At 71.1% G+C, this 54,989-nt stretch carries 55 protein-coding genes and 1 tRNA gene (1 of these 56 cut by a window edge); 23 read left to right on the forward strand and 33 right to left on the reverse strand.

The genetic code is table 11. The features are described 5' to 3' along the window. The 3 genes from GWK25_RS38160 to mscL form a co-directional block, all read left to right on the forward strand. Nucleotides 1–728: the 3' portion of an S-methyl-5'-thioadenosine phosphorylase gene (locus GWK25_RS38160; protein WP_215456029.1), read on the forward strand. 115 nt of this gene lie to the left of the window's left edge; only the last 728 of its 843 coding nucleotides appear in the window; its start codon lies off the left edge, out of view; it ends in the stop codon at nt 726–728. A 189-nt stretch (nt 729–917) separates the two neighbouring features. After that, on the forward strand, nt 918–1,538 hold the full coding sequence (locus tag GWK25_RS44060; RefSeq protein WP_251829223.1) for a hypothetical protein: 621 nt from the start codon (nt 918–920) through the stop codon (nt 1,536–1,538). A 129-nt stretch (nt 1,539–1,667) separates the two neighbouring features. After that, on the forward strand, nt 1,668–2,144 hold the full coding sequence (mscL, locus tag GWK25_RS38170) for a large conductance mechanosensitive channel protein MscL (protein WP_215456030.1): 477 nt from the start codon (nt 1,668–1,670) through the stop codon (nt 2,142–2,144). A 28-nt stretch (nt 2,145–2,172) separates the two neighbouring features. Here mscL and GWK25_RS38175 read toward each other — a convergent pair whose 3' ends face one another. After that, entirely contained in the window at nt 2,173–2,361 is a 189-nt protein-coding gene (locus GWK25_RS38175) for a hypothetical protein (RefSeq protein WP_215456031.1), read from the reverse strand. A gap of 175 nt (nt 2,362–2,536) precedes the next feature. On the opposite strand from GWK25_RS38175, the gene GWK25_RS38180 reads away from it, so the two are divergent. The 4 genes from GWK25_RS38180 to GWK25_RS38195 all read left to right on the forward strand — a co-directional run bounded on the left by GWK25_RS38180 (nt 2,537) and on the right by GWK25_RS38195 (nt 7,179). After that, nucleotides 2,537–3,796 (forward strand): low temperature requirement protein A, encoded by a 1,260-nt coding sequence (locus GWK25_RS38180; protein ID WP_215456032.1) that lies wholly within the window; start codon nt 2,537–2,539, stop codon nt 3,794–3,796. Continuing rightward, nucleotides 3,786–4,817: a P1 family peptidase gene (locus tag GWK25_RS38185; RefSeq protein ID WP_215456033.1), complete on the forward strand. Its 1,032-nt coding sequence runs from the start codon at nt 3,786–3,788 to the stop codon at nt 4,815–4,817. Before GWK25_RS38180 ends, GWK25_RS38185 begins: the two co-directional genes overlap by 11 nt. 228 nt (nt 4,818–5,045) lie before the next feature. After that, on the forward strand, nt 5,046–6,263 hold the full coding sequence (locus tag GWK25_RS38190) for an Ig-like domain-containing protein (protein WP_215457878.1): 1,218 nt from the start codon (nt 5,046–5,048) through the stop codon (nt 6,261–6,263). A gap of 157 nt (nt 6,264–6,420) precedes the next feature. Then, nucleotides 6,421–7,179: a DUF6227 family protein gene (locus GWK25_RS38195; protein WP_215456034.1), complete on the forward strand. Its 759-nt coding sequence runs from the start codon at nt 6,421–6,423 to the stop codon at nt 7,177–7,179. 74 nt (nt 7,180–7,253) lie between these two features. Here GWK25_RS38195 and GWK25_RS38200 read toward each other — a convergent pair whose 3' ends face one another. From GWK25_RS38200 to GWK25_RS38220, 5 genes are all read right to left on the reverse strand, one after another. Further along, nucleotides 7,254–7,532: a hypothetical protein gene (locus tag GWK25_RS38200; protein WP_215456035.1), complete on the reverse strand. Its 279-nt coding sequence runs from the start codon at nt 7,530–7,532 to the stop codon at nt 7,254–7,256. A 178-nt stretch (nt 7,533–7,710) separates the two neighbouring features. Continuing rightward, a complete protein-coding gene (locus GWK25_RS38205; RefSeq protein ID WP_215456036.1) occupies nt 7,711–9,825 on the reverse strand; it encodes a fructose-specific PTS transporter subunit EIIC in 2,115 nt (704 codons plus the stop codon). A 166-nt stretch (nt 9,826–9,991) separates the two neighbouring features. Then, nucleotides 9,992–10,939 (reverse strand): 1-phosphofructokinase, encoded by a 948-nt coding sequence (gene pfkB, locus GWK25_RS38210; RefSeq protein WP_215456037.1) that lies wholly within the window; start codon nt 10,937–10,939, stop codon nt 9,992–9,994. Continuing rightward, the gene (locus GWK25_RS38215) at nt 10,936–11,805 is read right to left on the reverse strand and encodes a DeoR/GlpR family DNA-binding transcription regulator (RefSeq protein ID WP_251829224.1); all 870 of its coding nucleotides are present in this window, start codon (nt 11,803–11,805) and stop codon (nt 10,936–10,938) included. Before GWK25_RS38215 ends, pfkB begins: the two co-directional genes overlap by 4 nt. A gap of 196 nt (nt 11,806–12,001) precedes the next feature. Further along, a complete protein-coding gene (locus GWK25_RS38220) occupies nt 12,002–13,576 on the reverse strand; it encodes an MFS transporter (protein WP_215456038.1) in 1,575 nt (524 codons plus the stop codon). A gap of 62 nt (nt 13,577–13,638) precedes the next feature. On the opposite strand from GWK25_RS38220, the gene GWK25_RS38225 reads away from it, so the two are divergent. Beyond that, nucleotides 13,639–14,613, forward strand: coding sequence for a YafY family protein (locus tag GWK25_RS38225; RefSeq protein ID WP_215456039.1), 975 nt, complete (start codon nt 13,639–13,641; stop codon nt 14,611–14,613). Between the two features lie 653 nt (nt 14,614–15,266). Here GWK25_RS38225 and GWK25_RS38230 read toward each other — a convergent pair. After that, on the reverse strand, nt 15,267–16,265 hold the full coding sequence (locus GWK25_RS38230; RefSeq protein ID WP_215456040.1) for an RNA polymerase sigma factor RpoD/SigA: 999 nt from the start codon (nt 16,263–16,265) through the stop codon (nt 15,267–15,269). 193 nt (nt 16,266–16,458) lie between these two features. Here GWK25_RS38230 and GWK25_RS38235 point away from each other — a divergent pair, with 193 nt between their 5' ends. Continuing rightward, on the forward strand, nt 16,459–16,977 hold the full coding sequence (locus tag GWK25_RS38235) for a GNAT family N-acetyltransferase (protein ID WP_215456041.1): 519 nt from the start codon (nt 16,459–16,461) through the stop codon (nt 16,975–16,977). A 70-nt stretch (nt 16,978–17,047) separates the two neighbouring features. Here GWK25_RS38235 and GWK25_RS38240 read toward each other — a convergent pair whose 3' ends face one another. Next, on the reverse strand, nt 17,048–17,413 hold the full coding sequence (locus GWK25_RS38240; RefSeq protein WP_215456042.1) for a DUF1330 domain-containing protein: 366 nt from the start codon (nt 17,411–17,413) through the stop codon (nt 17,048–17,050). 206 nt (nt 17,414–17,619) lie between these two features. Further along, nucleotides 17,620–18,405, reverse strand: coding sequence for a dioxygenase (locus GWK25_RS38245; RefSeq protein ID WP_215456043.1), 786 nt, complete (start codon nt 18,403–18,405; stop codon nt 17,620–17,622). Between the two features lie 208 nt (nt 18,406–18,613). On the opposite strand from GWK25_RS38245, the gene GWK25_RS38250 reads away from it, so the two are divergent. Next, complete coding sequence (locus tag GWK25_RS38250; protein WP_215456044.1) at nt 18,614–19,120, forward strand: MarR family winged helix-turn-helix transcriptional regulator; 507 nt, start codon at nt 18,614–18,616, stop codon at nt 19,118–19,120. Nucleotides 19,121–19,307: 187 nt separating this feature from the next. Here GWK25_RS38250 and GWK25_RS38255 read toward each other — a convergent pair whose 3' ends face one another. Together GWK25_RS38255 and GWK25_RS38260 are read right to left on the reverse strand one after the other, a co-directional pair. Then, complete coding sequence (locus GWK25_RS38255) at nt 19,308–20,858, reverse strand: MFS transporter (RefSeq protein ID WP_215456045.1); 1,551 nt, start codon at nt 20,856–20,858, stop codon at nt 19,308–19,310. A gap of 116 nt (nt 20,859–20,974) precedes the next feature. Beyond that, the gene (locus tag GWK25_RS38260; protein ID WP_215456046.1) at nt 20,975–21,634 is read right to left on the reverse strand and encodes a TetR/AcrR family transcriptional regulator; all 660 of its coding nucleotides are present in this window, start codon (nt 21,632–21,634) and stop codon (nt 20,975–20,977) included. 269 nt (nt 21,635–21,903) lie between these two features. On the opposite strand from GWK25_RS38260, the gene GWK25_RS38265 reads away from it, so the two are divergent. From GWK25_RS38265 to GWK25_RS38275, 3 genes are all read left to right on the forward strand, one after another. Next, nucleotides 21,904–23,208: a M6 family metalloprotease domain-containing protein gene (locus GWK25_RS38265; protein WP_215456047.1), complete on the forward strand. Its 1,305-nt coding sequence runs from the start codon at nt 21,904–21,906 to the stop codon at nt 23,206–23,208. 213 nt (nt 23,209–23,421) lie between these two features. Next, complete coding sequence (locus tag GWK25_RS38270) at nt 23,422–25,107, forward strand: IclR family transcriptional regulator C-terminal domain-containing protein (RefSeq protein ID WP_215456048.1); 1,686 nt, start codon at nt 23,422–23,424, stop codon at nt 25,105–25,107. A gap of 164 nt (nt 25,108–25,271) precedes the next feature. Next, nucleotides 25,272–26,012, forward strand: a complete 741-nt coding sequence (locus GWK25_RS38275) for a TetR/AcrR family transcriptional regulator (protein ID WP_215456049.1) — start codon at nt 25,272–25,274, stop codon at nt 26,010–26,012. A gap of 103 nt (nt 26,013–26,115) precedes the next feature. Here the strand turns inward: GWK25_RS38275 and GWK25_RS38280 are convergent, their stop codons facing one another. The 6 genes from GWK25_RS38280 to GWK25_RS38305 form a co-directional block, all read right to left on the reverse strand. After that, nucleotides 26,116–27,021 (reverse strand): ABC transporter permease, encoded by a 906-nt coding sequence (locus GWK25_RS38280; protein ID WP_251829225.1) that lies wholly within the window; start codon nt 27,019–27,021, stop codon nt 26,116–26,118. 3 nt (nt 27,022–27,024) lie between these two features. Then, entirely contained in the window at nt 27,025–27,873 is an 849-nt protein-coding gene (locus tag GWK25_RS38285; RefSeq protein ID WP_215456050.1) for an ABC-2 family transporter protein, read from the reverse strand. Nucleotides 27,874–27,875: 2 nt separating this feature from the next. Further along, nucleotides 27,876–29,027, reverse strand: a complete 1,152-nt coding sequence (locus tag GWK25_RS38290) for an ATP-binding cassette domain-containing protein (protein ID WP_374200714.1) — start codon at nt 29,025–29,027, stop codon at nt 27,876–27,878. Nucleotides 29,028–29,173: 146 nt separating this feature from the next. After that, entirely contained in the window at nt 29,174–30,577 is a 1,404-nt protein-coding gene (locus GWK25_RS38295) for an aldehyde dehydrogenase family protein (RefSeq protein ID WP_215456051.1), read from the reverse strand. A gap of 1 nt (nt 30,578) precedes the next feature. Beyond that, nucleotides 30,579–31,520 (reverse strand): carbohydrate kinase family protein, encoded by a 942-nt coding sequence (locus GWK25_RS38300; RefSeq protein WP_215456052.1) that lies wholly within the window; start codon nt 31,518–31,520, stop codon nt 30,579–30,581. Beyond that, complete coding sequence (locus tag GWK25_RS38305; RefSeq protein ID WP_215456054.1) at nt 31,517–32,197, reverse strand: class II aldolase/adducin family protein; 681 nt, start codon at nt 32,195–32,197, stop codon at nt 31,517–31,519. The genes GWK25_RS38300 and GWK25_RS38305 overlap by 4 nt, the downstream gene beginning before the upstream one ends. A gap of 63 nt (nt 32,198–32,260) precedes the next feature. On the opposite strand from GWK25_RS38305, the gene GWK25_RS38310 reads away from it, so the two are divergent. Both GWK25_RS38310 and GWK25_RS38315 read left to right on the forward strand, forming a co-directional pair. Beyond that, on the forward strand, nt 32,261–32,914 hold the full coding sequence (locus GWK25_RS38310; protein ID WP_215456055.1) for a TetR/AcrR family transcriptional regulator: 654 nt from the start codon (nt 32,261–32,263) through the stop codon (nt 32,912–32,914). A 193-nt stretch (nt 32,915–33,107) separates the two neighbouring features. After that, nucleotides 33,108–33,764 (forward strand): TetR/AcrR family transcriptional regulator, encoded by a 657-nt coding sequence (locus GWK25_RS38315; protein WP_215456056.1) that lies wholly within the window; start codon nt 33,108–33,110, stop codon nt 33,762–33,764. Nucleotides 33,765–34,023: 259 nt separating this feature from the next. Here the strand turns inward: GWK25_RS38315 and GWK25_RS38320 are convergent, their stop codons facing one another. Continuing rightward, on the reverse strand, nt 34,024–34,659 hold the full coding sequence (locus tag GWK25_RS38320; protein WP_215456057.1) for a TetR/AcrR family transcriptional regulator: 636 nt from the start codon (nt 34,657–34,659) through the stop codon (nt 34,024–34,026). Nucleotides 34,660–34,794: 135 nt separating this feature from the next. On the opposite strand from GWK25_RS38320, the gene GWK25_RS38325 reads away from it, so the two are divergent. From GWK25_RS38325 to GWK25_RS38340, 4 genes are all read left to right on the forward strand, one after another. Next, complete coding sequence (locus GWK25_RS38325; protein ID WP_215456059.1) at nt 34,795–35,940, forward strand: VOC family protein; 1,146 nt, start codon at nt 34,795–34,797, stop codon at nt 35,938–35,940. Between the two features lie 35 nt (nt 35,941–35,975). Further along, a complete protein-coding gene (locus GWK25_RS38330; RefSeq protein WP_215456060.1) occupies nt 35,976–36,935 on the forward strand; it encodes a fumarylacetoacetate hydrolase family protein in 960 nt (319 codons plus the stop codon). After that, the gene (locus tag GWK25_RS38335; RefSeq protein WP_215456061.1) at nt 36,932–38,524 is read left to right on the forward strand and encodes a bifunctional 3-(3-hydroxy-phenyl)propionate/3-hydroxycinnamic acid hydroxylase; all 1,593 of its coding nucleotides are present in this window, start codon (nt 36,932–36,934) and stop codon (nt 38,522–38,524) included. Before GWK25_RS38330 ends, GWK25_RS38335 begins: the two co-directional genes overlap by 4 nt. 145 nt (nt 38,525–38,669) lie before the next feature. Next, the gene (locus GWK25_RS38340) at nt 38,670–41,321 is read left to right on the forward strand and encodes an RICIN domain-containing protein (protein WP_215456062.1); all 2,652 of its coding nucleotides are present in this window, start codon (nt 38,670–38,672) and stop codon (nt 41,319–41,321) included. Nucleotides 41,322–41,790: 469 nt separating this feature from the next. Here the strand turns inward: GWK25_RS38340 and GWK25_RS38345 are convergent, their stop codons facing one another. From GWK25_RS38345 to GWK25_RS38355, 3 genes are all read right to left on the reverse strand, one after another. Next, entirely contained in the window at nt 41,791–44,253 is a 2,463-nt protein-coding gene (locus tag GWK25_RS38345) for a non-reducing end alpha-L-arabinofuranosidase family hydrolase (protein ID WP_215456064.1), read from the reverse strand. Between the two features lie 368 nt (nt 44,254–44,621). Then, complete coding sequence (locus tag GWK25_RS38350; RefSeq protein WP_215456070.1) at nt 44,622–45,419, reverse strand: hypothetical protein; 798 nt, start codon at nt 45,417–45,419, stop codon at nt 44,622–44,624. Next, on the reverse strand, nt 45,416–45,946 hold the full coding sequence (locus GWK25_RS38355) for a SigE family RNA polymerase sigma factor (RefSeq protein WP_215456071.1): 531 nt from the start codon (nt 45,944–45,946) through the stop codon (nt 45,416–45,418). The genes GWK25_RS38350 and GWK25_RS38355 overlap by 4 nt, the downstream gene beginning before the upstream one ends. 209 nt (nt 45,947–46,155) lie before the next feature. On the opposite strand from GWK25_RS38355, the gene GWK25_RS38360 reads away from it, so the two are divergent. The 3 genes from GWK25_RS38360 (at nt 46,156) to GWK25_RS38370 (ending at nt 47,111) form a co-directional block, all read left to right on the forward strand. After that, a complete protein-coding gene (locus GWK25_RS38360; RefSeq protein ID WP_215456072.1) occupies nt 46,156–46,320 on the forward strand; it encodes a hypothetical protein in 165 nt (54 codons plus the stop codon). 269 nt (nt 46,321–46,589) lie between these two features. Next, entirely contained in the window at nt 46,590–46,913 is a 324-nt protein-coding gene (locus GWK25_RS38365) for a hypothetical protein (protein ID WP_215456073.1), read from the forward strand. 122 nt (nt 46,914–47,035) lie between these two features. Continuing rightward, nucleotides 47,036–47,111, forward strand: a tRNA-Arg gene (locus GWK25_RS38370). 68 nt (nt 47,112–47,179) lie between these two features. On the opposite strand, the gene GWK25_RS38375 is transcribed toward GWK25_RS38370, so the two are convergent. From GWK25_RS38375 to GWK25_RS38430, 12 genes are all read right to left on the reverse strand, one after another. Further along, the gene (locus GWK25_RS38375; RefSeq protein ID WP_215456075.1) at nt 47,180–48,334 is read right to left on the reverse strand and encodes a site-specific integrase; all 1,155 of its coding nucleotides are present in this window, start codon (nt 48,332–48,334) and stop codon (nt 47,180–47,182) included. After that, a complete protein-coding gene (locus GWK25_RS38380) occupies nt 48,334–48,522 on the reverse strand; it encodes a helix-turn-helix domain-containing protein (protein WP_215456076.1) in 189 nt (62 codons plus the stop codon). Before GWK25_RS38380 ends, GWK25_RS38375 begins: the two co-directional genes overlap by 1 nt. After that, nucleotides 48,519–49,898, reverse strand: a complete 1,380-nt coding sequence (gene repSA / locus GWK25_RS38385; RefSeq protein WP_215456081.1) for a replication initiator protein RepSA — start codon at nt 49,896–49,898, stop codon at nt 48,519–48,521. The genes GWK25_RS38380 and repSA overlap by 4 nt, the downstream gene beginning before the upstream one ends. Then, the gene (locus tag GWK25_RS38390; RefSeq protein ID WP_215456082.1) at nt 49,891–50,085 is read right to left on the reverse strand and encodes a hypothetical protein; all 195 of its coding nucleotides are present in this window, start codon (nt 50,083–50,085) and stop codon (nt 49,891–49,893) included. Before GWK25_RS38390 ends, repSA begins: the two co-directional genes overlap by 8 nt. Nucleotides 50,086–50,173: 88 nt before the next feature. Continuing rightward, entirely contained in the window at nt 50,174–50,491 is a 318-nt protein-coding gene (locus GWK25_RS38395) for a SpdD-like protein (RefSeq protein WP_215456083.1), read from the reverse strand. A 25-nt stretch (nt 50,492–50,516) separates the two neighbouring features. Next, nucleotides 50,517–50,672 (reverse strand): hypothetical protein, encoded by a 156-nt coding sequence (locus tag GWK25_RS38400; RefSeq protein WP_215456084.1) that lies wholly within the window; start codon nt 50,670–50,672, stop codon nt 50,517–50,519. 12 nt (nt 50,673–50,684) lie between these two features. After that, complete coding sequence (locus tag GWK25_RS38405) at nt 50,685–50,876, reverse strand: mobile element transfer protein (protein ID WP_215456085.1); 192 nt, start codon at nt 50,874–50,876, stop codon at nt 50,685–50,687. 22 nt (nt 50,877–50,898) lie between these two features. Beyond that, the gene (locus tag GWK25_RS38410; protein WP_215456086.1) at nt 50,899–51,555 is read right to left on the reverse strand and encodes a DUF2637 domain-containing protein; all 657 of its coding nucleotides are present in this window, start codon (nt 51,553–51,555) and stop codon (nt 50,899–50,901) included. Next, complete coding sequence (locus GWK25_RS38415; protein ID WP_215456087.1) at nt 51,555–51,764, reverse strand: hypothetical protein; 210 nt, start codon at nt 51,762–51,764, stop codon at nt 51,555–51,557. Before GWK25_RS38415 ends, GWK25_RS38410 begins: the two co-directional genes overlap by 1 nt. Nucleotides 51,765–51,846: 82 nt before the next feature. After that, nucleotides 51,847–53,202: an FtsK/SpoIIIE domain-containing protein gene (locus GWK25_RS38420; RefSeq protein ID WP_215456089.1), complete on the reverse strand. Its 1,356-nt coding sequence runs from the start codon at nt 53,200–53,202 to the stop codon at nt 51,847–51,849. A gap of 3 nt (nt 53,203–53,205) precedes the next feature. Beyond that, nucleotides 53,206–53,562, reverse strand: coding sequence for a hypothetical protein (locus tag GWK25_RS38425; RefSeq protein WP_215456091.1), 357 nt, complete (start codon nt 53,560–53,562; stop codon nt 53,206–53,208). 139 nt (nt 53,563–53,701) lie between these two features. After that, on the reverse strand, nt 53,702–54,481 hold the full coding sequence (locus GWK25_RS38430; protein WP_215456093.1) for a GntR family transcriptional regulator: 780 nt from the start codon (nt 54,479–54,481) through the stop codon (nt 53,702–53,704). 18 nt (nt 54,482–54,499) lie between these two features. Here GWK25_RS38430 and GWK25_RS38435 point away from each other — a divergent pair, with 18 nt between their 5' ends. Continuing rightward, nucleotides 54,500–54,967, forward strand: coding sequence for an NUDIX hydrolase (locus GWK25_RS38435; protein WP_215456094.1), 468 nt, complete (start codon nt 54,500–54,502; stop codon nt 54,965–54,967). The last annotated feature ends 22 nt before the right edge of the window (nt 54,968–54,989 follow it).

Raw genomic sequence — 54,989 nt, forward strand, 5'->3', positions numbered from 1 at the left:
CCCTCTTCCTCGGCGAGATCGCCGGACGCCGCGTCGCCTTCCTCCCGCGCCACGGCCGCGCCCACCATCTGCCGCCGCACCGCATCAACTACCGCGCCAACCTCTGGGCCCTGCGCTCCGTCGGCGCACGCCAGGTGCTCGGCCCGTGCGCGGTGGGCGGTCTGCGGCCCGAGTACGGACCGGGCACGCTCCTCGTCCCGGACCAGCTCGTGGACCGTACGAAGTCCCGCGCCCAGACCTACTTCGACGGCCTCCCCCTGCCCGGTGGCGCCGTCCCGAACGTCGTGCACGTCTCGCTCGCCGACCCCTACTGCCCCGTCGGCCGCAAGGCCGCCCTCGAAGCGGCGCGCCGGCGGGACTGGGAACCGGTGGACGGTGGCACCCTCGTCGTCGTCGAGGGCCCCCGCTTCTCCACCCGCGCCGAGTCGCTGTGGCACCAGGCCCAGGGCTGGTCCGTGGTCGGCATGACCGGTCACCCCGAGGCGATCCTGGCCCGTGAACTGGAGCTCTGCTACACCTCCCTGACCCTGGTGACCGACCTCGACGCCGGTGCCGAGACCGGTGAGGGCGTGTCGCACGAGGAGGTCCTCCAGGTCTTCGCCGCCAACATCGACCGCCTCCGGGGCGTCCTCTTCGAGGCGGTCGCCGCCCTGCCGCCGAACGACGGCCGCGACTGCCTGTGCACGAAGGCGCTGGGCGGGATGGACCCGGGGTTCGTGCTGCCGTGACGAGTGCGCTGCCGTGACGAGTGCGCTGCCGTGACGGGGTGAGGGCCGGGGGGCGGGCCGAGGCGGAACTCCTCGTTCGGGTGGCGAGGTTTTCCACAACCGGTGGATGGTCCACAGGCCTCAGCGGGTCACGCCGCGAAGCCTCATCGTGGGACCGCAAGCCGATCTCACACAGCAGGTGGTGGCCTCATGTCCCGTACGCCGTTTCCGTCCGTGCCCGTGTCCCCGAGCACCTTCTCGCCCTCTCCGTCGTCCTCCTCGCGATCGTCGTCGCCCTCGTCCGCACGCGTCCCGTCCTGGGCCGCCGGCCCACCCGGCACCGACGCCCCTCCCACCTGCGAGATCCCGCAGTTCGCCCCGCTGCGGGTGCGCGGCGGAGCGCACCGCCTCCGCCGTCTCGCCCGCTGCCGACGGCGAGCCATGGCCGCCGGTCTTGCGGTGACCGCCGCCGCCCTGTTGATGACAGGCGCGGGGCCGAGGGAGGCGGAACGGGTCAGGGGCCACCCCGTGGCCGACCCGGTCCCCGAACGGCCCGCCCGCGCGGGGAAGGTGACCGCCCCGGTGCGCATCGCCGACGCCGCGACGGTACGGCTGCTGCGGCCGGGCGACCGGGTCGACGTGATCGCGGCCGAGGAGTCCGCGACGGGCGGTGCCGCGAGGGTCGTGGCCCGGGGCGCCCGGGTCACCGAGGTGCCCACCGCCGACGCGGTCGAGAGCGGGGCCCTGGTCGTCCTGACCGTGCCCCGGCGCACGGCGGCCCGGCTGGCCGGCGCGGGCGCCACGTCCCGCCTGGCGGTGACACTGTGGTGACCCCGCGCTCCAGCGTCGGCCCCGGGGGGTCAAGTCCCACGATGGAGGGACCCAGTTGGACATCGGGGTCGGGCCCTGACGTAGGTTGCGGAGTCGTTTGTTCCACAACCAGCGCAGAGAGGCCTCGTGGTGAGCGAGAAGAAGGAGCCGAGCGTCTGGGAGGGCTTCAAGGCCTTCCTGATGCGGGGGAACGTCGTCGACCTGGCCGTCGCCGTGGTCATCGGCGCGGCCTTCACCAACATCGTCAACTCGGTGGTGAAGGGGGTCATCAGCCCGCTGGTGGGCGCGTTCGGCACGAAGAACCTCGACCAGTACCGCTCGTGCCTGAAGGATCCTTGCAAGGTCTCGGCGGACGGAACGGTCACCGACGGCGTCGCCATCCTCTGGGGCACGGTGCTGAACGCGACGCTCACGTTCCTCATCACCGCGGCCGTCGTCTACTTCCTGATGGTGCTCCCCATGGCCAAGTACCTGGCCCGCCAGGAAGCCCGCCGCAAGGCGAAGGAGGGCACGCACGAGGTCATCGAGGTGACCGAGCTGGAGGTCCTGAAGGAGATCCGCGACGCCCTGGTGGCCCAGCGCGGTTCGGGCCACGACCGCACTTAGCGGACGCGGAGACCTGCGGCGCGCGGAGTCAGATGTGGTGGGGCGGCTTCTCGTCGAGGAAGCGCTTCAGGTCGGCCGCGCTGTCGCCGCCCTCGCCGGACCGCTCGCCCCAGCCGTGGTCCGAGTCGTCGGACGACGGCCGGCTGAGCGGGTCGTCGAAGACCAGCGCGGCTTTGGGGTCACGCGGTTCGGAGCCGGGGGCGGGAGCGGTACTCATGCGTCCAGGGTACGGCCCCGCGCCCGGACCGCCGTCGGCGCCGGCCCCTCGCACGGCCCCTCCCCCGGCCTCTTCGCACCCGCCTCGGGCCCGTCCGCGCACACCCCCGGTCCGCCCCGGAACGGGTGAACACCCGAGCGAGAATTCCACCGGCTTTTCTGGTGTGCTTGGCCCCATGACGTCCAGTTCCACACCTCCGCCTCCCTCGGCTCCCGTCCCCTCCTCCGGCGCCGGAAAGCCACCGGTGCGCAGGCTGGTCGCACGGGGCCGGGGGGAGGAACACCGGGTCGCCTCGCCGCTGGAGCTCTTCTTCGACCTGTGCTTCGTCGTGGCGGTCGCCCAGGCGGGCGTCCAACTGGTCCACTCGGTCGCGGAGGCGCACGCCGCCGAGGGCATCCTGAACTACGCGATGGTCTTCTTCGCCATCTGGTGGGCCTGGATGAACTTCACCTGGTTCGCGTCGGCGTACGACAACGACGACGTGCCCTACCGACTGGTGACCCTCGTCCAGATCTCGGGTGTGCTGGTGCTCGCCGCCGGAGTCGGCCGGGCCTTCGAGGACCACGACTGGTCCCTGGTCGTGCTCGGCTACGTGATCATGCGACTGGCGATGACCGCGCAGTGGCTGAGAGCCGCGCGCACCGCGACGGACGCGGAACGGGTCACGGCCCTGCGGTACGCGAGTGGTGTGGCGCTGTGCCAGATCGGCTGGCTGGGGCTGCTGGTCCTGCCGGAGCCGGCCAGACCGTGGCTGTTCCTGGCGATGGCGATCGCCGAGCTGTCCGTCCCGGTGTACGCGGAGAGAGGCTTCCAGACGTCCTGGCATCCGCACCACATCGCGGAGCGGTACGGCCTGTTCACCATCATCGTCCTGGGCGAGACCATCCTGGCGGCCACGGTCGCGGTGAAGTCGGCGGCCGACGAGAACGACGCGCTGGGGGAACTGCTGCCCATCGCGGTGGGCGGGCTGCTGATCGTCTTCTCGGCGTGGTGGATCTACTTCACCGTTCCCATCCACGGTCATCTGCGCTCCAGCAGGGAGAGCTTCCTGTGGGGGTACGGCCACTACCTGATCTTCGCGTCGGCCGCCGCGATCGGTGCCGGTCTGGAGGTCGCGGTGGAGGAGGCGGTGCACAAGGCGCACATCTCCACCCTGGCCGCGTCCGCGGCGGTGACGCTGCCGACGGCGCTGTATCTGATCTCCGTGTGGGCCCTGCACGCCCGCCACTTCAAGGTGGGCACGGCACAGCAGACCGTACTGCCGCTCGCCGCGCTGGCCGTGGTGATGTGCACCTTCCTCGGGCAGTGGGCGGTGCCGGCGGCGGGCGCCGTCTCGGCGGTGACGGTCGCGGTCGGGGTGATGCTCACGGCCCGCGGCCACGAGTCGGGAAGGCCCGCGCGGGCCCACGACACCCGAGACGCTCATGGCAGTTGACGCGTTGACCGATGTGTTCGGCCTGCGGGTCGGGCACGCCACCCGGGTCGGCGGGGGCTGGCTGACCGGTACCACGGTCGTGCTGGCCCCGGAGGGCGGCGCGGTCGCGGCCGTGGATGTGCGCGGCGGCGGGCCCGGCACCAAGGAGACGGACGCGCTCGATCCGCGCAACCTGGTGCAGAAGGTCGAGGCGGTGGTGCTGACCGGCGGCAGCGCGTACGGGCTGGACTCCGCGTCGGGGGTGATGGCCTGGCTGGAGGAGCGCGGGCGGGGCGTGCGGGTCGGCCGCGCCCCGGGGCACGTGGTGCCGGTCGTGCCGGCAGCCTGTGTCTTCGACCTGGGCCGGGGCGGTGACTTCAAGGCGAGACCTGATGCCGCCCTCGGCCGGGCCGCGGTCGAGGCGGCGGACGCGAGCGGGCCCGGCGCCCCGGTGGCGGAGGGATGTGTGGGGGCCGGGACGGGGGCGACGGTCGGGCTGCTCAAGGGCGGCATAGGCACCGCGAGCACCGTGCTGGACTCGGGGATCACCGTGGCCGCACTGGTGGTGGCCAACGCGGCGGGATCGGTGACGGACCCTCAGACGGGGGTGCTGTACGGGGAGCTGTTCCAGGGGCGCGCGACGTATCCGGGGCCGGAGGTGCATGAGAGAGCGCGTCGCCGCCTGGCCGAGGCCGCCGCGAAGAGCCCCCCTCCCCCGATGAACACCACGCTGGCCGTGGTCGCCACCGACGCCGACCTGACCCGCGCCCAGGCCCAGAAGCTGGCCGGCACGGCACACGACGGCATCGCCCGCGCCGTACGCCCCGTGCATCTGCTCAACGACGGGGACACCGTGTTCACCCTGGCGACAGGCACGCGCCCGCTGCCACCCGAGGCCGGCCCCCTCGCCCTGAACGAACTCCTCGGGGCGGGAGCGGACTTGGTGACCCGAGCGATCGTACGAGCGACGCGGGCGGCCGAGTCGGTGACGGGCCCGGGCGGAGCGTGGCCGTCGTACGGGGAGTTGTACGGGAGGGGTTGAGGGGCGAGGGGCGGGAGGAGTCGAGAAGCGGGGGTGGGGGGGGAGGGTCCCCGGGGATTGCGGAGTCCGGTGGTTGCCGTCTGGCCGTAGGGAGCGATTGTCCCGGTTCTGTCACGTGGTGCGCCGAGAAGGCAACGGGGGGAACCCGCTCGGCCGCCCCTCGCTCTATGTCCACGTACCGGAGCGGATGACGTGGATCACCTAGAAGCGAAGAAGCTGGAGCAGATCGTGACAAGGCCGAAGATTGCTGTACGGCGGGCACTGGGGACCTGTGCCGTGCTGGTGGTCGGTGCGCTGACCCTCACCGGCTGCGGCGGGGACGCCCAGGCGGACAACAAGAGTGGTGGCAAGGGGACTTCGGCCGAGGACACCGCGGCGCGGATCACGATCTCCGCGAAGGACGGTTCGACGGGGGCGTCCATCAACTCGACCGGTGTGAAGGTCAGCGGCGGCAAGCTGACCGACGTGAAGATGACCGTCGCGGAGGGCGGTGCGGCCGTGCCGGGCGACATATCGGCGGACGGGCGGTCCTGGAAGCCGAAGGAGCAGTTGGAGCGCGGCACGAAGTACCGGATCTCGGCGACGGCGAAGAACGCCGACGGGAAGACGTCCGCGGCCAACTCGATCTTCACGACCGTATCGACGGCCAACAGCTTCATCGGGACCTACACGCCGGACAACGGCACCACGGTCGGGGTGGGGATGCCGGTGTCGTTCACCTTCGACAAGGCGATCACGGACCGCAAGGCCGTGCAGTCGCACATCACGGTGACGTCTAGCAGCGGGCAGGAGGTGGTGGGGCACTGGTTCGGGGCACAGCGGCTCGACTTCCGGCCCGAGGAGTACTGGAAGGCCGGTTCCAAGGTCACGATGAAGATCGACCTGGACGGCGTGGAGGGCGCGAACGGGCTCTACGGGGTGCAGGACAAGACCGTCACCTTCACGGTCGGCCGGTCGCAGGTGTCCACGGTCGACGTGAACACGCAGACCATGACGGTGGTGCGGGACGGAAAGACGATCAAGACCGTGCCGATCTCGGCCGGCGCCGCGGCGACCCCGACGTACAACGGTCAGATGGTGATCTCGGAGAAGTTCCGGCAGACGCGGATGAACGGGTCGACGGTGGGCTTCGGCGGTGAGTACGACATCTCGGACGTGCCGAACGCGATGCGGCTGACGACGTCGGGCACCTTCGTCCACGGCAACTACTGGTACAACAAGGGCAACCCGCCGTTCGGGCGGCAGGGCACCAGCCACGGCTGCATCGGCCTCGCGGACGCCCGGGGCGCGAGCAGCGACACGCTCGGCAAGTGGTTCTTCGACAGCTCGCTCATCGGTGACGTGGTGACCGTGAAGAACTCCCCCGACAAGACGGTCGCGCCGGACAACGGCCTCAACGGCTGGAACATGCCGTGGAGCGAGTGGACGGCGGGGGGCGCCATCTGACCACGTCTCTCCGGTAGTTCGTCGGGCCGCGCGGGAACCAACCGCGCGGCTCCGGCGTTTTACGGGCGTACGTTTTCTCGGTTCCCGGACATGATGTCCGACCGAGGGGCTACGGTATGCACCCACAAGGTGACATGCAGCAACGCCGGGAGAAACCTTGAGCGTTCCGTACGAGACGGCAGCGTACGAGCCACCCGAGTCGCCCGAGTCTCCTGAGGAGCACCTCGCGCGACTCCTCGGCCGCGCCCTGAACTCCTTCGAGCTGCCCGACGAGACCATACGGCAGCTCGACTGCGCCCTCGCGCACGACAGCTCGCTGCACTCCGCGCACTACAGTTCCGGGCTGCACCGGGCGACGTACCGGCACACCTGGCTGCTCGCCGACGGTTCGGCCGTCACCCTGTGGGAGCTGGTGCACAACACGGTGCCGGGCAGCGACACCCAGCACGAGGTGTACACGGACGACGAGGAGCTGCGGGCCGCCACCGCGCGGCTGCCGCTGCCGCCGGACGCCCCCGACTTCGAGCTGCCCGTCACGGTGGAGCTGGCGGCCTTCCCCGAGCCGCGCCACGCATACGTGCCGGACGATTCGGCGGATCACGCCCGCCGGCTGCTGCGGCGCGCGGAGAACCCGGATCCTCCCGGGGACGAGCTGGCCACGTTACTGCTGCGGACCGCGTTCGCCCACGAGATCACCCAGGCCTTCGGCCGCCCGCACCGTCCCGCACGCCGGGGTCGGCCGGGTCTCAGTTTCTCGCTCTACGAGCACGCCTTCCTGCTCACCGACGGGCAGGAGATCTCCCTCTGGGAGGTCGAGCACACGGCCACTCCCGACGGCCGCCACATGTGCGAGGTGTACGTCTCGGAGGACGCGGCCCGGGACGCGATGGAGCGCCGCGCGGGGACGCTCGGCTAGCCGACGGGACCTGCCTCGCGGGACCTGCCTCGCGGGACCTGCCTCGCGGGACCTGCCTCGCGCGAGCGGACCGCTCAGGCCAGACGGTCGTCGCTGAACTGGCGGGCCAGGAAAGCGAACGCGTCCTGTTCCGCCGGGGTCAGCTCCACGTGTTCCACGTGGGGGCCCTTGCGGAGCTGCTGGGGCAGTGCCCGCAGTCGCTGTCCGCGTCGGCGGGCCAGGTCGGCGAAGCGGCCTCGATGGATGTCGCGGTCGCGGCGCAGTACGCGGACGAGCACGGCGACCCAGATGACCGCGGCGAGGGCGAGGGCGGTCCCGCCCATCAGCTGAAGTATCGACACGTGCTCAGGCATGCCGTCCAGTAGACACCACCGGATGGGACTTTGAGCCCGGACCGTGACGTATCTCGCAGGTACGGCTTACACGTCACACGGGTTGTAAAGGATCTCAAAGGGGCGCACGGGGCAGAAACACGAACGGCCGCGGCCCCCTCGTGCGGGAGGGGGCCGCGGCCGTCGTACGGTCCCGGGTTCAGGCCGCGACCGGCTCCTTCGTCTCCGCCGTGGCGGCGGGAGCGGACTGCGGGGCCGCGCCCGGCTGGGTCTTGCGCATGCCCTTCAGGACGATGACCAGGCCGGCCGTGACCGCCGTGCCGATCGCGATGGCGAGCAGGTAGAGGAACGGCTTGCCGATCAGCGGGGTGACCCAGATGCCGCCGTGCGGGGCGCGCAGGGTCGAGCCGAAGGCCATGGCCAGTGCGCCGGTGACCGCGCCGCCCGCCATGGAGGCGGGGATCACGCGCAGCGGGTCGGCGGCGGCGAACGGGATCGCGCCCTCGGAGATGAACGAGGCGCCGAGCACCCAGGCCGCCTTGCCGTTCTCGCGCTCGGCGGTGGTGAACAGCTTCTTGCGGACGGTGGTGGCGAGGGCCATGCCCAGCGGCGGGACCATACCGGCAGCCATGACCGCCGCCATGATCTTCATCGCGGAGTCGCTGGGGTCCTGCACGGCGATACCGGCGGTGGCGAAGGCGTAGGCGACCTTGTTGACCGGGCCGCCGAGGTCGAAGCACATCATCAGGCCGAGGAGGACGCCGAGCAGGATCGCATTGCTGCCGGAGAGGCCGCTGAGCCAGTCCGTCATGCCCTTCTGGGCCTCGGCGATGGGCTTGCCGATCACCACCAGCATCAGGAAGCCGACGATCATCGAGGAGACGAGCGGGATGACGACCACCGGCATGATGCCGCGCAGTACCGGCGGGATCTTGATCCGCTGGATGGCGAGGACGACCCCGCCGGCGATCAGACCGGCGACCAGGCCGCCGAGGAAACCGGCGTTGATGTTGGCTGCGATCATGCCGCCGACGAAGCCGGGGACGAGTCCGGGCCGGTCCGCCATGCCGTAGGCGATGTATCCGGCGAGGACGGGGATCAGGAAGCCGAAGGCGACAGCGCCGATCTGGAACAGCAGGGCCGCCCAGCTGGTGACCTGCAGCCAGTCGAAGTGCTCGGTGACCGGCTTGGCGCTGTTGATCTCCCAGCCGCCGATCGCAAAGCCGAGGGCGATGAGCAGACCGCCCGCGGCGACGAACGGGACCATGTAGCTGACGCCGGACATCAGCCACTTGCGCAGCTTGGTGCCGTAGCCGTCCCCGGAGTCGCCCGCGCGGTCGACGGGGGTGCCGCCGGGGCGGGCGGCCGTGACCTCTCCGCGTTCGGCCTTGCCGCGGACCTCGGAGATCAGTGCGGCGGGGCGGTTGATGCCCGCCTTCACCCCGACGTCGACGGTGGGCTTGCCGGCGAACCGGTCCTTCTCCCGTACGGGGACGTCGTGGGCGAAGATCACGCCGTCGGCGGCGGCGATGACGGCCGGGTCGAGGCGGGTGAAGCCGGCCGAGCCCTGCGTCTCGACGACGATCTCGACGTCACCGGCGTCGCGGCCCGCGTTCTCCAGCGACTCGGCCGCCATGTAGGTGTGGGCGATGCCGGTGGGGCAGGAGGTGACGGCGACGATCCGGAAGGGGCGAGCCTCGGCCGGGGCCGCCGCTTCGGGCGCCGCCGGGGCCGCCGCTTCGGGGGTCGCCGGGGCCGGGGTCGTGCTGACCGCGGCGGCGTCGGGGGAGGCCGTTCCGCCCGACACCGCCGCGGAGTCTTCGGTGCCCGCGGTGCTCTCCGGGCCCTCGGCGCCTTCGGCGCTCTCGGCCGGGGCGTCGCCCCGGATCAGGGCGGCCGCGCGGGCGGCGTCGTCCACGGCGCGCAGCGCGTCCGTGAACTCGGTGTTCATGAGCTGGCGGGCGAGGGAGGAGAGGATCGTCAGGTGCGCGTCGTCCGCGCCCGCCGGGGCGGCGATCAGGAAGATCAGGTCGGCGGGGCCGTCGGGTGCGCCGAAGTCGACGCCGGCCGCGCTGCGGCCGAAGGCGAGGGTCGGCTCGGTGACGTGCTCGCTGCGGCAGTGCGGGATGCCGATGCCGCCGTCGAGGCCGGTCGGCATCTGCGCCTCACGGGCCGCCACGTCGGCCAGGAAGCCGTCCAGGTCGGTGACCCGGCCCTGCGCCACCATGCGCTCGGCGAGGGCACGGGCCGCCGCTTCCTTCGTATCGGCGGACAGGTCGAGGTCGACCAGGTCCGCGGTGATCATCTCGCTCATCGCGGGCTCCTTCGCACGCGTACCGCCCAGGGGCTGGGGTGGGCGGGGGTGGGGACGGAAGTGTGGGGGGCGGGGGCCATGGGGGCCGACGGAGGGAGGGGGAGAAGCGAGGCGGCGGGTAAGGCAAAACGAAGGTTCGTTCGTGGACGTCCACTCCCGGCGCCCCTCATGACGCCGGCTCCCTCAGCACCCGGTCCATGGGCACATCCCGGGTCACCGTCACCGCCGCCGGGTCCAGGTCGGCGGGGGTGGGCATGACGCTGCCCGGGAGTTGGACTGCCGCGGCGCCGTGGGCCACGGCCGAGGCGAGGGCCACGGGGCCCTGGCCGCCGGCGATGAGGAAGCCGGCGAGGGAGGAGTCGCCGGCGCCGACGTTGCTGCGGACGGTGTCGACGCGGGCGGTGCCGTACCAGGAGCCGTCGGCGTCGACGAGGAGCTGACCGTCGGCGCCGAGGCTGGCCAGTACCGCGGCGGCGCCCATCGCGCGGAGTTCCTCGGCGGCCTTGACGGCGTCGCCGACGGTGGCGAGGGGGCGGCCGACGGCTTCGGCGAGTTCCTCGGCGTTGGGCTTGACGACGTCGGGACGTTCGCGGAGCGCGGCGAGGAGGGCCGGGCCGGAGGTGTCCAGGGCGATGCGGGCGCCGGCGGCGTGGGCGCGGGCGACGAGTTCGGCGTACCAGGAGGGGGCGAGGCCGCGCGGGAGGCTGCCGCAGCAGGCGATCCAGGAGGCGTCGGCGGACTGGGCGCGGACGGTCTCCAGGAGGAGTTCCTGTTCGGCGGCGGAGAGTTCCGGGCCGGGCGCGTTGATCTTCGTCAGGACGCCGTCGGCCTCGGCGAGGGCGATGTTGGAGCGGGTCGCCCCGGCGACCGCCACGCGGGCGACCTCGATGCCCTGCGCGTCGAGCAGGTCCGCGACCAGTGCGCCGGGCGCGCCGCCGAGCGGCAGTACGGCCACGGTCCGGCGCCCGGCGGCGGCGACCGCTCGGGAGACGTTGACGCCCTTGCCGCCCGGGTCCATGCGTTCGCCGGTGGCCCGGATGACCTCGCCGCGGGCGAGGGAGGGGACCTCGTAGGTGCGGTCGAGGGAGGGGTTGGGGGTGACGGTGAGGATCATGAGCGGTGGCCCTTCCGGCCGTTGACGCCGGAGCCGTTGACGCCGGAGCCGTTGAGGCCCCCGGGGCCGCCCGAGCCACCCGAGCCGCCGGTGGGCTCGGTGCCCGGGACGCGCAGCACTTCCGTGCCCTTGCGTTCGATGGCGAGGGCGTCCTCGGGGCTCAGGCCGGAGTCGGTGATCAGCAGGTCCACGTCGCTCAGGTCGCCGAAGCGGGCGAAGTGTTCCTGGCCGTGCTTGGAGGAGTCGGCGAGCAGCACCACGCGGCGGGCGGCGCTCACCGCCGCCCGTTTGACGGCGGCCTCGGCGAGGTCGGGGGTGGTCAGGCCGTGGTCGGCGGAGAAGCCGTTGGCGGCCACGAAGAGGACGTCGGCGCGGATCTCGCCGTAGGCGCGGAGCGCCCAGGCGTTGACGGCGGCCCGTGTGCGGTGGCGGACGCGGCCGCCGACGAGGTGGAGCTGGATACCGGGGTGGTCGGCGAGGCGGGCGGCGATCGGCAGGCTGTGCGTGACCGCGGTGAGCGTGGCCTCCAGCGGGATGGCGGCGGCGAGGCGCGCGATCGTCGTACCGGCGTCGAGGACGACCGTGCCGTCGTGCGGGAGTTCGGCGAGGGCGGCCTGGGCGATGCGGTCCTTCTGGCCGGCCGCGGTGGCCTCGCGTTCGGCGAGGTCGGGCTCGAAGTCCAGGCGGCCTGCGGGGATCGCGCCGCCGTGCACCCGCTGGACGAGGCCGGCGCGGTCGAGGGCCTTCAGGTCGCGGCGGATCGTCTCGGCCGTGACCTGGAACTCCTCCGCCAGCGACACCACGTCCACCCGGCCGCCGTCACGGGCGAGCCGGAGGATCTCCTGCTGCCGCTCCGGTGCGTACATGTCCGTTCGCCTCCGACTGATGCCCGATTCTGTGGTTTCGCTCGGAGGCTACGCCTGGATTTCCGGAAAGTAAACAGGTTCGGGCAAGACTCGGGCCGACTCGGACATGATCGGGCGTGGCACGAACGGCGAGGGCCCCGCACCACATCAGGTGCGGGGCCCCTCACACGCGCCTCGCGTGCCCCTCGCGCCCGGACTATCCCGCCGAGGTGGCCGGATCCTCGGCGTCGGCGAACTCCTCGGCGCTCGCGGCGGAGCGTCCCGGCAGGGCGAACATCAGCAGGAAGATCGCTACCAGGACCGCCGCCACCCAGCCGAGCGCGTACTCGAAGGCGTCGACGAAGGCGGGGCCGATGTCGGCCGGCGCGAGACGGTCGTCCATGACACCGAAGAAGACCACGGCGACCAGCCCGAGGCCGAGGGCGTTGCCCATCTGCTGGACCGTGCTGATCAGCCCGGAGGCGGACCCGGCGTGCTCACGTGGCACCCCGGAGAGGATCGCGTCGGTCAGCGGCGCGACGATGAGCCCCATGCCCGCGCCCATCACGATCAGCGGGAGTGCCATCTGCCAGGGGGTGATGGCGAGGCCGTACCGTTCGGACTCCGCCAGGTAGAGGAGCACACCGGCCGCCATCAGCAGCGCGCCCGCCTGGAGGACCTTGCGGCCGAAGCGGGGGACGAGTTTCTGGACGGACATCCCGGCCGCCACCGACACGGCGAGGGAGAACGGGATGCCGGTGAGGCCGGCCTTCAGGACGCTCCAGCCGAGGCCGGTCTGGAGGTAGAGGGTCCAGACGAGGAAGAAGACGCCGAGGGCGATCCCGAACACGGTCTGGACGGCGATACCGGCCGCGAAGCTCTTCACCCGGAACAGGGACAGTTCGATCAGCGGGGAGCCGTCGCGCGCCGCCTTGCGCCGCTCGTACGCCACCAGCGCCGCGAACACGACGAGCGAGCCCGCCATCGAGACGTGGCCCCACAGCGGCCAGCCCGTCTCGTGGCCCCGGGTGAGCGGGTAGAGCAGCATCAGCAGCCCGCCGGTGACGAGGGCGACGCCGACGAGGTCCAGCCTCAGGGCGTGCGGGGCCTTCGACTCGGTGATGAAGCGGCGGCCCAGGATGAGCCCCGCGACACCGACCGGGAGGTTGATCAGGAAGATCGCCCGCCATTCGAGGCCGAGCGGGTTCCACTCGATGAGCAGGGCTCCGAGCAGGGGGCCGGAGACCGCGCCGAGGCCCACGATCGCACCGAACAGCCCGAAGACCTTGCCGCGTTCGTGCGCCGGGAAGGTCGCGTGCACGATCGACAGGACCTGCGGCACCATCAGCGCGGCGGTCGCACCCTGCGCGATCCGCGCCGCCACCAGCATCTCCGGGTTCGCGGCGAGACCGCACAGCGCGGAGGCGAGCGTGAAGCCGCCGATGCCGAGGAGGAAGATCCGGCGGCGGCCGTGGATGTCGCCGAGCCGGCCTCCGGTGACGAGTCCCGCGGCGAAGGCGAGGGCGTAACCGGCGGTGATCCACTGGATCTGGCTGAAGCTGGCGGCTTCGCTCCGCTGGATGGAGGGGACGGCGATGTTGACGATGGTGACGTCGACGAGGTCCATGAAGGCGGCCGTCATGACGATGGCCAGGGCGATCCAGCGGCGGCGGTCCGCGTCGGGGGGCGTGGGGAGCGTCGTTTCCGTGGCTGTGGTCGGGCCACTGGCGGTTGTTCGGGGCTGGTCGCGCAGTTCCCCGCGCCCCTTCAGGGCGCTCGTTGTCGAGGTCATGAGTGGAAAGTAGAGGCCTAGTAGGTCAGATCGTGTCCTAGTGGTCCGGCATACTCGGGGACATGACTACAGACACTCCGGCGCGACTCCTGCAGCTTCTGTCCCTCCTGCAGACGCCACGCGAATGGCCCGGCGGTGAGCTCTCCGAGCGGCTCGGGGTCTCGCGGCGCACCGTTCGGCGGGACATCGACCGACTGCGGGAGCTGGGGTATCCCGTGCAGGCGACGATGGGGGCCGACGGCGGCTACCGGCTGGTCGCCGGGAAGGCCATGCCCCCGCTCGTGCTGGACGACGAGGAGGCGGTCGCGATCGCGGTGGGGCTGCGGGCCGGGGCCGGGCACGCCGTGGAGGGGGTGGACGAGGCCTCGGTACGGGCGCTCGCCAAGCTGGAACAGGTGCTGCCCTCGCGGCTGCGCCACCGGGTCTCCACCTTGCAGGCCGCCACCACTCCCCTGACCAGTGGTGACGGGGCGACCGTGACGCCCGAGACGCTGACCGTGATGGCTTCGGCGGTGGCGGGGCACGAGCGGTTGCGGTTCGCCTACCGCTCCGGCGACGGGACGGACTCGCGTCGCCACTGCGAGCCGTACCGGCTCGTGTCGACCGGGCGCCGCTGGTATCTCGTCGCGTACGACCTCGACCGCGCCGACTGGCGGACCTTCCGGGTGGACCGGGTCGAGGAACCCTTCGCCACGGGCGCCCGGTTCGCGCCGCGCGAGCTGCCGACGGGGAGCGCGGAGGAGTATCTGAAGCAGTCGATCTATCAGCGGCAGGAGTCGTACGAGTGCGACGTCACCTTCGCCGCGCCGGCCGAGGTCGTCGCGGCCCGGGTGCCCCGCTGGGTCGGTACGCCCGAGCCCGTCGACGAGCACAGCTGCCGTTTGCGGGCCTCCGTGGGGGACTCGGTGGAGTGGCTGGCGTTCCGGCTCGCGATGCTGGACTGCGACTTCACGGTGCATCAGCCGCCGGAACTGGTCACCTACGTAAGGGAGTTGGGGGCGCGGCTGACGCGGGCGGCGGGTGACCCCGAAGGGTGAGGCTCGGGTGCCGGCTCCTCTGACGTGCGGAGACGGCCTTCGCCGGGCTCCGGCGGCGTGGGGCTCTGTGGCAGAATCTGCCGCTCGGGTCACCCCGGGGTTCAGGTCCGGGGTGGCCCGTCGGCGTACGGGGGCGGAGGCGAGGGCGGAAGCAGCGACGGCGACGGCGGCCGCGGCCGTAACGGTCGCGACGGCGACGGCGGCTCCAGGAGGCGGAAATCGAGCCGGGCTTCGGCGCCAGGGGGGGGAGGCGCCGAAGCCCGGCTCTGGGAGAGTCCCGGCGCTGGGGGGAGAGCGTCGGGACTCGGCTTCGGAATGACTGTGGTCTCGGCGGTCGAACTCCGGGTCCCGGGCCTGGGGCTCCGGGCCGGTGAAGTCTGGGCCCGGAAGTCTTGTGCCCCGGGAACGGGGAGTTGAAGCGACGTAGTACGGCCAAGTAGCGGCGTAGTACGGCCAATCGGCGGCAAAGTACGGCCAAGCGTGGACGGCGGGCGGTCAGGCGTGGGCAGAGGGCGGACATGCGGCCCGCCATGTCGATCATCCGCCGGTCATGGCCGACACACTGCCGAGGTGTGGGCGCAGGGCCGGGCCGGGCCCCGTGGCGGCCCCAGGGGGGCGGGCCGTGACGGGGCCCTGGTCGGTGTGCGGCCGGATCAGGCGGCGGCGTCGAAGCCGGTGTCGCGGGCGAGCTTCTTCAGTTCGAGCAGGGCGTGCTTCTCGATCTGACGGATCCGCTCGCGGGTGAGACCGTGCTCCTTGCCGACCTCGGTGAGGGTGCGCTCACGGCCGTCCTCGATGCCGTACCGCATCTTGATGATGGACGCGGTGCGCTGGTCGAGGCGCCCGATGAGGCTGTCCAGCTCCTCGCTGCGCAGCAGCGTGAGCACGGACTGCTCGGGCGAGACCGCGGAGGTGTCCTCCAGCAGGTCACCGAACTGGGTGTCGCCGTCGTCGTCCACCGACATGTTCAGCGAGACCGGGTCGCGGGCCCAGTCGAGGACGTCGCTGACGCGCTCCGCGTTGGAACCGAGCTCGGCGGCGATCTCGGCGGGCTCGGGGTCGCGCCCGTGCTCGCGGTTGAACTCGCGCTGCACACGGCGGATCCGGCCCAGTTCCTCGACGAGGTGGACGGGCAGCCGGATGGTGCGCGACTGGTCGGCTATCGAGCGGGTGATGGCCTGACGGATCCACCAGGTGGCGTACGTCGAGAACTTGAAGCCCTTGCGGTAGTCGAACTTCTCCACCGCGCGGACCAGGCCCGCGTTCCCCTCCTGGATCAGGTCGAGCAGGGGAAGGCCGCTGCGCGGGTACCGCCGGGCGACGGCCACGACGAGGCGCAGGTTGGATCGGATGAAGATGTCCTTGGCCCGCTCACTGTCGGCGACCAGGGCTTCGAGCTCCTCGCGGCTGGCGTCCGCCCTGGCCTCCTCCTCGCCGTCGAGGATCTGCTGTGCGAACACACCCGCCTCGATGATCTGGGACAGCTCGACTTCCTTGGCGGCGTCGAGCAGCGGTGTACGCGCGATCTCGTCGAGGTACATGCCGACCAGGTCGCGGTCGGCGATCTCGCCGCCAGAGGCGCGAACGCTGCGAGCCGCGTCGGTCCGGCCGGAGGCGGACGAACGACGAGCGGCGACGGCACGGGTTGCCATGCGTGCTCCCTTGCGATGGTGGGCTGGCAGGGTCGTATCTGGTCCTACGTGGGTCGTGATGCGGCCGCTCGGACACTCTCCCGAGTGCCCGGCTTCCGAAGGAAACAACGACTGGAATCAGGACAGAATTCCCAACCCGTCCCACTATTTTTCTGATCTTGCAGTACCCTGTGCCGCCACAGGAGGGGGCGTGATGTCAGCGGCGTCCGTAGAGGTGCAGGTCAGACCAGGAGTCGAGACCGACCTCGCCGTCCTCACCGACATCTACAACCACTACGTCCGTGAGACGCCCATCACATTCGATACCGCTGTCTTCACCCCGGAAGAGCGCCGCCCTTGGCTGCTCTCCCACCTTGAAGACGGACGGCATCGCCTGATGGTTGCCGTCGAGACCGGTTCACAGCGGATTCTGGGGTACGCCACGAGCAGCACGTTTCGCGTGAAGCCGGCGTACGACACCTCGGTGGAGGTGTCGGTCTACCTCGCCCCGGACGCGGGCGGCCGGGGCGTGGGCACGCTGCTGTACAAGGCGCTGTTCGAGGCGCTCGCCGGCGAGGACGTCCATCGCGTCTACGCGGGCATCGCCCAGCCGAACCTGCCGTCGACCCGGTTGCACGAGCGCTTCGGGTTCCGGTACGTCGGCACCTACCGCGAGGTCGGGCGGAAGTTCGGCCGGTACTGGGATGTGGCGTGGTACGAGAAGGGACTGTGACGCCCTACGGCGCTCCCGGCTCCGACGTCCCCGGCCCGCCGGCCCACCGACCGCCGCCCGACCCTCGGGCTCACTGCTCGGCGGCGGCCGAGGACTCGCTCAGGGCCTTCCTCATGGTCTTCGCGGTGGTGCGGGGGTCATAGCCTTCGGGTACCCCTTCGACCAGGATGATGTCGCCCTGGATGTGGCGTGCGCGCAGCGGGGCGATCTCCTGGTACGCGGGCGAGTCCCACCAGGCGCGCGCCTCGGCGATGCCGGGGAAGCCGATCACCACGACGGCTCCCGGCCAGCTCCCCTCCTTCACCTCGTGCGGGGTGACGTGCACGAGGAAGCGGCCGCCGTACGGCTCGAAGGTGGCGGGGATGCGCTCGATGTACTCGGCGATCTCCGGGTGCGGGGCGGCGTCCTTGAGGTGGGCTATGGCGTAGGCGGGCATGCGCGTCCCTCCGGTCGGTCCCGTCGACCGGGCGGCCCCGTCCGGGGCGGCCCCCGTCGGCCGGGGCGGTTGGGCTGTGTACGCCGTCGAGCCTGGCAGGCGTACGGGCCCGGGTCGATGACCTCTCAGGTAACCGTCCCCTGCCCGCGCCGCGCCCGCCCCCGCGTCCCGCGTACGCCCGCGCCCCCGAATCCGCGCCCGTGGTGTCAGCCGAACTGGACCGAGCGCTTCGCCAGGCCCATCCAGAAGCCGTCGATCACCGACTTCTGGGCGTCGAGTTCGCCGGCCGCCTCGGCCGCGCCCATCGTGACGAAGAGCGGGGCGAAGTGCTCCGTGCGAGGGTGGGCCAGCCGTCCGGCCGGGGACTTGTGGAGGAAGTCCAGGAGGGCGTCCCAGTCACGGGACTCCAGGGCCCGGTGGCCCCAGTCGTCGAACTCGGTGGACCAGGCAGGCACCCCGCCCTGCCGCAGCGCGGCGAGGTTGTGGGTGAAGAACCCGGAGCCGATGATCAGCACGCCCTCGTCGCGGAGGGGCGCGAGCTTGCGGCCGACGTCCATCAGCTTCAGCGGATCCAGGGTCGGCATCGAGATCTGCAGGACCGGGATGTCGGCGTCGGGGTACATCTCGACGAGGGGGACGTACGCGCCGTGGTCGAGGCCCCGGTCCGGGATGTCCTGGACGGGGGTGCCGGGGGCCTGGAGCAGCTTGCGGACCGAGGCCGCGAGCGCGGGGGCGCCCGGAGCGCCGTACTGGACCTGGTAGTAGTGCTCGGGGAAGCCCCAGAAGTCGTAGACCAGGGGGACGGTGTGGACCGCGCCGAGGGCGAGGGGGGCCTCCTCCCAGTGGGCGGAGATGATGAGGACGGCCTTGGGGCGGGGCAGTTTCGCGGCCCAGGCGGCGAGTTCGCCGGGCCAGATCGGGTCGTCGGCGAGCGGCGGGGCACCGTGGCTCAGATACAGGGCGGGCATGCGCTCGGCGGTGGCGGCGGACATAGGGGTGACTCCCTCAGTGCATGCGCGACGCACACGACACACACGCCTCGGTGGGCCCGGCAGTCGCTTCTGTCTCCTTGGTCACGCCCGGCTCTACGGGCGCTTGAGACCTCTCCCCACTCCCCAGTAGTTGAAGTCTCAATATTTCTTGTTTCACACTACATCTCTATAGTTCAAACTTCAAGGAGGGGCCTCGTACAGTGGGGGCATGAAGACCGCATCCGCCGAGGAAGAACCCCGCTGGCTCACCGACGAGGAACAGCGCACCTGGGTCGCCTATGTGCACGCCAAAACCCTGCTCGAAGACCATCTCGACCGCCAGTTGCAGCGTGACGCGGGCATGCCGCACCTTTACTACCACCTGCTCGTGGTGCTGTCCGACGCTCCGCAGCGGCGGCTGCGGATGACGGAGCTGGCGATGCAGACGAAGATCACGCGTTCGCGCCTGTCGCACGCCGTGGCCCGGCTGGAGAAGAACGGGTGGGTGCGGCGCGAGAACTGCCCCGCGGACAAGCGGGGGCAGTTCGCGGTCCTCACGGACGGCGGGTACGAAACCCTCCGCAAGAGCGCGCCCGGGCATGTGGCGGCGGTGCGGCAGGCGATGTTCGACCGGTTGTCGCCGGAACAGCAGAAAGCCCTCGGCGAGATCATGGAGATCGTCGCCGAGGGGCTTCAGCCGTCGGAGGCCGGGGCGGATCTGCCCTGGCTGCGGTAGGGGCTCTTCCCCGCGGGGAGACCACCGCGGATTCCGTCGTGGAGATGTGCGGGTGAGTGGGGGCTGGTCGCGCAGTTCCCCGCGCCCCTGGCGGGGCGCCGTCGCCTGACGGAACGGTGGGGCAGGGGCCCTGGTGCCCCTGCCCCACCGTTCCGTCATCGGTGACCGTCGGGCTGTGGTGCCGTGGTCAGTGGGCGATCACCGGGACCTTGACCTCGTTCGTCGCGTCCTCGCCCTCGGCCGTGGCCGCCGTCATGTCGGGCTTGCCCGTCGTGACGAAGGTGAAGGCGATGGCGGCGGAGGCCACGAGGATGCCCACGGCGAACCAGATGGCGTTGGTGTACCCGTGGACCATGCCCTGGAGCTGGACCAGCTGGGCCGCCGGCTTCGAGGTGGCCGAGCCGATGTGGTCCGCGACGTAGGACGTCGTGGCGGAGGCGGCGATGGTGTTCAGCAGGGCCGTACCGATGGCGCCACCGACCTGCTGGGAGGTGTTGACCATGGCGGAGGCCACACCCGCGTCACGCGCTTCGACCCCGTAGGTGGCCAGGGACATCGCCGGCATGAACGCCGTACCCATACCGAGGCCGAGCAGCAGCTGGGCCGGCAGGAGCAGGGTGGTGTACGAGGAACCGACCTCCATCTGGGTCAGCAGGAGCATGCCGAGACCGGCGACCAGGAAGCCCGGGGCCATCAGCAGGCGCGGCGGGACCCGGGTCATCAGACGGGTGCCGATCTGCGTCGAGCCGATGATCATGCCCGCGATCATGGGCAGGAAGGCGAAGCCGGTCTTGACCGGGGAGTACCCCTTCACGATCTGCAGGTAGTAGGTCAGGAAGAGGAACAGGCCGAACATCGCGATGATCGCGAGGCCGAGGGAGAGGTAGACACCGCCACGGTTGCGCTCGGTGATCACGCGCAGGGGCAGCAGCGGGGCCTTGACCTTGGACTCGACGAACACGAAGGCCGCGAGGAGCACCGCCGAGGCGACGAACAGGGTGATCGTCATCGAGTCGCCCCACCCGTCGGACTCGGCCCGAGTGAAGCCGTAGACCAGGGAGACCAGGCCCAGGGTGGACAGGACGACGCCGGGGATGTCGAGCGGGGAGCGGTTGCGGCCGCCCGCGGGCTCACGGATGACGAAGTACGCGCCGACCGCGGCGATCACCGCGAACGGGATGTTGACGAAGAACGTCCAGCGCCAGTCCAGGTACTCGGTGAGGAAGCCGCCGAGGATCAGGCCCACGGCGCCGCCGCCACCGGCGATCGCGCCGTAGATGCCGAACGCCTTGGCGCGCTCCTTGGCGTCGGTGAACATCACCGCGAGGAGGGAGAGCGCGGCGGGCGCGAGCAGCGCGCCGAAGGCGCCCTGGAGCGCGCGGGCGCCCAGCATCATCGCCTCACCGGTGGCCGCGCCGCCCAGCGCGGAGGCGCCGGCGAAGCCGATCAGACCGGTGACGAAGGTGCGCTTGCGGCCCCAGAGGTCGGAGATACGGCCACCGAAGAGGAGCAGACCGCCGAAGGCCAAGGCGTACGCGGTGATGACCCACTGCCGGTTGCCGTCGGATATCCCGAGGTCCTGCTGGGCGGAGGGGAGGGCGATGTTCACGATGGTCGCGTCGAGCACGACCATCAGCTGGGCGAGGGCGATGAAGACGAGCGCTTTCCAGCGGTTGGCGTGCGCGTCGTTCGTCTGTGGTGCCTTGGACAACTTGGATGTGCCGGCTGTTTCGGACATGGGGGTACCCACTTCGGGACTTCGTGACGGAAAAAAGGATCGGTGAACGGACCGTCGGCGGCGACGGCGACGGCCGTGAACTCAGCTGGTCAGGACAGGCGTATCGGTCAGGGGGTTCAGGACGGGCAGGGCCTCCGCAGGTCCTCCACGGTCACCGGGGTGCCGGGCAGTTCGGAGGGGGCCGGGGCGCGCAGCCCGTCCAGGAACAGTTGCAGATGGCGGTGGAGGAAGCGGTCGACGCCCGCGCACTGGGTGCCGGCCGGCGGCCTGCTGAGCTGGCTGACGGCGATCATCAGGTCGCCGACACCCACGTCGGAGCGCAGCTGCCCGGCTTCCCGGGCGCGCCGCATGATCGTTTCGACCTGCGCCTCCAGGCGCTCGCGTGCCGCCTCCAGGTCGGGGTGGTGCTTGTCGAACGTGCTCTGGATCATCGGGCAGAGGGCGCTGACCCGTTCGTCGGCCGAAGTGTGCACGAAGCGCGAGAGCGCCTCGAACGCGTCACCGGTCTCGGTGAGCGCGGCCTCGGCCGCGAGGGCCGTGCGGTCCATGACCGAGCAGACGACCTCACGGACCAGCGCGTCGCGGTCCGGGAAGTTGCGGTACAGCGTGGCGTTGCCGACACCGGCCCGGCGGGCGATCTCGTCGAGCGGCACCTCGGGGCCGAACTCGACGAACATCTCCCGGGCGGCGGTGACGATCCGCTCCCGGTTGCGCAGGGCGTCCGCCCGAGGGCGAGGCACCTTGCGACGCACGGCGGTGGCGGTGCTGCTCTCCACGACGTACTCCTCTGCCTGATCCAGTGGTGTGGGGGGCGCCGGTGACGATCCGGGGATGGAGTCCCCGTTTCGCTCGGACGAAGGGTTAAACGGGGAAACGATCCCCGGTTATTTCCCCTCCCCGAAGTCTTTTCGCGTGACCTGGGTCACATCTCGGGTGGGGCCCACGTTCGGCCCTTCCAGCGCGCGCCCGCGCACCCGTCGAACCAGGGTGATCAAAGGGCGCAGCCTCGTCACCGGACGGCTGCCGTGGAGCGAAGGGCGCGGGCATGCAGCAGCTGTTCCGCAGAAACGGGATACCTCCGCGCCGGATACGTCCGCGCCGGGCCGTCGCGCTCGCGTCCGTCACCGCCCTCACGCTCGCGGTCAGCACCTCCGCCGGCACCGGACGTCTCATGGCCAAGGACAGCACGACGACGGCCGCGGGGGCCACCGCCGTGGTCCGCGGTTCGGCGCTCGGGCCCTGCCTGATCCGCGGCCCGCTCGGCATCCAGATGTCCGAGGGCATCCCGACCCCGCCCGGCTACTCCCGCTCCACCGGCACGGTCCGCGCCCTCAACCTGATGATCGACTTCTCGGACGCCCCCGGTGAGGGCAGCGCGATGGACCGCTTCGCGGAGTTCGCGCCCCAGACGCAGAAGTGGTTCAGGACGAGTTCGTACGGCCGGATCGACTACCGTCCCGAGGCCCCGCTCACCGAGTGGCTGCGGATGCCCAGATCCTTCCGCTCCTACGACATAGAGCGCGGCGCCCCTTTCGAACCCGGCTACCGCCGACTGGTCCAGGACATGGTGCGGGCCGCCGATCCACTGGTGGACTTCCGCTCCTACGACCTCGTCAACGTCCTGGTCACCCCGAACGCGGGCCCCTCGGCCCTGGACACGGTCCTGTCGGTGACGTTCGCGGGCAACCGCGAGGCACCGGTCGCGGACGGGGTGCCGGTCGCCAACGCGTCCTTCGTCTACAGCCGCCAGGACGACGGCTCGGGCTCGTACGGAGAGACCGGGTACCGAGTGCTGCCGCACGAGAACGGGCATGTCTTCGGTCTTCCCGACCTCTACACCCACGAGGGCGGGGGCGCGGTCGGCCACTGGGACATCATGAGCGAGGACTGGGGCGTCGACAACGATCTGCTGGGCTGGCACAAGTGGAAGCTGGGGTGGCTCGACGAGACGCAGGTCGCGTGTGTGGCGGCCGTCGGTTCCGCGGAGTACGTGCTGACGCCGCTCGCCGCCGGGGGTGGGGCGAAGCTGGTCGTCGTGCCGCTGAGTTCCCGTACGGCGTACGTCGCGGAGTTGCGGACGCGGGCGGGCAACGATGCGGTGGTGTGCCGGCCGGGGGTGCTGGTGTACCGGGTCGACGCCGCCGTCGACACCGGGAACGGGCCGATCAAGGTCCATGACGCGCGGCGCGACAGTGGGGGCTGCACGCGCAGCCCCAACGTCCACGCGGAACTGTCCGACGCGCCACTCGTGCCCGGCGAGACGTTCAAGGACGCGCGGGCGGGGGTGGAGATCGCTGTGGCGGGGGTGGATGTCGGGGGGAACCATCGGGTGGTGGTGAGTCGGCGGTGACGGGGGGTGCGGCCGGGGTGCGTTTATAGGGGAGGGTGCGGGGTGGGTGGGGGTGGGTGCGTTGTCGGGTGCCGGTTCGGTGGGGGTTCTCGCGCAGTCCCCCGCGCCCCTGAAAAACAGGGGCTACGCCCTCTGCTTTTCAACGCCGCGCGGCCGGTGTCGTTCAACGCCGCCCGGCCCGGCGGCGCGGCGGGACCCCATTACCGTGAACCCATGCTCCCGAACGCCCCCGACGCGGCCGCCGCCCTCCCCGCGCCCGCCGAAGCCGTCGCCCCCCTGATGCGGGGAATCACCGTGCTGCGCCGGCTCACCGAAGCGGACGGCACGCTCAGCCCGAGCGCGCTGGAGAAGGCGACCGGGCTCGCGCGTTCCACCGTGGACCGCATCACGGCGACGCTGGCCCGCATGGGCTACGTACGGCTGGACGGCCGCGACGCGGTCCTCGCCCCCCGCCTGATGGAGCTGGGCAACGCCTACCTGGCCGCCATCCGCCTCCCCCGCCTCCTGGACGCCCACGCGGACGCCCTCGCCGACGAGCTCGACGAGTCGGTGTCCCTGGCGGTCCGCGACCAGGACGGCGTCCGCTTCATCCACCAGGCCACCCGCCGCCGCGCGATGTCCCTCAGCTTCCGCATCGGCGACCTCCTCCCGGCCGAACGCACCGCGCCCGGCCCGCTGTTCGCCACCGAGTGGGAACCGGCCGACTGGTCCCGCTGGCGCGCCCGCCGCGCGGCCGACCCGGAGGGACGCGGCTTTCCGGCGGTGCCCCCGCGCGGGGGCGCCTACGACGACTTCGAGGACCGCACGGCACGGGCGGGCGCCCAGGGGTGGGCGCTGGACGACCAGCTGATCGAACCGGGGCTGGTGGCGGTGTCCGTACCCGTACGTGATCCCCGTACGGGACGGGTCGCGTGCGTGGCGAGCGTCGTCAGCCACACGAGCCGCCACACCGCGGACTCGCTGCGCGAGACGCTGCTGCCCCGGCTGCGGGCGACGGTGACGGAGATGGAGCGGGAGCTGCGGGAGTCGGCGCAGCCGCCGGCAGCCGTCGCGGTGGTGGACGGCGGTGGGCCGAGATCCTCCGGGCTCGCCGACTGGACGGGCGCCTCGAAGCAGGAACTGGGCCGGGAGTTCGTCGAGTCGCTCGCCCGCGGGCTGACCGTGATCACCTCGTTCGGCGAGGGCCGGGCCTCGCTCACCCTCACCGAGGTCGCGCAGGCCACCGGGCTCGCCCGGGCGACGGCCCGACGGGCGCTGATCACCCTCGAACACCTCGGGTACGTGGAGTCGTACGACCGGGTCTTCCGTCTGACGCCCCGGGTGCTGGGCCTGGGCTTCCCTCCCCTGTCGATGCTGCCCCTGTCCGGGATCGCCGCGCCGCACCTGGCCGAACTCTCCGCGCGCGTCCACGACTCGGCGTCCCTCGCGGTCCTCACCGAGGGTGGGCACGAGGTGCAGTACACGGCGCGGGTCGCCACCAGCCGCATCATGAGCGTCAACATCACCCTCGGGACGCGGCTGCCGGCGTACGCGACGTCACTGGGCCGGGTGATGCTCGCCGACCTGCTGCCCGAGGTCCCCCTGCCGGAGAGTCCGGCCCCGCCGACCCCGCACACGGTCACCGACCGCCGGGAACTGCTGACGATCCTGGACCGCGTACGCGAGGCCGGATACGCCCTCGTCGACGGGGAGCTGGAGGAAGGGCTGCGTTCCATCGCCGTACCCGTGCGGGAGCGGGGCGGGCGGGTCGTCGCCGCCGTGAACGTCGCGATGCACAGCAGCCGGCGGTCGGTCGAGGAGTGCGTGGCGGAGGTACTGCCCGAGCTGCGGGACGCGGCGGGCCGGATCGAGGCGGAACTGGCGGTGGCGGGGATGTTCCGGCGGGTACCGGGCGTCTGACGCCGGCCGGCGGGCGACGGCACACGTCGCACCCCACCAGCCCTGCGCACACCGTACGCTGGTCGCGTCAACCGTACGCAGGACGCAGTCACGGTCGCGGTCACGGTCGCGGTATCGAAAAGCGTGAGCGGGCAAGGTCAGGCACAGACAGAGGAGAACGCCCCATGGCACCCGAGAAGCCGGTCAAGAAGCAGGAGGGGTTCCAGTCGGTCTGGACCCGGCCCCGGACCGGGCGGGAGCAGCCCGCGTTGAGCCGGGAGCAGATCGTGGCCGAGGCGCTGCGGCTGCTCGACGAGGAGGGCATCGACGCGCTGAGCATGCGCAAGCTCGGCGCCCGGCTGGGAGCCGGCGCGACCTCCCTCTACCGCCACGTCGCCAACAAGGACGAGCTGCTGGAGCTGGCCGTCGACGAGATCTACGGCGAGATCGAGGTCCCTGCCACCCCCGACCCGGTGAACTGGCGTACCGACACGGCCAGTTGTGCACACAACCTGCGCACCACGATCCTGCGCCACCCGTGGCTCGCCTCCGTGCTCGGCGAACTGGGCATGTCCTATCTCGGCCCGAACTGGATGCGGGTCTCGGAGGCCATGCTGAGGCTGCTGACCACCGCCGGGTTCCCGGCCGACGAGGCCGACCGGGCGCTCACCACGGTCGTCGCGTACGTCACCGGCACGGCGACCGCCGAGGCCGCCTGGCTCAACGTCCTCGCCCGCAGCGGCCAGGACGAGCAGAGCATGGTCGAACAGCTGTGGCCCGCCGCCGAGGAGGCCGCCCAGGACTACCCGCTGCTGCGCGAGGGCTACGCCGAACAGCGCGGCACGGACCCCCGGGCGGCCCGGGAGGAGGGCTTCCAGTACGGCCTGGACCGGGTGCTGGACGGACTGGCGACACGGCTGAAGTGATCCCGGCACCACGACCCGCCCGTCCCTCCGGTGCCACTCCCCTTCTCCTCTCCTCTTCCCTCGCCTCCCCGCTCCTCTCCCCCCATCAATGCCCCATGTCCGTCTACCCGTTGACTCCCGTGTACTTGCTGAGGCTCCAGTTCCACAGCAGCCGGGACAGGACGAACGCGGTGAGGCCGATGAAGGGTGAGGCGACCGCGAGCGCTTCCGGTACGCCCATCGCGTCCCCGTGGCCGGTCAGGACGCCGGCCGGGAAGTAGGCGATGAACGCGAGCGGTACGACGAAGGTGAACGCGGCGGACGCCGCCTTCGGGAGGATGCTCAGCGGGTAGCTGCCGAACGTGCCCATCAACTCTTCCAGCCACTGGCTCCAGTACGAGGTGGCCGGGAAGTGGAACGCGGCGGCGGCCAGGGCCGTGAAGAGCGCGGCCTCCACCAGCATGCCGCCGAGGACACCGGCCACCACGTAGGCGATCCGGCCCGCCGTCCAGTCCAGGGAGCTGCGGTGGAGCGCGGCGACGAACAGGCCGACCGCGACGACCAGGTCGCCGATGGCGTTGACCGGAAAGAAGGTCAGCTGGACCTGTCGGTAGACCGGCATCGGCCGGATCAGGCAGGGGTCGACAACCCCCTCCTGGACGAGCATGTTCATGTACTGGATCCGGCCGAGAAAGAGCACGTACAGGCCGTGCGCCAGCATGCGCATGCTGGCGATGAGCAGCACGTCGGAGCTGGACCAGCCGCCGAGGCCCGGGAACCGGGTGAGCAGGACGGAGGCGAAGACGACGATGGACACCTGCCAGATCGCCCCGACGGCGACCCCCATCAGGAACTCGCCCCGGTACTCCAGCCGGGCCTTGAAGTTGAGCTTGGTGACCCGCCAGACGACCCGCCAGGCGTGCGCGGGTCCATGGGGAATCTCCCGGGGAGCCTCATGGAGCCCGCCATGGGGCCCGCCAGGGGGAGGCGCCGCATGGGGAGCGTTGCCGGGTGTGGTCTCCATGGTCATCGGTCATCCTCCCTGGGACACGACGCGACGGCCGGCCAGGTCCCAGAGCCGGCGGGTGAGCAGCGCGAGCAGGAGGACCCAGACGGCCTGGACCGCCATCTGCCCGAGGGCGTCACCGACTTCGATCCGGCCGACGTAGATGGAGAGCGGCACGCTGAGCGTCGCCTGGAACGGCAGGAACGAGCTGAGCGTGATGAACCAGTCCGGGAAGTACCAGAGCGGGGCGTACACGCCGGAGAGCAGGTTCTGCGCGAAGACGAGGATCAGCAGGGCCGCCTCGTTGCGCAGGGTCCAGAAGCAGAGCAGGTCGACCAGCATCATCACGTAGTACAGGACGAGTTGGCCGAGCAGCATGCTCACCGCGAAGACCCCGGCGACCGAGGGGGACGCGGGCAGGGGGACGACGCCCACGGCGAGACACAGCAGGTATCCGGCGAGCACCCAGCCGAAGCCGTACAGCTGGTCGCCGAGGGCGCGCAGTGCGTAGTAGCGCTGGGGCTTCATCGGCCGCAGGTACCAGTAGACGATCGTCCCGAAGCGCAGGTGCTGGATCACCATGTCGCGGCCGGCCTGCCGGTCGAGGCCGCGGATGCGGCTCGCGAGGACGGCGAGTACGGCGTAGCCGACGGCCTGGGTCTCGTCGAGCCCGGCGCTGGACTCGGTGTTCGCGTACAGCCCGCGCCAGAGGTAGACGACCAGGCAGACCTGGACGAAGAGCCGTATGGCGGTGGCGGTCATCCGGGGCGGCGCGAGCAGTTCGCCCCGGGGGGTGATCCAGGCGACGCGACGGGCACGGGAGAGGGCGGCGGTGAGGGGGCCGGGGGCAGGGGTGGACGGGGTGGTCGCGGCCATGGTCAGCCGCCCTGGGGGGTGGAGGGTGAGTCGGCGGCGGAAGTGGCGGCTGAGGCGGAAGCCGAGGTGGCGGCAGCGGCGGCAGCGGCAGCAGCCAGGTGTGGCCCCTTTCCCTCCTGGGTGGGGACGTCGCTGAGGTAGGCGGCGCGCATGACGTCCTCCAGGTCGTTCTCCTCCAGCGCGAGGTCCGCGACCCGGAACCGCCCGATGATCACCTTGAGGGCCTCGTGAACGGTGGGAGCGTCCTCCCCCACGGGCCCGAAGACGACCCGCGGCCCTTCCTGCCGCACCACACCGACACCGGCGAACCCGGGCAGCGGAACGGAGCCACCCCCTCCTTCCCCCTGCTCGACGGCTTCCACGACCTCGACGTCGGCCGGGTCGGTGAGGGTGGCCCGGACCTGCCAGGTGCCGCCGAAACGCTGCCGGATCTCCTGGAGGGTGCCGTCGAGGACGATCCGGCCGTGGTTGATGAGCACGACGCGTTCGGCGAGGCGTTCCACCTCGGTCATGTCGTGCGTGGTGAGCAGGACGGTACGGTCGCGCTCCTCGACCTGGTGGCGCAGGAACCGCCGTACCTGCTCCTTCACCACCACGTCCATGCCGATGGTGGGTTCGTCGAGGAAGACGACGGGCGGGTCGTGCAGCAGCGAGGCGGCGAGATCGCATCGCACCCGCTGCCCGAGCGACAGATGCCTGACCCGGGTGTCCCAGAACTCGGAGAGTTCGAGCAGTTCGTCGAACTCCTGGATCCGCTCCCGGAACTGCCCTTCGGGAACCCCGTAGATGTCCCGCAGGATCTCGAACGACTCCCGGGCGGGCAGATCCCACCACAGCTGCGTGCGCTGCCCGAACACGGCCCCGATGTTGTGGGCGTTGCGCTCCCGGTCCCGGTGCGGGACGACCCCGGCGACGAGGGCCTCGCCGGAGGTGGGTGTGAGGATGCCGGTGAGCATCTTGATGGTGGTGGACTTGCCGGCGCCGTTGGGGCCGAGGAGGGCGAGCAACTCCCCTCTGCCCACTTGGAAGTCGACGTCCTGCACCGCGACCTTGTCCACGCGCCGCGGACTGACGAGCGACCTGAGCGCCCCCGCGAACCCGGGTTGCCGCACGGTCGTCCGGAACACCTTGCACAGCCCACGCGCCTCGATCACCGCGGACAACGGCACCACTCCCCTTCACCGCCCGTTCGACATCCCGGACGCCATCCGAGACGACTGCGGCATGCTAGGCCCCCGCCTCGCCCCGGGAAACCGATTTCCCGCCCCCGGAGCCGGCAGGCGAGCCGTTCCGCCGTCGTTCACAGCAGGAGGCGCAGCAGTCGGTCCTTCCAGGTGGTGAAGGGCGGATAGGCGAGCCGGAGCGGGTCCGCGAAGAGTGGCTTGTCGAGGACGGCCTTGGTGTGGCTGAAGGTGTCGACGGAGTGCTCGCCGTGGTAGCGGCCGAAGCCGCTCTCGCCGACGCCGCCGAAGGGCAGGCCGGGGACGGTCAGATGGGCGTTGGGGACGCCGAAGGCCAGGGCGCCCGAGGACGTCTCCGCGGTCAGGCGTCGTTTGCTGTCGGCGGAGGCGGTGAAGGCGTAGAGGGCCAGGGGTTTGTCCCGTTCGGTGATGAAGGAGATGGCCGTGTCCAGGTCGGGGACGGCGATGAGGGGCAGGACGGGGCCGAAGATCTCCTCGTTCATCACCGGCGCGCCGGGGTCGACGTCGGCGAGGACGGTGGGGGCGATGTAGCGGCTGTCGCGGTCGTGGTCTCCGCCGACGACGGTGCGTCCGTCCTTCAGGAAGCCGACGAGCCGGTCGAAGTGGCGGGTGCTGACGATGCGGCCGTAGTGGGGGCTGGTGGCCGGGTCGTCGCCGTACATCTCGCGGACGGCTGAGGCCAGGTGCGGTTCGAGTGCGGCGGCCGTCTCGCCCACGGCGAGGACGTAGTCCGGTGCCACGCAGGTCTGGCCGGTGTTCATGAACTTGCCCCAGACGATGCGGCGGGCTGCTGTGGCCAGGTCGGTGCCGGGTTCCACCACGGCGGGGCTCTTGCCGCCCAGTTCCAGGGTCAGCGGGGTGAGGTGGCGTGCGGCGGCGGTCATGACGATCCGGCCGACGGTGCCGTTGCCGGTGTAGAAGATGTGGTCGAAGCGCTGTTCCAGCAGGGCCGTGGTCTCGGGGACGCCGCCCTCGACAACGGCCACTGCCTGCGGGTCGAGGTGGAGCGGCAGCAGCCGGGCGAGGGCGGCGGAGGTGGCGGGGGCGAGTTCGCTGGGTTTGACGACGGCGCAGTTGCCCGCGGCCAGCGCTCCGACCAGGGGGGCCAGCGCCAACTGCACCGGGTAGTTCCACGGGCTGATGATCAGGACGGTGCCCAGGGGTTCCCGGACCAGCCGGGCGCGGGCGGGCGCGAGCGCGAGCGGCACACCGGTCCGACGCGGGCGCAGCCATGCTTTGAGGTGGGCGAGCGTGTGGTCGATCTCGTTGACGGTGAACCCGATCTCGGTGGTGAACGCCTCTGTCGGGCTCTTCCCGAGATCGGCTCGCAGAGCCTCCCCCAGCTCCTGTGCGTGGTCAGTCAACAGGGTTCGCAGGGCCCGTAGTTGGGCGCGGCGCCAGGACACGGGCCTGGTGCGGCCGGATGCGAAGACGGTACGCAGTCGGGAAACGGTGGCCGCGGCTTCGGTGCCGGGGGCCTGGGTGGTGTCGATGGTGTCCATGTCAGCGGCTCTCCGGGGTGGCGGCCGTGGTGGCGAAGGCGTCGGCGGTGGCGAGGTCGAAGTCGCCGTGGTCGCTGCCGAGTCCCTGTGCCACCAGCGCGGAGGCGGCGCAGCCGAGCACACCGCACTCCCGCAGGCCGCGGCCCAGGCCCAGTCCGCGCAGGAAGCCGGCCGAGAAGGCGTCGCCGCAGCCGGTGGTGTCCACCACGTCGACCGCGAACGCCGGAATCTCGTTCACCTCGTCCTTCGTGACCACCAGCGCGCCGCGTGCGCCCCGGGTGACGGCGACGCAGCCGACCCCTTCCGCGAGGAACCTGCGCGCACCGTCCTCCAGCGTCGCGGCGCCGGTGAGTCCGAGCACCTGTTCCTCGTTGGGCAACAGGTGGTCCAGATACGGGAATGCGGGCGCGATCCAGTCGAACAGGCCGCTGTCGCCGGAGACGAGAAGGTCGGCGGAGGTGACCACACCCGCGGCCCGTGCGGGAGCGAGTATCTTCGCCGCGGCCTCACCGCCCATCAACTCGGGGGCGCCCATGTGCAGATGGGTGGCTTCGGCGATCTCCGTGTGCGGGGCGTCGTCCGGGCCGTAGTTGATGTTCGCGCCCAGGACGTGGAAGGCGGGGCGGCTGCCGTCGGGGCGGATGGGCAGTACCGAGGCCGAGGTCTGGGTGTCGTCGCGGCGCAGGACGAGAGAGGTGTCCACGCCGTGGCCGGCCAGCATGCTCAGCAGCAGGTCACCGATCGGGTCCGTGCCGACCGCGCCGGCGGTGCGCACCGCCGCTCCCAGCTTGGCGAGGGTCAGCGCGGTACCGGCGGCCGTGCCCGCCGGGCTGAACCGGATCTGGTCCACCAGGGTCGCGCCCTGACCGTCCGGGATGGCCTCGACGGGCCGGACCTGCACGTCGAACACGTGGGCGCCGAGGGCTATGACTGTCTGGCTCATCGGGTGCTGTCCTCTCCTGTGGGGTGGGTGGTGCCGTAGCCGCGCCGCAGGGCGGAGGTGACCACGACGGTCTGCTGGTCGTCGTCGAGGACCCGCGGCTCGCCGATGTGGGCGGCTCGCAGGTACAGGCCGCACAGCCACTCCAGGAGCAGCGCGTTCTCCACGGCCTTGGCGAGCGTCGGCCCGAAGGTCACGGCGCCGTGGTGGGCCATGAGCGCCGCCGACCTGCCGTCGAGTGCCGTGAGGACGTGCCGGGCCAGCTCCGGGGTGCCGAACACGGCGAACGGCGCCACGCGCACGGACCCGCCGAGCAGCAGCTGCTGGTAGTGGACGCACGGAAGTTCGTCGAGCACCAGGGACAGCGCGGTGGCCTGGGGGGAGTGGGTGTGCACCACCGCGCCGGCGTCGTAGCGCTGGTAGATCCCGAGGTGCAGCTCCAGTTCGGAGGTCGGCTGCAGGTTCCCGGCGAGTGTCCCGCCGTCGGGGCCCACCACCGTCACCTCGTCGGGCGTGCACCGTCCGAGGACGGCGCCGGTGGCGGTGACCGCGATCCGGTCGCCGTCACGCACGCTCACATTGCCCGCCGTGCCGATCAGCAGTCCCTCGCCGGCGAGGCGGTGGCACGCCTCCGCCACGGCGCGCCGCTGTTCTGGAAGCCACTCGTTCGCGTCAGCCATGCCGCGAAGGTACCCTGAACATGAAACAAAGTCACGTTTGGTTTTGCGGAAGGAACGCGGCGGATGCCCACGACGGATGAACCCGACGAAAAAGACACGGCGCAGGTCACGGCGCTGCGGCTGCGACGGATGCCACGCCAGGCCCGGGCGAGGGAGAAGGTCGCCCGGGTGCTGCAGGCCGCCGAACGGCTGCTCGTCGCGGAAGGCGCGGACGTGCTGACCACGACCCGCGTCGCCGCCGAGTCGGGGGTTTCCGTGGGTGCGCTGTACCAGTACCTGCCCGACCGGGAGGCCATCATCGAGGCCCTGGCCGATCTGTACCTGACCCGGCTGGAAGCGGCCATGGAATCGTTCGTCGAACGCGCGCGCACGGAGACATGGAGTGATCCGGTGACCTTGCTGGTCGACGCCTTCGCGGACATCTACCGTTCCGAACCGGGCTTCAGGGCCCTGTGGTTCGGACGCCACCTCACCGAATGGACCAGGCAGGCCGACAGCAGGCACAAGCGCGTCATGGCGGCGGGGGTGCACCGCATCCTGGTCGCGCAGCGCCTGTTGCCCGACGACGGGGAGGCGGCGACGGCCTGTTACACCGCCTTCCTCGCCGCCGACGCGGTGACCCAGGACGCCTTCCGCGCGGACGCCACCGGAGACGCCGAACTGCTCGGCCAGCTCAAGACCATGCTGCGCGCCTACCTCGGCCACTGGACCCGGTAGAGGCGAGGCCGCCGACCGGCGGGGCGTGACGGCCGGGTGGTCGGTGCCACGGCGACCGGCGGGGCGGCACGGCCCGGGCAAACAGATCCGCGGTCACTACGACTCCTGATGGGGTGATGGCGCTTCGTGCGAGGATGCGGGTGTCTCCGCTCCGCCGTATCCGTCCCTCTCCGCGTGATCCATCGAGGTTTCCGTGTCCAAGCCTGTCGTCCGTGAGCCGTTGCGTCGCAACTCGCGGGCGAACCGGGCCCGCATCCTGGCCACGGCCCGTCGGGAGCTGGGGCGAAATCCGGACGTCACGCTGGAGGAGCTGGCGCGAGCCGCGGGTGTCGTACGGCGCACCCTGTTCGGGCACTTCCCCGGGCGCGCGGCGCTTCTGGAAGCCCTGGCCGAGGAAGCCTCCGAAACGCTGCGGTCGGCGGTGGCGGCCTGTGCCGAACGCACGCGGGCGCAGTCGGCCGAGCGTGTGCTCGCCCACCTCATGTTCTCGATGTGGCCCGCGGGAGACCGGTACCGTCTGCTCCTGGCACTGGCCAAGCGCGATCTTGGCGCGGAGCGGGTTGCCGAGGTGCTGGCACCGGCCCGCGAGGCGATCACGGCCGTCCTGGAGCGCGGGCAACAGGACGGCGTCTTTCCTGCGCATCTGCCGGCTGCCGTGTTGAGCGCGGGGCTGGAGGCGATGACCGTCGCGGTGCTGGAGGCGGTCAACACCGGGGCACTCGAGGACGACGGAGGCACCCGGGTCACCATCGCCACGCTCATCGCCGCCGGGGTGTCCGAGGAGCGGTCGCGTGCCGTGGTCGGGGAAGTCGCCTCGGACGTGGCCGTGGAACCCCCGGTCGGCGGCTGAGCCGTCATCCCTGGCCTGGGGGATTCAGCCCCGGCGCCTGAGTGATGTCGTCCGTCCCGGCGGAGCCGACGCCGTCGCCCCGGTGCGTGAACCGTGATTTCCCCGCTCTTCGCCGGGCGGCTCCGGCACGGCCGGCCACGCTCGCCCGCGGCCTCCGCCGCTGCTTCGAGGACACGCTCCCCGCGACTCCTGCGTGCGCGCTTCCTCCGCCTGGCCTGCGGCCCCATCGCGGGATGCGCCTCGCTGCGGCGCGGAGCCCTCAGGCCAGGTCGGGCAGGGGGCGCCGGGCGACCTCGTGGGCGTCGTCCGAGGGGACGCCCAGCATCCGCAGGACCATCTCGGCGAGGTTCACGGCGGCCTCGTCGCCGTCCAGGTCGGGGCGGGCGAACCTCAGCTCCGCCAGGGACAGCAGGGTCCCGCCCAGCGCCGACAGGGCCACGACCGGCTCGACGGCCGTGAAGCGGCCGGAGGCGATGCCGGCCTGGAGGTCGCGCAGAGCCCGGACGGTCAGGCCGTTGTCCGAGTGGAGGTAGCCGAGGCCGCGGCGGCGCAGCACCTGCATGAGTTCGGGGTGGGAGTCGGCCATGCGGGCGCTGAGCCGGAAGCCGGCCGCGACGAGTTCCGCAGGGTCGTCGATCCCGGTCAGCCGCTCGTCGAAGGCTTGGCCGAACTCCTCCAAGGCGTCCGTCACGGCCGCGTCGAACAGCTCCGCCTTGGACTCGAAGTGGTTGTAGAAGGAGCCGAAGCCGACGTCGGCGCGCTCGGCGATCGCCTGGATGCTGGCGCCCGTGTCCCCGGTCTCGGCGAGTATCTGCCGGGCGGCACGGACGAGTGACCTGCGGGTCTCGGCACGGCGCCGCTCGAACCGGTTGCTGGGCGGGGCTGACGTGGGCATGGGCCGAGTGTAGCCGTGGAATCCACCACACCACAGTTCTGATGAAAATCTCATCTCTCGATGACCGCCCTATTGACGAGAATCATGTCAGTGATGATGCTTTCCTCATTGTGGCAATGCTGCTCGGAGGGCACCATGTCTGAAACACGCGTGGCTCAAGCCGCCGTCGCGACGCCTCACCAGGATCTGCACAGCGCGCAGGGCGCTCTGCGCGGCGAACACCCAGGACGCTCGCGGAACCCCGTGATCAAGGTGGCGGACCTGGCCTGGCTGGAGTTCGAGAAGCCGGACCTGGAGCGGGCGGAGGTCTTCGCCCGCGACTTCGGCTTCGGCGTCGCCGCCCGCACCGCGAGCGAGCTGTGGCTGCGGGGCACCTTCGCGGGCCCGCCCTGCATGGTGATCCGGCGCGGCCGCACGTCCCGCTTCATAGGTCCCGCGTTTCGCGCGGCCGAGCGGGGCGATCTGGACCGGCTGGCCCGCGCCACCGGATCGTCCGTGCGGGACTCCGACGTGCCCGGCGGCGGCAAGGTGGTCGACCTGCTCGACCCCTCGGGCTTCCCGGTCCGGGTCGTGCACTGCGGCGAACAGCTCCCGGCACTGCCGGAACAGCGGCCGCTGCTCCTCAACTTCGGCACGGACCACCGCCGTACCAACGCCGCCCAGCGCCCGCCGCGCGAGCCGTCCCGCATTCAGCGGCTCGGCCATGTGGTGCTGGAGACGCGCGTGTTCGGCCGGGCCCTGGACTGGTACCTGGACACCCTCGGGATGATCGTCTCCGACTTCCTCTTCCTGGACGGGCAGCGCGGGCGCGGGCCGACGATGGCGTTCATCCGCTGCGACCTGGGCGGCGTGCCCGCCGACCACCACACGCTCGCGATGCACCTGGGGCCGGGGACGGGATACGTCCACTCCGCCTACCAGGTCACCGACCTCGACTCCATCGCCGTCGGCGGTGAATACCTCAAGGAGCGGGGCTACAAGCGCAGTTGGGGCATCGGCCGGCACATCCAGGGCAGCCAGCTCTTCGACTACTGGCGCGACCCCGACCACTTCATGCTGGAGCACTTCGCCGACGGCGACCTGTTCTCCTGCGACGTGGAACCCGGCTGGGCACCCATGTCGACCAGCGGTCTGGCCCAGTGGGGCCCGCCGGCCACCCGCGACTTCCTCGGCGCGAGCCCCTCCCCGCAGCGGGTCCGCGATGTCGTCGAGGCCCTGCGCGGCGACAACGAGATGGACCCGGCACGACTGTTCGGCCTGCTCAAGGCCGCCAACTCCTGACCCCGCACGCGAATCCCCCTCACGAAGGCACTGACATGAGCACCAATGTCCTGCGCACCGCCGACGGCTGGTGGGTCGTCCTCGGCGACCGGGCCGTCCCGGTCGACACCAAGGCCGCCACCACCGCCGAACTGATCGCCGACCGCGACGCCGTACGACAGGCGGCTCTCTCAGGCGAGGCGGGCACGCCCGTCGCCGACCTGGCCGCCCTCTCGCCGGTCACCACGCCCTGCCGGGTGGTCGCCCAGATGGTCAACTACCGCAGCCACGCCCGTGATTCGGGCTTCACCGGCGACATCCCGCCCGCCTTCTTCCGCAAGGCGTCCGGCTCGGTCAGCGGCCCCGACACGGCCATCGTCCGGCCCTCCCACGTGAAGTTCCTCGACTACGAGATCGAACTCGGCCTCGTCCTCGGCGCGCCCCTGCCCGTCGGCACCGTGGTCGAGGAGCCGGACCTGCCGTCGTACGTCGCCGGACTGGTGATCACCAACGACGTCAGCGCTCGCGACGTCCAGCTGACCAAGACGCAGTTCTACGAGAGCAAGTCCTATCCCACCTTCACGCCGACCGGCCCGTACCTCGCCTTGCTGGAGCCCGAGGACTTCGCCCATCTCCTCGATCTGCGGCTGAAGTTGAGCGTCAACGGCGAGCTGCGCCAGGACCGCACCGTCGCCGACATGATCGCCCGTCCGGCGCGGGCGCTGACCCTGCTGTCGCGCTTCCAGACCCTCGACCCCGGCGACCTGCTCCTCACCGGAACCCCCGGCGGCACGGCCCTCAAGGCGCCGCCCAAGCCGGTCGAGAAGATCGGTGCCCTGCTGCCGCCCGCGCTGAAGTGGAAGGCCTTCTTCAAGTCCCAGGCCAAGAACCCGCACTACCTGCGGCACGGCGATGTCGTCACCGCCTCCATCGCCACCCCGGACGGCCGGATCGACCTGGGCGCGCAGCGCACGCCCGTGGCCGACGCGACTGAGACGGAAGTGAGCCGCACATGACCCTCGAGCACAACTCGGCAGACGTACCCGTGGTGATCGTCGGCGCCGGACCTGTGGGCGTGACCGCCGCCCTGCTGCTCGCCCGGCGCGGGGTACGGACCGTCGTCCTCGAACGCCACCAGGACGTCTATCCCCTGCCCCGGGCCGTCGCCGCCGACGACGAGGTCCGCAGGATCCTCCAAACCGCAGGAACAGCCGATGAGTTCGCCACTGTCGCCCGTCCCGCGCGCGGCCTCAGGCTGCTGGACGCCCGGCACCGGGTGATCGCCGAGTTCCAGCGGTCCCCGCACGGCCACCACGGCTTCCCGCAGACCAGCATGTTCGACCAGCCCGAGCTGGAACGATTGCTGCGCGAGGCACTCGCCCTTCGCCCCGAGTGCGAGCTGCGGGGTGGGGTCGAGGTGACGGGCATCGAGCAGCCCGCCGACGGACCGGTCCGCGTCACCTACCGCGATGACGACGGCGAACACCTGCTGCTCGCGGACGCCGTCCTCGGCTGCGACGGCGCGGGCAGCCTCACCCGCGACGCCATCGGAGCGGGATGGGAGGACCTGCGCTTCGAGGAACACTGGACCGTCATCGATGTGACGACGAAGGCCGCCGTCCGCTGCTGGGAAGGCGTCGACCAGGTCTGCGACCCGCACCGCCCGGCCACGTTCATGCGGATCGGCGAGGACCGCTACCGCTGGGAGTTCCGACTGGCGGACGGGGCGGTCCTCGACGACGCGCTGCTGCGGGAACTGGTCCTGCCGTGGGTGGACATCTCCCGCCTCTCCCCTGCCGACGACTTCCACGTCGTCCGGCAGGCCCAGTACACCTTCCGCGCCCGTATCGCGGACCGCTGGCGCCACGGCCGTGTCTTCCTCCTCGGCGACGCCGCCCACCTCACCCCGCCCTTCATCGGACAGGGGCTGTGTTCGGGACTGCGCGACGCCTACAACCTGACCTGGAAGCTCGCCCGGGTCCTGAACCAGGGCGCCGACGAACGGTTGCTGGACACCTACGAGCGGGAACGCAAGCCCCACGCCCGCCATGTGATCCGCCTCGCGGTCGCCACCGGCTGGGCCATGACCGGCGGCCAGGACCGCGCCGCCGCCCTGCGGCGCACCGCCGTCGCCGCGGTCTGCCGCATCCCGGGGGTGACGGGCATGGCGAGCCGGGACCTCGGCCGCCCGCTGCGGGTCGGTGCCCTCGTACGCCGCAGCCGGCTCGGCGGCACGTTCTGCCCGCAGCCACAGGTCACGACCGAGGACGGACGACGGGTCCGGCTCGACGACGTCCTCGGCGACTCCTTCGCCGTGCTGACCGCGGTGCCGCTGCCGCCCGCACTGCGCGCCCTCACCGACGGCCTCGGCGCCCCGGTCGTCGACGTGCACGAGACCGGCGACGACGGCACCCTCGCCGCCTGGCTGCGCGCGGGCCGTGCCGACGCCGTCCTGCTGCGCCCCGACCACATCGTGATGGACGTCGTTCCGGCGGGCGGCGGCGACTTCACCGACACCGCCGCCTGGGCGCCCCTGCTGTGCACCACGCGCGGGCCCGCCGAACAGCCCGCGTCCGCCGCCCCGTCGAGGAGAGCCGCTCCATGAGCACGCCGCCGCCCTGAAAAAATCCTCCGGCTCGCGGCAACCCTTTACGGGACCCGCGACAACAAGGGGGCGGATCCGGTCAGTTCCGGTGGCCCGGGATCCGGATTGCCTCTGATGAACAGCGTGCAAGGAGAACCTCCCCCTCATGGACAACCCCACGAACGGCGGGCGCCGCGGGCGTCATCGCCGTCGCTGGACCGCGACCGGTCTGCTGCTCGGCGCACCCGCTCTCGTCGTGCCGTATCTCCTGTTCGCACAGGAGGACTCGCAGGCCGCGACGATCGACTCAGGCGCGTACTACCGGCTGGTCTCGGTGCGCAGCGGCAAGGTGCTGGACGTCAACGGCTTCTCCACCGCCGACGGCACCCGCATCCAGCAGTGGACCGACCAGAACACCGCCAACCAGCAGTGGAAGCTGAAGCCCGCCGGGGACGGCTACTACGAGCTGGTGAACCGCAACAGCGGCAAGGTGCTGGGCATAGCAGGCAACTCCACCGCTCGGGCGGCCGCCGCCGAGCAGCAGACCGACAGCTCCGCCACCTCCCAGGAGTGGAAGGTCGACGAGGTGAGCGGTTCCGAGGCCGTCACCCTCACCTCCCGCCGGAGCGGCCACGTCCTGGACGTCTCCGGAAACTCCACGGCCCAGGGCGCGGCGGTCATCCAGTATCCGGGGCACGGCGCCACCAACCAGCAGTGGAAGCTGGTGAAGGTCGCCGAGACCCAGGCCTCCGGGGCCGGCGGGGAGCAGACGACGGCCGCGGCAGGGCCGTATGCGTGGAAGAACGCCCAGGTGGTGGGCGGCGGTTACGTCACCGGTCTGGTGTTCAACCAGAAGGAGAAGGGCCTGCTGTACGCGCGCACCGACATGGGTGGCGCCTACCGCTGGGACACCGGGGCCGAGCAGTGGATCCCGCTGACCGACTGGCTGGGTGAGAAGGACTGGAACCTGCTGGGCATCGACTCGGTGGCCACCGACCCCGTCGACCCCAAGCGGCTCTACCTCGGCGCGGGCACCTACACCAACAGCTGGGCGGGCAACGGCGCGATCCTGCGCTCCACCGACCGGGGCCGCACCTTCCAGCGCACCGAACTGCCCTTCAAGCTGGGCGCCAACGAGGACGGCCGCGGCGCGGGCGAGCGTCTGGTGGTCGACCCCGCGGACAACAGCAACCTGCTGCTGGGCACCCGCAAGAACGGCCTGTGGCGCAGCACCGACCACGGCGCGACCTGGAAGCAGGTCTCCTCGTTCCCCGTCAAGGACGGGGCGAGCAGCGGCGCGGGCATCGCCTTCGTGACCTACGGCAAGGCCGGCAGCAAGACGGTCTACGTCGGTGTCGGCGACAAGTCCACCTCCCTGTACCGCTCCACCGACGGCGGCGCCAGCTGGAAGGCCGTGTCGGGGCAGCCCACCGGGCAGATGCCGCAGCACGGTGTGCTCTCCGACGACGGCTCGCTGTACCTGACCTACACCAACGCCCTCGGGCCCAACGGCGTGACCGGGGGCTCGGTGTGGAAGCACACGCCGGCCGACGGGAAGTGGAAGGACATCTCCCCCTCCCAGGGCAACTACGGGTTCTCCGGTCTGGCCGTCGACCCGCAGAAGCCCTCCACGGTGATGGTCACCACCCTCGGCCGCTGGTGGCCCGAGGACGAGATCTACCGCAGCACCGACGGCGGCGCGAACTGGAAGGCACTGGCCGACAAGTCGAAGCGCAGCGCCTCCGCCGCCCCCTACGTCGGCACCCACACCGGCCACTGGATGACGGCCCTGGCCATCGACCCCTTCGACTCCGGGCACGTGCTGTACGGCACCGGCAACGGCATCCTGCGCAGCAAGAACGCCAACGCCTCCGACAGCGGCGGCATCAGCGACTGGAGCATGGGCGCCCGGGGGCTTGAGGAGACCGCGCTGCTGGACGCGATCGCCCCGCCCGGCGGCGCCACCGTCATCACCTCCATGGGCGACCAGGGCGGCTTCCGCCACGACTCCCTGACCGAGGTGCCCGCCGGACGGCTGAAGAACCCGCTGATGGCCAACAGCACCGACATCGACTTCGCCCAGTCCAAGCCCTCGATGATGGTCCGCGTCGGCCGTGGCGGCGACCAGGACGGCGCCTACTCCACCGACGGCGGCAGCACCTGGACCGGCTTCAAGGCGGAACCGGTGGCCGGTGCCCAGGACGGTCGCATCGCGCTCGCCGCGGACGGCTCCAGCATCGTCTGGACCCAGGACGGCCAGGCCCCCTACCGCTCGACCGACAACGGAGCGAGCTGGTCCAAGGTCAGCGGCCTGGGCACCGACGCCGTGGTCGTCGCCGACCGCTCCACGGCCAAGACCTTCTACTCCCTGTCCGGCGGCAAGCTCCACGCCAGCACCGACGGCGGTGCGACCTTCACCGCCCGCGCCTCGGGCCTGCCCTCCGGCCGGCTCACCGCCGTCCCCGGCGTCGCCGGAGACCTGTGGATCGCCGGCAGTGACAAGGGCCTGCTGCACTCCACCGACGGCGGCCGCAGCTTCACCACCCTCAGCTCGGTGCAGTCCGCCTCCGCCCTCGGCTTCGGCAAGGCCAAGGCGGGCACCGACTACCAGGCCCTGTACCTGATCGGCACCGTCAAGAACGTCACCGGAGTCTTCCGCTCCACCGACAAGGGCGCCAGCTGGATCCGCGTCAACGACGACGCCCACCAGTGGGGCGCCATCGGAGGCGTCGGCGTCATCACCGGCGACCCCGACACCTACGGACGCGTCTACATCGGCACCAACGGACGCGGCCTCCAGTACGGCGACCCGTCCTGACCCGAACACCCGAGCAGGGGTCGCAGGCCGTGCGCCTGCGACCCCTGCACTGTGTTGGGGGCCTCACGAGGCACACCTCATGAGGCATAGCCCCTCCCGCGGTGCGCCCCTCGGACGGCCCGTGGCACGGCCCACGGACGCCCGTTGTGCGGCCCTCGGACGGCCCGTGGTTCGCCCCTCGGACGGCCCGTGGTACAGCCCTCGGACGGCCCGTGGTTCGCCCCTCGGACGGCCCCGTGGTACAGCCCTCGGACGGCCAGGAGTGCAGCCGTCAGCTAGCGCCCGCGTCAGCGACGGTCCACCCGGAGCAGCAAGGCCCGGCGACCTGGCTACCCCCGGGAGGAGCGACGTGTGCGCCGCCCCGGCCTGGCTTTCGGATCTCGTCGGGTCGCGCAGTCGCACAAAAGAGAGGAACCCCAGCCGATGCACGGCTGGGGTTCCTCGTGGTGGTGAGTGTCGATCAGGCGGGTCAGCGCTTCAGGGTGAGGATGCCCGGCCGGTACGGCAGGTTGTCGTAGGAGGTGTTCGGCGGCGTGTTGGGCGCCTTGCCCTGGTAGAGGAACTGCAGGTTGCAGGGGTCGATGGTCATGGTCTGGTCGGGGTTGGTGCGGACCAGGTCGCCGTGGCTGATGTCGTTGGTCCAGGTGGCGCCGCTGTTGGCCTTGCCCGCGAAGGGGTTGGACTCGGTGGCGGCCTGCGGGGTCCACGGACCGTTCAGGCTGGTGGCGGTGAAGGAGCGGAAGTAGCGCTGCTCGCTCGCACCACGAGCCTCGACGATCATGAGGTACTGGTTCTGGCCCTTGACCTTGTAGACCTGCGGTGCCTCGAACAGGTTCTTCACCGAGTCGCTCATGACCGTCGTGTACGAGGAGCCGAAGCTGCCGGGGAAGTTCCCGATCGGCATGCTCGACTTGTAGATCTTGCCGTTGTCACCGGCGAAGAACAGGTGGATGTTCTTGTCGTCGGCGATCAGGGTCTGGTCGATCGGCCCGGTCGGGGAGTCGACGCGGGGGATGCTGCCGGTGAACAGCGGCTGCGCCGCGGACCAGCCGTTCGGGTCGGTGGGGTCGCTGGAGGTGCGGTAGCTGAAGGGCGACGGACCCCACTGGTACGCCAGCACCCAGATCTTCTTGGGCGCGAAATAGAACAGCGTGGGCGCCACCGCCTTCTGGCTCATGCCCCTCTGGCGGGCCGACGCCATGTCCGGCCAGTCCGTGAAGGGGCTGAACGCCATCGAGCCGTAGGCCGATCCCGAGTAGTTCGACCCGTAGACCAGGTGCTTGCCGTTGTACGTCGTGGTGGTGAAGTCCTTCAGCGAGGCCCACCCGTTCGCCGGCTGCGCCAGCGCGCCCGTCGAGCTCCACCGGTACGTCGACGGAAGAGCACACGTGTCGCTCTTCGGCGCCGTGGTCGGCTGGAAGTTCCAGCGTTGGTTGCCGCGGCCGTTGGTGTCCCAGATCTGGACGGGAGTGCCGTTGGCGGTCCGACCGCCGGGGGTCTCCAGCGCCCGGCCGCTGGCGACGTTGGTGAGCGTGTAGGAGCCGTCGCTGTTCTGGCGGGCCTTCCAGCGCTGGTGGGCGCCGCCGTTGGCGTCCCAGACCGTCATCCTCGTCCCGTTGGCCGTCCGGCCTGCCGGCTCGTCCAGTACCCGGCCGCTGGCGATGTTCGTCAGGGTGTAGGAGCCGTCGCTGTTCCGGCTCGCCCGCCACTGCTGGTTGGAGGCGCCGCTGGCGTCCCACACCTGGAGCGGGGTGCCGTTGGCGTTGTGTCCCGCAGGCTGGTCGAGCACGCGTCCGGTGGCCGCGTTGGAGAGTGTGTAGACGGTGCCGGAGGTGATGCCCCCGGCCTGCGTACCGCCGCTGCCGGTGCTGCCGGTGCTCCCCTTGCTGCCCAGGGCGGTGAGCACCGCGCCGTGGGCGGGCTTCTTCTTGCCGGCCGCGTCGAACAGCAGAGCGTTCTCGCCGGTGCGCCAGGAGTCGCTGTCGCGGATGCCCCACACCGTGATGCCCGTGCAGCGAGCGACGTTCATGCACGCCTGGACGGCGTTGCCGTACGCGGTGGCGGACGCCTGGGCGATGTCGAGCTCGGTGATCTGGACGTCCACGCCGAGCGCGGCGAAGTTGGACAGGGTGGTCTGGAAGCTGGCCGGCGGGCCGCCCGCGCCGAAGTGGCTCTGGAGGCCGACGCAGTCGATGGGCACACCGCGGGACTTGAAGTCCTTGACCATCTTGTAGACGCCCTGGGTCTTGGCGTCGGACCAGTTCTCGATGTTGTAGTCGTTGTAGCAGAGCTTGGCGGAGGGGTCGGCGTTCCGGGCGGTGCGGAAGGCCTCCTCGATGAAGCCGTTGCCCAGTACGTCCTGGAACACGGAGCTGCGGTGCTGTCCGCTGCCGCCGTCGGCGAAGGCCTCGTTGACCACGTCCCAGGCGTAGATCTTGCCCTTGTAGTGGGTCATCGTCTGGGTGATGTGGTTCTTCATCACCGTGCGCAGGGTGCCGGCGTCGGTGATGGACTTGACCCAGTCGGGCAGTTGGGAGTGCCAGACCAGGGTGTGGCCGCGCAGGCGCTGCCCGTGCGCGGAGGCGTGGCCGGCGATCGAGTCGGCGGCGGCGAAGGTGAACTTCCCGCGGGAGGGCTCGATGGCGTCCCACTTCATCTCGTTCTCCGGGGTGATCATCTTGAATTCCCGGTCGAGAATGGCGGAGTACGTGGAGTCGCCGAGCCTGCCCGCGGCCACCGCCGTGCCGAAGTAACGGCCGCTGCCTGCCGCCGCGTCGGCGGCCGTGGCCGGTGCGGCGGTCTCCGGCGTGAGTGCGCCCATGGCGACCAGGGGTACGGCGGCAGCCGCGGCGGCGAGAACCACGGAGGCGGCGATCACGCGGCGGGTCGCCGGACGGCGGCGATGAGAGCGGTTCTGATCTGACAACGGCATGTCCTTCTGGCAGCGGGCCTTGATCCGGCCCCGGATACCTTCCAGTCGCCGCCACGCGCACACAGGTTGCCGCGCTCGAGGGAAGAATTTCCACGGACGTCGCCACCGTCCCCACCCACTTCCACGGCGACCTGCCGACCACCGTGGACGCGCACCTACGCCGATGGGAGCAACGCCGTCCGGCCGACCGACGGGACCACGCACCAGCAGGTCGGGCATTGGTCCCCCCGAATGCACCGCCGGCTACACGGCCCTGGGATCTCTGCCTCTGCCTCTGCCTCTGCCTCTGTCTCCGTCTCTGCCTCTGTCTCTGCGCGGGCATTGAGCTGTGCGGCAAGGGGACTCGTCCCCTTGCCACACAGCGGCGTTCACCGGGTCGGGACGAACCCTCCCCGGACCGACGCGGAACCGTCTGAACCCTGCGCGTCGACGCGGTAGCCGTCGCCCGCGGCGCTGCGGTCGCCGCTGCCGTTGTTGAACTGCGCGGCGAACTCATGGCTCCCGGCCGGCACGGTCACGCCCGGCTTGAGGACCCAGCGGTGGACCAGCGTGCCGCCGGCCTCCTGGACGGTGACCGTGAAGTCGCCGCTCGGCAGGGTCTGCCAGGTGCCGGTGTTCTTCACCTCGCCCGTCTGCACGATCCGGATCTCGACCGTGAGCGAGGTGAGCGGCTGGGTCGTCCTGAGGGCGAGGTTGCTCTGCGTCCAGTAGACGGTGCTCTTCGGATGCACCGAGCCGGCCGACCACAGCGGCCCGTCCTGGCTCTCGCCGACGGCCGGCGACGGACTGGTGACCGACGGGGTCGGGCGCATGCTGCCCGGGGTGGTGACCGGGGCCGGCGCGACAGGGGTGGGGCGGGCCGATGTCGGGCGCGGAGAGCTGACGGTCGGGGACGGGGTGGCAGACGTGGTCACGGTGGGCGAGGGCGACGGCGACGGCGATGAGGTGGCGACGATGGCGGCGACGGCGAGGCCGCCGGTCGCCAGGATGCCGGTGGCGGCGAGCCCGGCGAGGGCGATCCTGGTCCCGGACCTCGCGAACGGCCGTGCGCGGTGTCGGACGGCGGGGCCGGCCATGCCGCGTTCCACCCGGGCCAGCATGCGCGCGCGGTCGGGCTGGTGGGCCTCGGCGGCCTCGCGCAGCCGACGGTCGATCTCCTCGTTCACCGGTTCCTCCTTCCTGGCACCAGATCCCCGGCCGCTCGTGCGCCCAGTATCCTTTCCAGCTCGGCCATTCCCTTCGAGGTCTGGCTCTTCACCGTTCCGACCGATACGCCCAGCGCCGCCGCCGTGTCCTTCTCCGACAGGTCGAAGGCATGCCGCAGCACCACGCAGGCGCGCTTGCGGAACGGCAGCCGGGCGAGCGCCGCGCGGACGTCCAGCACGGCCGCCACGTCCGGCCCCTCCACCTTCTCGGGGCTGCGGGACCAGAACAGTGTGATCCGGCGTCGCTCCCGCACCTGGCTGCGGATCCGTCCCCGCGCCAGGTTGGCCACCACACCGCGGGCGTAGGCGAGCGGGTGGTCGGCCTGCCGCAACCGGTCCCAGCGCTGCCACAGGGCGACCAGGGCATCAGCCGCGAGGTCGTCCGCCGCGTCGGTCTCGCCGGTCAGGAGGTGTGCCAGACGGGCGAGCTCGGCATAGTGGCGTTCGAAGAATTCGTGGAACTCCGCGGACGCGTCATCGAGGACCATCCCTCGGTCGCCCTCTCCTAGCCATGATGTGCGCATTGGTTGCGCATTTAACAACAACCGGGGGCGCAGCCTAACAACAGCCGGCCCGCCGCGTCGCAGAGGCCGCCGAGGTCGCCGACGCCCTGCGGACGACCGACCCCCGCCCCGCCGCGCCGCGCCGCGCTGCGCCGTGCTGCGCCGCGCCGTGCTGCGCTGCGCTGCAGTTGGGCGTGGCCAAGGCCCCCTGGCGGATCGCCGAATCGCCCGAGACCCGCCGACCCCTGCTCGACTCCCTCGCCCACCCGCAGTTCGGCCACGCCGGCCACCTTCACCGCCCCGACGCCGGGCGCCCCCCCCAGCGGCTGCTCACGGACCCCGGGCGCGCCGCACCCTGATCAGCGCCGGCGACGGCACGTGGCGAAGCTGGGACGCGACCACGCACCGACTCACCGGGTGAAGGCAGTGGGTGGAGGCAGTGAGGGAAGGCAGTGAGGGAAGGCAGTGGGTGGAGGCATTGGGTGGGGGCATTGGGTGGAGGCAGTGGGTGTCGGCAGTGGGTGGAAACAGTTCCGCACGGCCAGGCGGCCGCCGTCGACCCGCACGCGCGCGTGCTCGCGGTCACGGCGCGCGCTCGCGGTCATCGGCCCCGCGGCACCCGGCCGTGGTGCCCGGCAGTCGGCCGCTGGACCGCCGGCTCGGCGTGATCATCTCCCAGTTCGACGTGCGCTTCACCGACAACGACCGGGCCGATCCGACCGCCGACGGGCACCGGTCGAGGCTGGGCTCGGCCGCGGACGGCCGGGTGCTGTTCGAGGCGCGAATAGCGGCCACCACGGCCACGGCCGTCGGCGCGGACGCCGCCTTCTCCGCCGGGGCCGACGTCGCCGAACTGCGGGTCCCTCCGCTCTTGCCACTCCTCTCATCTGTTTCTTGTCCCGACGACGCTCGTTGGCGCGCATCCGCTACGCTGTCCCTGGTCGGCCGTTGACGCGTCGCGTTGTCCGCTCAAGTGGTATGGCGGAGAGCATGCACTACGTCTGACCACCGGGTTTGTACTCCTCGTCGAAGATCCACAGGCTGGATTTTCAACAAGGTCTCCAACAAGCCGCTGCCTTCGTAGCTCAGGGGATAGAGCACCGCTCTCCTAAAGCGGGTGTCGCAGGTTCGAATCCTGCCGGGGGCACCAGCCAAAAGGCCCCGGACCGATCATGGTCCGGGGCCTTTGACATCCACTTCTGACATCAACGGGGTCGGTCACTGACGACCGGGCCGCCGCTTTTGCAGTAGCCGGTCGATGTGGCTCATGGCCTCTCGCTGGGTGTCCTGCACGACGTGCGTGTAGACGTCCATGGTGATGCTGATCTGGGAGTGCCCGAGGATCTCCATCACGACGCGGGGTGCCACTCCGGCCGCCGTGAGGAGGGTCGCCGTGCCGTGGCGAGCGTCGTGGAGCCGGATGACGCGAAGGCCGGCGGACTGGGCGATGCGGGTGAAGGAGCGGTAGACGTTGCGCGGCTCGACCGGGCGGCCGGTGCGGGTGGTGAAGACGTAGGCAGACTCCTGCCACCTCTCCCCCGCCTTGGCACGAGCAACTGCCTGCCGCATGCGGTGCCAGCGGAGGGGCGCGATGCAGAGGGCGGGCAGAGGGACAGCACGGCGCCGACGGCTCTTCGGATCGTCGTCGTAGAGGACGCCACGGCGTCGCTGGGTCTGCTGGCGGACGTACAAGACGCGGTTGTCGAGATCGAGATCCGACCAGCGGAGACCGACGATCTCGCCACGGCGCAGGCCCATGGCGATGGCGAGCACGAAGGCCGCGTAGAGCGGGTCCTTGCGGGAGGCAGCAAGGAAATCGAGCGTCTCGTCAAGGCTCCAGGGCTTCAGCTCACGGGAGTCGGTGCGGGGAGGCTCCACGAGCTTGGCAACGTTGCGCGTGATCAGCTCCTCACGGCAGGCAGAGGACAGCGCCGACCGCAGAACTCGGTGCGACTCCTTCGCCGTTGCTGCCGTGGTCTGCTTCTCCAGGCGGACCAGGAAGCGGCGGACGTCGGCGACGCCGAGGGATTCGAGCCGCTTGGCGCCGAGCAGCGGCACGAGGTAGAGCCGGACGTGTGCCTCGTACTTGTCGTACGTGCTGAGCTTCCGCCGAGGCTTGATCAGGTTGTCCAGCCAGTACGGCAGCCACTCGGACAGCTTCGCCGAGCGGGTCGGCACGGGCACGCCCTGGTCGACCTTGGCAAGCAGCTCCCGGCGCTTCGTGTCGCACTCCTGCCAGGTCTTGCCGTAGGCGAACTTGCGGGCCCGCGTACCGTCCGGCTGGAGGACGTAGACCGCGCATTGGTAGCGGCCGTCCTTGCGCTTGGTGATGGTGCCCGCACCGTTGGGGTTCCGCTTGCGCTGACTGGCCATCAGGCAGCCTCCTCGATCTGGCCGAGGATGAAGTCCCGAACGGCGTCGGCGGGTATGCGGCGAGCACCATCAATCTTGATCGAGACCAGGCGGTGCGAGCGGATCAGGTCGTAGACCTTGGAGCGACCGAGCTTGAGCCGCGCCATGACTTCCGGCACGGTCAGCAGTTCGGCGGTGGCAGTGATCATGCTGCGGCTCCTTCCAAGGCGAGTTGGTCTTGCAGGGCCTCGCGGGCGGTTTCGCGGTTGAGCTGGAGGTCGCGGGCGATGGTGGCGGCGAGGGCGGATTCGCCAGGTGTGTGGCCGTGTCCGGCGTACTGCCAGTCGGCCAGCACGAGGACGGTGTCCGGCTCGCGGTCGTCCAGGCCGAGGGCAGCTTGTTCCTGGGCGGCGCGGTAGTCGGCGCGGGCCTGGCGGAGGGCGCCGAGGGTGGTGGAGTAGCGGCGGGACTTGGAGCTGAAGTGGCCGCGGAAGCCGAGCATGTGCGCCCAGGCCCAAAGGCGGCGGTCGGGGTACAGGGGGTCGAGCGCCTTGCACGCCTCGATCAGGCGTCGGGCGTGGTCCGGGACCTGGTGGCGGTCGAGTTCGGAGAGTTCGCCGATGCGGCGATCGAGGGTGCCGGTGTTCTCGGCTGCCTTGGTGGCGTACTTGGCCACGTAGGAGGCGACGGCCTGTTCGGTGATGTCGGAGCCGTCGCCGAACGCCTTCACCGGCCGGACGTCGAGCTGCGTGCCCCAGCGGAAGGTGCGGGTCGGTTGGTCGTCGGCGGCCGGGACCGAGACCGAGGTGTACGAGTGCGCGGCGGCGGCGCAAATGGCGTCCGTGATGAGGTCGACCGTCGCCCAGGCGGGCGGTGGCGTTTCGGGTCCCTCTGGGCCGTCGAGGCGAATCACTGCGTGGAAGTGGAGGGCGCCCCGCTTCTGGAACTCGGCGACCTTGCCGTAGGAGACGCGTACGTGGTCGGGGAGTTCGCGGCGGGTGAGTCCGGCGCGGGCGGCGATCTCGCGGCGCAGGCGGGTGGTGAAGCGCTGCCAGAGGTCGCCTGCGTGGTTGTTGAAGAGGACGGTGCCCGCGTAGTCGTAGGTCGCCGGGTCGAGGGCGGTGCCGAGGGCGGGGTCATCCGGTGTGTGGCGGGTGCCGCAGCGGCAGGCTCCTTGGTCGGGGCGGTTGTGGACCGGGCCGAACGAGGGTGCGGTGAGGGTGGCGAAGACCCGAGGGTGGTCGCGGACCGTCGCGGGGATGTCGCGGCGGTCGTCTCCAGCCAAGCCCGCGCGGATCAGGTGGTACGTGTCCCCCGCGTAGGTCCAGGCGCAGGACGGACAGCGGGAGGCGCGGCGGTTGCCACATGCGACCCGGAGGCGTCCGCCCGGCTCGGACTCGGTGGAGTAGTGGTGCAGGGTCTCGCCGGTGGTCTTGTCCTTGTGGAGGGTCCAGCCGGTCAGGTGGATGGGGTCGGCGCATCCGCCGGTACGGCGAACCTGGTCTTCCCAACGGGTGTAGTCGGAGGCCGAAGCCACCCTCAGCAGGTCGCCGAGGGTGGTCGGGTCGAGCAGCGTGTCAGGCACGGGCGCCCTCCCGCGCGTGGCGGGTGCGGGTGACGCCGAGGCCCTGGCAGGCCGGGCAGTGCGCGGTGATGGTGCGCAGGTGCCCGTGCCGGTCGCGACCTCCGAGGGTGATGGCGGCGGAGGCGAAGCCGCCGCAGTTCGAGCAGATCCGCGCGGTTGTGGCGGTGGCCGGGTTGGGGCCGGTCATGATGGAAGTTCCTTCCGGTTGAAAGATCGGGTAGGGACGGCGCCCGGGCGGCGGATGCTTGGCGGTGTCAGGCCGCCCGGGGGGCCGGTCAGCGTCGCTTGGCCTCGGAGGCCAGCAGGGAACGCAGGACGACCGCGCACACGGCGACCGAGACGCCCGTGATGGCGACCGCCAGCAGAAGCGAGACCAGGACGGCCCCCACGACCAGGACCACGGCCGTACCACCGCCGACAACGGCGATCAAGGCACCGGGAGTGAGCTGGACCGTGGGCCGGGACGGCGCCGGAGCCACCGAGGCGGGCGACGGAGTTTCGGAGCTCGGCACGACGGCGGTCGGCTCGACCACGGCGGGCGGGGCGACGTAACCGGTCGGGGTGGGCATGGTCGGGATCTTCGGGCGGAGCATCGGCGGTTCTCCCTTCCGGGTTGGGCTACTTGACGAAGGTGTTGATGGCGGGGGCCAGGACGCTGTCGGCGAGGAGGAAGCCGCCGAGCAGCAGCACCGCGATGAGCCAGGCGGGCGGGCGGATGAGCTTGACGCCGAGGTAGCCGACGACGAGCAGGGCGAACCAGAGCGGTACTTCCATGGCGGTGGCCTCCTAACGGACGCGGCAGCGGTGGGTACGGGCGGCGAGCTGGGCGGCGGACTGGCTGGAGTAGTCGGCGGACCAGCCGCAGCCGTCGGCCGTGCACACGGCGGCGTGCTTGGTCTGGCCGTGGCGATCACGGTGGGTGCCGATCTGCACCGGGCCGATGCTCATCACCGAGTGGAAGTGATTGCGGGCAGGCATGGCGGATGGTTCTCCTTCCTGGTCAGGCGAGTTGGGCGGCAATCGCGTCGGCGAGCTGAGGCGGGACGCCAAGGCGCGTGCGCAGGGTGTCGGTGTCGATCGGGAATCCGGTGCGTGCCTGGTGGTCGGCGGCGACCTTGCGGGCGTGGTCGACCAGGGCGGCCGGGACCGGTGGTGCCGGGGTAGCGGGGAGAGCCGCGGCTTCCTCAGCAGCTGCAACCGGCGCCTGCTCCGGCTCGGCAACAGGCACGGGTTCGGGCTCGATGTCAGGTGCGGGGGCCGGGGCTGCGGGCGCCGGCGGAACCGGCACCCGGTCCCCGACCGAGTGGGCGAGGAGCGTGCCACCCATGAAGGCCAGCGCGGGCCACGCAGCGACGAGGATCCGCAGCCAAGCCGGGACGTCGTCCAGGTCGAGCAGTCCGGCGGTGGCGACATTGGCGCCGAGCGAGGCGACGAGGGCTGTGACGAACCAGCACCAGGCCAGCCGGGACGGACCATCAGTGCGGAGCCGTCGCCAGGCGGCGACCAGCAGCAGGTCGACGCTGACCGGGTAGGCCCAGGCCTTCCAGCCGTCCTGCCCGGCAGCGGCGGCGAGGTCGTGCAGGTGGGCGAAGGACAGGGCACCGGCGATGACGGCCTGGACGAGAACCGCGTCCACGCGCACGGTGGGGCGGGCCATCAGAACCCCTCCTCGCCGGGGTACTCCGGGCCCTCGGTGGGGTCGTAGTCGGCCGGAAACATGCCGGGCGGCGGCTCCGGCAAAGAGGCGGCCAGGCTCGGACCCACGATCTCGATGAAGTCCTGGTCAGCGTCGGTGTTGTCCGCGTAGAGGGCGAGTTGGCCGAGCATCAGGATGGTGCGGGCGAAGTCCTCGCAGTGGGGGCACATGAGGTGCGATCCCTTCTTCGGGCATGGCTCGGGTAGGGACTTGGCGCGATGCGGTCGCGCCGACCGTGGGGCGGGAAGAAGGTCAGCCGGTCGCTGGAGCAGCCTTGGAGAGCGGCACCGAAGCTCCGGGAAGGCCGGGCAACACCGGCCGGAAGGCCACGAGTTCCGGCAGATGCGGGGTGCGGTCAGCGTGCCGGTTGCAGGTGTTCACGGCCTGCCTGAGCGTGGTGTGCGGGGCGCGGATGCGGTGCCAGCCGCCGGTGGAGTCGCCCGCGATGGCAATCCCGCGCATGTCGGCGGGGATCTGGATGGCGGCGAGGACGGCGTCCGGGGAGATGTCGCCGAAGGCCATGTTCGCCGAGGATTCGTCGTTGACTCGGTGAGCGGTCCGGCCGGTGAGCTGGGCACGGAGCATGGTGATGCCCTTGCCGAGCTCGGAGCCGAAGCGCTGCCCGCAGATCTCCAGGTAGATCCCGGCGGCGCGGCCGAGCTGGGCGAGCCGGGCGAGCGCGGTGATGATCCGATCCCGGCGCTTCTCCTCGTCCTTGGTGGCAAACAGGGCGAGTTCGGCGACCTCGTCGACTAGGACCACGATCGGGACCGGGCGCAGGTGTTCGGGCAGGTTCCAGATGTCGGCGGCGATCTCAGCGTCTGGGACGTCGGCGGTGATGCGCTGTTCTGCGCGGATGAGTTGGTAGACGCGCTCCATGTGGTCGACCAGCGCGTCGAGGAGTTCGGCGGCGGTGTCGGGGTTGTCGGCGAGGGCGGAGAACCGGCGGGCGAGCGGGAAGAGTTCGACGCCCTGCTTGCAGTCGATGCCGACCAGGGCGACGTCCATCGGGGCGAGCCCGGCGACCAGGTTGCGCTGGTAGACGGACTTGCCGGACTCGGTGGCGCCGAGGGTGAGCGCGTGGGGTATCGCCCGGTAGTCGCGGTAGTGGATCGAGCCGTCCTCGCGCAGGGCGACCGGAACGCGCATCGGGCGGGTTTCGGTCTTGGCGGGCATCTGTACACGCTGGAGCACGTCGTAGCCGGTCATCCGCACTTCGACGACCCCGGAGCGCACTTCGCGCGAGGTGACGCCATACATCGAGAAGGAGTGCCGAAGGCGGTCGGAAGCGGCGGCGATGTCGAACGCGTCCTGGCCCGGCTGGAGCTTGAGCCGCAGGACGAGCCCGGTACGGGTCGGCCGCACCCGCAGGATGCGCGGCGCCCGGGACTCCGGCACGGGCCGGTTGGTGATCCGGGCAAGGACGAGACGCCAGCGCGAGGGAGGGACGGTCAGCCCACAGGCGTCCATGACGGAGGCGTAGCGGACCAGGACCCGGAGCGTGGCGAGCGTGACCCCGAAGGTCAGCCAGTACCAGGCGGGGCGCCGCCACCGCAGGAGACCCGCAGCGGCGACGACCAGCACGAGCGCGACCGTGAACCAGGTCATGGCTCAAGCTGCCTTGGGCTTCGAGGCAGCGGCGGCGAGCGAGGTGACGGCGACCGCGCGGAAGGCGATGCCGTGGCGCTTCTGGCCGTTGAACTCGTTCTCCCACGGCCGGGCGATCAGGCCGGTGAGGGCGACCGGGGTGCCCATGGCCAGCTCGCCGGAGATGCCCGGCTCCGGGACGGTGATGGAGAGGATCTCCACCTCGTCGTTCGCCGCGAACATCACATCGACGGTCATCATCTTCGCGCCGGTCTCGGCGTCGGTGGCGATCTCGCCCGTACGGCGGTCCTTGACCTTGGGCTGCGGGGTCTTGGCGACCATCACGGTCGCGGCGGAGGTGTCGACGGGAATCTGACGCACAGCGGATCACTCCTCTATAGAGGCTGGACTCCGTCACTCATGTACATGAGTGACATGAAGAAGAGTGCCTGACTCCTATACATGAGTCAACCCGCCGCGATGAAGAACTCGCGACGGGCTGCGGGAAGTTGAGCGCGCGTCAGTCGGCGGCGGGGATCCGGTACTCGAAAACGAACTGGTCAGCGGCCATGAGCGTGTCGCAGACCTCAACGACGAGGCCCTCGGTCGTCCGCGCTTCACGGACTAGATGGACCACTGGCGCACCGGGGCTCAGTGCCAGCTCGGACGCCTCGGCCTTGGAGGCCGGACGCGCCTGGAGCGTCTCGACGAACTCGGCGAACTCGTGCCCGTGGTCTTCGAGTCGGGCGTAGATGCCACCGCCGCCGGGGTTCTCGGCGAAGAGCTCGGGGATCTCCTTGACGACGTCCCACGGCAGGTACGAAGTTGCGGTCTCGACGGGCGTGCCGTTGCGGAAGTAGACGCGTCGCCGGGCGAGCACCTGAGTGCCGGCGGGGACGCCCAATCGCTGGGCCGCATCCTCGGGGGCCTCCATCGGCCCGATGTAGAGGACGCTCACCTTGGCCGTGGCGCCGGACTGTGCCGACTCGGCGAGGTACGCGGCCTTGCCGCCCCGGCGAAGCGAGCGCCGGAAACGATCAGAGGAGCGGTGCCGTACCGGCGGCCGATCCTTCACGATCGAGCCCTTGCCGTGCCGAGTCTCAACGAGGCCGCTCGCGCGCACCTCCACCATGGCCTTACGGATCGTGCCGCCCGAGACGCCGTAGCGCTCGACCAGGTCCGACTCACTCGGCACCATCTCACCAGGCTTGAGGACGCCCGCCCGGATCTGCTGCACGATCTCCTCGGCGATCTGCACGTATCGAGGTACGGACCTCTCACCTCCTACCGCTGTTCCCATAGTCCTTCTCTTCCTCCTATGCTCCTGTACATGAGTAACAGTGCCCAGGAAGGCCAGTCAACGCCGCTGCACTCCGTGTCCGTGGCCGGAGTCGTAGTGCGCGAGGACGGACGCCTCCTGGCGATCCGCCGTGCCGACAACGGCACTTGGGAGCTCCCCGGCGGAGTGCTCGAATTGGACGAGGCCCCTGAGACGGGCGTCGCCCGGGAGGTCCTGGAGGAGACGGGCATCCACGTCGAGGTGGACGAGCTCACCGGGGTCTACAAGAACACGACCCGGGGCATCGTGGCCCTGGTCTTCCGCTGCAAGCCTTCCGGCGGTGCCGAGCGCACGTCGAGTGAGTCAACGGCCGTCGCATGGCTCACGCCCGACGAAGTCAGCGAGCGCATGGCCGAGGTCTTCGCGATCCGGCTCTTGGACGCCTTGGACGGCAACGGTCCCCACGTGCGGAGCCACGACGGCAAGCGCCTCATCTCAGCGGGATAAGACTTTCCCTACTTCATCAAGG

This window comes from Streptomyces sp. ATCC 21386, from assembly GCF_018728545.1.
In the GTDB taxonomy this organism is placed as follows: Bacteria; Actinomycetota; Actinomycetes; order Streptomycetales; family Streptomycetaceae; genus Streptomyces.

Excerpts from the sequence above, each read along its gene's own strand:
- GWK25_RS38415 (WP_215456087.1), bottom strand. The coding sequence starts at position 51,764 with ATGTGCCCCCACTGCGAGGACTTCGCCCGCACCATCCTGATGCTCGGC.
- GWK25_RS38405 (WP_215456085.1), bottom strand. The coding sequence starts at position 50,876 with ATGCCTGCCCGCAATCACTTCCACTCGGTGATGAGCATCGGCCCGGTG.
- GWK25_RS38275 (WP_215456049.1), top strand. The coding sequence starts at position 25,272 with ATGGCACCCGAGAAGCCGGTCAAGAAGCAGGAGGGGTTCCAGTCGGTC.
- GWK25_RS38280 (WP_251829225.1), bottom strand. The coding sequence starts at position 27,021 with ATGACCATGGAGACCACACCCGGCAACGCTCCCCATGCGGCGCCTCCC.
- GWK25_RS38390 (WP_215456082.1), bottom strand. The coding sequence starts at position 50,085 with ATGACCGGCCCCAACCCGGCCACCGCCACAACCGCGCGGATCTGCTCG.
- GWK25_RS38310 (WP_215456055.1), top strand. The coding sequence starts at position 32,261 with ATGCCCACGACGGATGAACCCGACGAAAAAGACACGGCGCAGGTCACG.
- GWK25_RS38380 (WP_215456076.1), bottom strand. The coding sequence starts at position 48,522 with ATGATCACTGCCACCGCCGAACTGCTGACCGTGCCGGAAGTCATGGCG.
- GWK25_RS38285 (WP_215456050.1), bottom strand. The coding sequence starts at position 27,873 with ATGGCCGCGACCACCCCGTCCACCCCTGCCCCCGGCCCCCTCACCGCC.
- GWK25_RS38225 (WP_215456039.1), top strand. The coding sequence starts at position 13,639 with ATGACTACAGACACTCCGGCGCGACTCCTGCAGCTTCTGTCCCTCCTG.
- GWK25_RS38200 (WP_215456035.1), bottom strand. The coding sequence starts at position 7,532 with ATGCCTGAGCACGTGTCGATACTTCAGCTGATGGGCGGGACCGCCCTC.
- GWK25_RS38435 (WP_215456094.1), top strand. The coding sequence starts at position 54,500 with ATGCTCCTGTACATGAGTAACAGTGCCCAGGAAGGCCAGTCAACGCCG.
- GWK25_RS38375 (WP_215456075.1), bottom strand. The coding sequence starts at position 48,334 with ATGGCCAGTCAGCGCAAGCGGAACCCCAACGGTGCGGGCACCATCACC.
- GWK25_RS38420 (WP_215456089.1), bottom strand. The coding sequence starts at position 53,202 with ATGACCTGGTTCACGGTCGCGCTCGTGCTGGTCGTCGCCGCTGCGGGT.
- GWK25_RS38430 (WP_215456093.1), bottom strand. The coding sequence starts at position 54,481 with ATGGGAACAGCGGTAGGAGGTGAGAGGTCCGTACCTCGATACGTGCAG.
- GWK25_RS38235 (WP_215456041.1), top strand. The coding sequence starts at position 16,459 with ATGTCAGCGGCGTCCGTAGAGGTGCAGGTCAGACCAGGAGTCGAGACC.
- GWK25_RS38185 (WP_215456033.1), top strand. The coding sequence starts at position 3,786 with ATGGCAGTTGACGCGTTGACCGATGTGTTCGGCCTGCGGGTCGGGCAC.
- GWK25_RS38245 (WP_215456043.1), bottom strand. The coding sequence starts at position 18,405 with ATGTCCGCCGCCACCGCCGAGCGCATGCCCGCCCTGTATCTGAGCCAC.
- GWK25_RS38355 (WP_215456071.1), bottom strand. The coding sequence starts at position 45,946 with ATGGTCCTCGATGACGCGTCCGCGGAGTTCCACGAATTCTTCGAACGC.
- GWK25_RS38330 (WP_215456060.1), top strand. The coding sequence starts at position 35,976 with ATGAGCACCAATGTCCTGCGCACCGCCGACGGCTGGTGGGTCGTCCTC.
- GWK25_RS38205 (WP_215456036.1), bottom strand. The coding sequence starts at position 9,825 with ATGAGCGAGATGATCACCGCGGACCTGGTCGACCTCGACCTGTCCGCC.
- GWK25_RS38325 (WP_215456059.1), top strand. The coding sequence starts at position 34,795 with ATGTCTGAAACACGCGTGGCTCAAGCCGCCGTCGCGACGCCTCACCAG.
- GWK25_RS38250 (WP_215456044.1), top strand. The coding sequence starts at position 18,614 with ATGAAGACCGCATCCGCCGAGGAAGAACCCCGCTGGCTCACCGACGAG.
- GWK25_RS38345 (WP_215456064.1), bottom strand. The coding sequence starts at position 44,253 with ATGCCGTTGTCAGATCAGAACCGCTCTCATCGCCGCCGTCCGGCGACC.
- GWK25_RS38230 (WP_215456040.1), bottom strand. The coding sequence starts at position 16,265 with ATGGCAACCCGTGCCGTCGCCGCTCGTCGTTCGTCCGCCTCCGGCCGG.
- GWK25_RS38220 (WP_215456038.1), bottom strand. The coding sequence starts at position 13,576 with ATGACCTCGACAACGAGCGCCCTGAAGGGGCGCGGGGAACTGCGCGAC.
- GWK25_RS38295 (WP_215456051.1), bottom strand. The coding sequence starts at position 30,577 with ATGGACACCATCGACACCACCCAGGCCCCCGGCACCGAAGCCGCGGCC.
- GWK25_RS38265 (WP_215456047.1), top strand. The coding sequence starts at position 21,904 with ATGCAGCAGCTGTTCCGCAGAAACGGGATACCTCCGCGCCGGATACGT.
- GWK25_RS38395 (WP_215456083.1), bottom strand. The coding sequence starts at position 50,491 with ATGCTCCGCCCGAAGATCCCGACCATGCCCACCCCGACCGGTTACGTC.
- GWK25_RS38240 (WP_215456042.1), bottom strand. The coding sequence starts at position 17,413 with ATGCCCGCCTACGCCATAGCCCACCTCAAGGACGCCGCCCCGCACCCG.
- GWK25_RS38305 (WP_215456054.1), bottom strand. The coding sequence starts at position 32,197 with ATGGCTGACGCGAACGAGTGGCTTCCAGAACAGCGGCGCGCCGTGGCG.
- GWK25_RS38175 (WP_215456031.1), bottom strand. The coding sequence starts at position 2,361 with ATGAGTACCGCTCCCGCCCCCGGCTCCGAACCGCGTGACCCCAAAGCC.
- GWK25_RS38270 (WP_215456048.1), top strand. The coding sequence starts at position 23,422 with ATGCTCCCGAACGCCCCCGACGCGGCCGCCGCCCTCCCCGCGCCCGCC.
- GWK25_RS38320 (WP_215456057.1), bottom strand. The coding sequence starts at position 34,659 with ATGCCCACGTCAGCCCCGCCCAGCAACCGGTTCGAGCGGCGCCGTGCC.
- GWK25_RS38340 (WP_215456062.1), top strand. The coding sequence starts at position 38,670 with ATGGACAACCCCACGAACGGCGGGCGCCGCGGGCGTCATCGCCGTCGC.
- GWK25_RS38180 (WP_215456032.1), top strand. The coding sequence starts at position 2,537 with ATGACGTCCAGTTCCACACCTCCGCCTCCCTCGGCTCCCGTCCCCTCC.
- GWK25_RS38410 (WP_215456086.1), bottom strand. The coding sequence starts at position 51,555 with ATGGCCCGCCCCACCGTGCGCGTGGACGCGGTTCTCGTCCAGGCCGTC.
- GWK25_RS44060 (WP_251829223.1), top strand. The coding sequence starts at position 918 with ATGTCCCGTACGCCGTTTCCGTCCGTGCCCGTGTCCCCGAGCACCTTC.
- GWK25_RS38400 (WP_215456084.1), bottom strand. The coding sequence starts at position 50,672 with ATGGAAGTACCGCTCTGGTTCGCCCTGCTCGTCGTCGGCTACCTCGGC.
- GWK25_RS38300 (WP_215456052.1), bottom strand. The coding sequence starts at position 31,520 with ATGAGCCAGACAGTCATAGCCCTCGGCGCCCACGTGTTCGACGTGCAG.
- GWK25_RS38215 (WP_251829224.1), bottom strand. The coding sequence starts at position 11,805 with ATGTACGCACCGGAGCGGCAGCAGGAGATCCTCCGGCTCGCCCGTGAC.
- pfkB (WP_215456037.1), bottom strand. The coding sequence starts at position 10,939 with ATGATCCTCACCGTCACCCCCAACCCCTCCCTCGACCGCACCTACGAG.
- GWK25_RS38255 (WP_215456045.1), bottom strand. The coding sequence starts at position 20,858 with ATGTCCGAAACAGCCGGCACATCCAAGTTGTCCAAGGCACCACAGACG.
- GWK25_RS38335 (WP_215456061.1), top strand. The coding sequence starts at position 36,932 with ATGACCCTCGAGCACAACTCGGCAGACGTACCCGTGGTGATCGTCGGC.